Annotated in this window: 39 protein-coding genes and 1 tRNA gene (1 of these 40 only partly in view); 10 read left to right on the forward strand and 30 right to left on the reverse strand. The window is 42.4% G+C overall.

The window, feature by feature from the left end:
- Positions 1–2: 2 nt before the first annotated feature.
- The 20 genes from BUC17_RS08770 to BUC17_RS08865 form a co-directional block, all read right to left on the reverse strand.
- Positions 3–1,031 (reverse strand): cytochrome c oxidase subunit 3, encoded by a 1,029-nt coding sequence (locus BUC17_RS08770; RefSeq protein ID WP_073363446.1) that lies wholly within the window; start codon positions 1,029–1,031, stop codon positions 3–5.
- A 43-nt stretch (positions 1,032–1,074) separates the two neighbouring features.
- Positions 1,075–1,650, reverse strand: coding sequence for a cytochrome c oxidase subunit 3 (locus tag BUC17_RS08775; RefSeq protein WP_073363448.1), 576 nt, complete (start codon positions 1,648–1,650; stop codon positions 1,075–1,077).
- A gap of 1 nt (position 1,651) precedes the next feature.
- Complete coding sequence (gene cyoE / locus BUC17_RS08780) at positions 1,652–2,554, reverse strand: heme o synthase (RefSeq protein ID WP_073363510.1); 903 nt, start codon at positions 2,552–2,554, stop codon at positions 1,652–1,654.
- Positions 2,555–2,648: 94 nt separating this feature from the next.
- The gene (locus BUC17_RS08785; protein ID WP_073363449.1) at positions 2,649–4,730 is read right to left on the reverse strand and encodes a gliding motility protein RemB; all 2,082 of its coding nucleotides are present in this window, start codon (positions 4,728–4,730) and stop codon (positions 2,649–2,651) included.
- 2 nt (positions 4,731–4,732) lie between these two features.
- A complete protein-coding gene (gene deoC / locus BUC17_RS08790; RefSeq protein WP_073363451.1) occupies positions 4,733–5,476 on the reverse strand; it encodes a deoxyribose-phosphate aldolase in 744 nt (247 codons plus the stop codon).
- A gap of 87 nt (positions 5,477–5,563) precedes the next feature.
- The gene (locus BUC17_RS08795; protein WP_083544832.1) at positions 5,564–5,917 is read right to left on the reverse strand and encodes a VanZ family protein; all 354 of its coding nucleotides are present in this window, start codon (positions 5,915–5,917) and stop codon (positions 5,564–5,566) included.
- Entirely contained in the window at positions 5,907–6,287 is a 381-nt protein-coding gene (gene gcvH, locus BUC17_RS08800) for a glycine cleavage system protein GcvH (protein ID WP_073363454.1), read from the reverse strand. Before gcvH ends, BUC17_RS08795 begins: the two co-directional genes overlap by 11 nt.
- Before the next feature lie 81 nt (positions 6,288–6,368).
- Entirely contained in the window at positions 6,369–13,601 is a 7,233-nt protein-coding gene (gene sov / locus BUC17_RS08805) for a T9SS outer membrane translocon Sov/SprA (protein ID WP_449403961.1), read from the reverse strand.
- A complete protein-coding gene (gene ruvA / locus BUC17_RS08810; RefSeq protein WP_073363457.1) occupies positions 13,602–14,183 on the reverse strand; it encodes a Holliday junction branch migration protein RuvA in 582 nt (193 codons plus the stop codon). It lies immediately after the preceding gene.
- 63 nt (positions 14,184–14,246) lie between these two features.
- Positions 14,247–16,547, reverse strand: a complete 2,301-nt coding sequence (locus BUC17_RS08815) for an NADP-dependent malic enzyme (RefSeq protein WP_073363459.1) — start codon at positions 16,545–16,547, stop codon at positions 14,247–14,249.
- A 64-nt stretch (positions 16,548–16,611) separates the two neighbouring features.
- Positions 16,612–17,535 carry a tRNA epoxyqueuosine(34) reductase QueG gene (queG, locus tag BUC17_RS08820; RefSeq protein WP_073363461.1) on the reverse strand — a complete coding sequence of 308 codons (924 nt, stop codon included), beginning with the start codon at positions 17,533–17,535 and terminating at the stop codon, positions 16,612–16,614.
- 117 nt (positions 17,536–17,652) lie between these two features.
- Positions 17,653–18,675, reverse strand: coding sequence for a Holliday junction branch migration DNA helicase RuvB (gene ruvB / locus BUC17_RS08825; protein WP_073363463.1), 1,023 nt, complete (start codon positions 18,673–18,675; stop codon positions 17,653–17,655).
- A 67-nt stretch (positions 18,676–18,742) separates the two neighbouring features.
- Entirely contained in the window at positions 18,743–20,539 is a 1,797-nt protein-coding gene (locus BUC17_RS08830) for a cytochrome c oxidase subunit I (RefSeq protein ID WP_073363464.1), read from the reverse strand.
- Between the two features lie 29 nt (positions 20,540–20,568).
- Positions 20,569–21,738 (reverse strand): cytochrome c oxidase subunit II, encoded by a 1,170-nt coding sequence (locus BUC17_RS08835; protein WP_073363466.1) that lies wholly within the window; start codon positions 21,736–21,738, stop codon positions 20,569–20,571.
- 19 nt (positions 21,739–21,757) lie between these two features.
- Entirely contained in the window at positions 21,758–23,281 is a 1,524-nt protein-coding gene (locus tag BUC17_RS08840) for a quinol:cytochrome C oxidoreductase (RefSeq protein ID WP_073363468.1), read from the reverse strand.
- A 27-nt stretch (positions 23,282–23,308) separates the two neighbouring features.
- Positions 23,309–23,872 carry a c-type cytochrome gene (locus BUC17_RS08845; protein WP_073363469.1) on the reverse strand — a complete coding sequence of 188 codons (564 nt, stop codon included), beginning with the start codon at positions 23,870–23,872 and terminating at the stop codon, positions 23,309–23,311.
- A gap of 4 nt (positions 23,873–23,876) precedes the next feature.
- Positions 23,877–24,404, reverse strand: coding sequence for a DUF3341 domain-containing protein (locus BUC17_RS08850; protein ID WP_073363471.1), 528 nt, complete (start codon positions 24,402–24,404; stop codon positions 23,877–23,879).
- An 8-nt stretch (positions 24,405–24,412) separates the two neighbouring features.
- Positions 24,413–25,825 carry an NrfD/PsrC family molybdoenzyme membrane anchor subunit gene (gene nrfD, locus BUC17_RS08855; RefSeq protein WP_073363472.1) on the reverse strand — a complete coding sequence of 471 codons (1,413 nt, stop codon included), beginning with the start codon at positions 25,823–25,825 and terminating at the stop codon, positions 24,413–24,415.
- Positions 25,826–25,858: 33 nt separating this feature from the next.
- The gene (locus tag BUC17_RS08860; RefSeq protein WP_073363474.1) at positions 25,859–28,939 is read right to left on the reverse strand and encodes a TAT-variant-translocated molybdopterin oxidoreductase; all 3,081 of its coding nucleotides are present in this window, start codon (positions 28,937–28,939) and stop codon (positions 25,859–25,861) included.
- Between the two features lie 31 nt (positions 28,940–28,970).
- A complete protein-coding gene (locus BUC17_RS08865; RefSeq protein ID WP_073363475.1) occupies positions 28,971–30,329 on the reverse strand; it encodes a c-type cytochrome in 1,359 nt (452 codons plus the stop codon).
- 214 nt (positions 30,330–30,543) lie between these two features.
- On the opposite strand from BUC17_RS08865, the gene BUC17_RS08870 reads away from it, so the two are divergent.
- The gene (locus tag BUC17_RS08870) at positions 30,544–30,936 is read left to right on the forward strand and encodes an SPOR domain-containing protein (protein ID WP_073363477.1); all 393 of its coding nucleotides are present in this window, start codon (positions 30,544–30,546) and stop codon (positions 30,934–30,936) included.
- A gap of 42 nt (positions 30,937–30,978) precedes the next feature.
- On the opposite strand, the gene infB is transcribed toward BUC17_RS08870, so the two are convergent.
- The 3 genes from infB to rimP are packed head-to-tail and all read right to left on the reverse strand — an operon-like array spanning position 30,979 to position 35,465.
- Positions 30,979–33,696 (reverse strand): translation initiation factor IF-2, encoded by a 2,718-nt coding sequence (infB, locus tag BUC17_RS08875; protein ID WP_073363478.1) that lies wholly within the window; start codon positions 33,694–33,696, stop codon positions 30,979–30,981.
- 45 nt (positions 33,697–33,741) lie between these two features.
- Positions 33,742–34,983: a transcription termination factor NusA gene (gene nusA, locus BUC17_RS08880; RefSeq protein ID WP_073363480.1), complete on the reverse strand. Its 1,242-nt coding sequence runs from the start codon at positions 34,981–34,983 to the stop codon at positions 33,742–33,744.
- 14 nt (positions 34,984–34,997) lie between these two features.
- On the reverse strand, positions 34,998–35,465 hold the full coding sequence (gene rimP / locus BUC17_RS08885) for a ribosome assembly cofactor RimP (RefSeq protein ID WP_073363482.1): 468 nt from the start codon (positions 35,463–35,465) through the stop codon (positions 34,998–35,000).
- Between the two features lie 168 nt (positions 35,466–35,633).
- On the opposite strand from rimP, the gene BUC17_RS08890 reads away from it, so the two are divergent.
- The gene (locus BUC17_RS08890) at positions 35,634–36,458 is read left to right on the forward strand and encodes a universal stress protein (RefSeq protein ID WP_073363483.1); all 825 of its coding nucleotides are present in this window, start codon (positions 35,634–35,636) and stop codon (positions 36,456–36,458) included.
- Positions 36,459–36,529: 71 nt separating this feature from the next.
- On the opposite strand, the gene BUC17_RS08895 is transcribed toward BUC17_RS08890, so the two are convergent.
- Positions 36,530–36,600 (reverse strand) — tRNA-Gln (locus BUC17_RS08895).
- 204 nt (positions 36,601–36,804) lie between these two features.
- On the opposite strand from BUC17_RS08895, the gene BUC17_RS08900 reads away from it, so the two are divergent.
- Both BUC17_RS08900 and BUC17_RS08905 read left to right on the forward strand, forming a co-directional pair.
- Positions 36,805–40,005 carry a glycosyltransferase family 117 protein gene (locus BUC17_RS08900; RefSeq protein WP_073363485.1) on the forward strand — a complete coding sequence of 1,067 codons (3,201 nt, stop codon included), beginning with the start codon at positions 36,805–36,807 and terminating at the stop codon, positions 40,003–40,005.
- A 48-nt stretch (positions 40,006–40,053) separates the two neighbouring features.
- Positions 40,054–40,701: a polysaccharide deacetylase family protein gene (locus tag BUC17_RS08905; protein WP_234977697.1), complete on the forward strand. Its 648-nt coding sequence runs from the start codon at positions 40,054–40,056 to the stop codon at positions 40,699–40,701.
- Here the strand turns inward: BUC17_RS08905 and BUC17_RS08910 are convergent.
- Together BUC17_RS08910 and BUC17_RS08915 are read right to left on the reverse strand one after the other, a co-directional pair.
- Complete coding sequence (locus tag BUC17_RS08910; RefSeq protein WP_073363488.1) at positions 40,685–40,981, reverse strand: thioredoxin family protein; 297 nt, start codon at positions 40,979–40,981, stop codon at positions 40,685–40,687. The two genes, BUC17_RS08905 and BUC17_RS08910, sit on opposite strands and share 17 nt — an antisense overlap.
- 75 nt (positions 40,982–41,056) lie before the next feature.
- Entirely contained in the window at positions 41,057–42,292 is a 1,236-nt protein-coding gene (locus tag BUC17_RS08915) for a metallophosphoesterase (protein ID WP_073363489.1), read from the reverse strand.
- A 212-nt stretch (positions 42,293–42,504) separates the two neighbouring features.
- Here BUC17_RS08915 and polA point away from each other — a divergent pair, with 212 nt between their 5' ends.
- A complete protein-coding gene (gene polA, locus BUC17_RS08920; RefSeq protein ID WP_073363491.1) occupies positions 42,505–45,351 on the forward strand; it encodes a DNA polymerase I in 2,847 nt (948 codons plus the stop codon).
- Between the two features lie 122 nt (positions 45,352–45,473).
- Here the strand turns inward: polA and BUC17_RS08925 are convergent, their stop codons facing one another.
- From BUC17_RS08925 to BUC17_RS08935, 3 genes are all read right to left on the reverse strand, one after another.
- Entirely contained in the window at positions 45,474–47,141 is a 1,668-nt protein-coding gene (locus BUC17_RS08925; RefSeq protein WP_073363493.1) for a fibronectin type III domain-containing protein, read from the reverse strand.
- Positions 47,142–47,912: 771 nt separating this feature from the next.
- Positions 47,913–48,431 (reverse strand): ankyrin repeat domain-containing protein, encoded by a 519-nt coding sequence (locus BUC17_RS08930; RefSeq protein WP_073363494.1) that lies wholly within the window; start codon positions 48,429–48,431, stop codon positions 47,913–47,915.
- Positions 48,431–49,456 (reverse strand): LacI family DNA-binding transcriptional regulator, encoded by a 1,026-nt coding sequence (locus BUC17_RS08935; RefSeq protein ID WP_073363496.1) that lies wholly within the window; start codon positions 49,454–49,456, stop codon positions 48,431–48,433. The genes BUC17_RS08930 and BUC17_RS08935 overlap by 1 nt, the downstream gene beginning before the upstream one ends.
- A 261-nt stretch (positions 49,457–49,717) precedes the next feature.
- On the opposite strand from BUC17_RS08935, the gene rplM reads away from it, so the two are divergent.
- From rplM to tsf, 4 genes are all read left to right on the forward strand, one after another.
- Positions 49,718–50,173, forward strand: coding sequence for a 50S ribosomal protein L13 (rplM, locus tag BUC17_RS08940; RefSeq protein ID WP_073363497.1), 456 nt, complete (start codon positions 49,718–49,720; stop codon positions 50,171–50,173).
- Positions 50,173–50,559 carry a 30S ribosomal protein S9 gene (gene rpsI / locus BUC17_RS08945; RefSeq protein ID WP_073363499.1) on the forward strand — a complete coding sequence of 129 codons (387 nt, stop codon included), beginning with the start codon at positions 50,173–50,175 and terminating at the stop codon, positions 50,557–50,559. Before rplM ends, rpsI begins: the two co-directional genes overlap by 1 nt.
- A 146-nt stretch (positions 50,560–50,705) precedes the next feature.
- Positions 50,706–51,497 (forward strand): 30S ribosomal protein S2, encoded by a 792-nt coding sequence (rpsB, locus tag BUC17_RS08950; protein WP_073363500.1) that lies wholly within the window; start codon positions 50,706–50,708, stop codon positions 51,495–51,497.
- A gap of 124 nt (positions 51,498–51,621) precedes the next feature.
- Positions 51,622–52,446, forward strand: coding sequence for a translation elongation factor Ts (gene tsf / locus BUC17_RS08955; RefSeq protein ID WP_073363511.1), 825 nt, complete (start codon positions 51,622–51,624; stop codon positions 52,444–52,446).
- Between the two features lie 194 nt (positions 52,447–52,640).
- Here tsf and BUC17_RS08960 read toward each other — a convergent pair whose 3' ends face one another.
- Positions 52,641–54,752, reverse strand: coding sequence for a M3 family metallopeptidase (locus BUC17_RS08960; RefSeq protein WP_073363502.1), 2,112 nt, complete (start codon positions 54,750–54,752; stop codon positions 52,641–52,643).
- Positions 54,753–54,884: 132 nt separating this feature from the next.
- On the opposite strand from BUC17_RS08960, the gene BUC17_RS08965 reads away from it, so the two are divergent.
- Positions 54,885–57,671 carry the 5' portion of a TraB/GumN family protein gene (locus BUC17_RS08965; protein WP_073363503.1) on the forward strand. Its footprint extends 870 nt past the window's final position, so the window shows 2,787 of its 3,657 coding nt (coding positions 1–2,787); the start codon lies at positions 54,885–54,887; its stop codon lies off the right edge, out of view.

A 57,671-nucleotide genomic window follows, 5' to 3' on the forward strand; every position in this document is an offset into this window, starting at 1 on the left:
AATTATACTAAATAGAAGAAGGTAAATACGAATACCCAAACTAAGTCTACAAAGTGCCAGTATAAACCAACTTTTTCAACCATTTCATAAGATCTTCTACGCTCGTAGGTGCCCAATAATACATTGATAAAAATGATGATATTGATAACAACCCCAGAGAATACGTGGAAACCGTGGAAACCAGTGATAAAGAAGAAGAAATCAGCAAACAATTTACTTCCGTATTCATTGCGGTGTAAATTAGCTCCCTCAATAACTATTTTCGCCTCATTAACACGTTTTAACGATTCTTCACGGGTCAAAATAGTTTTGTGTTTAATCTTATTAAGAGTTGGGTGAGCACCAATTGAATGCTTAGCCGTTTCCTCCGAATAAATTACTTCCGTACGGATCAAAATATCTGGATTCTTTTTGAAGCCTTCAATGACTTCATTAACTGAATAGGTAGGCAACGTTGGTTCTGACATAAACCAAGTAGCACGGCTACGCGATAACTGCTCACGCTCTTCAGGTAACGTAGCCGCAAAATCAGCTAGTTTAATTTGTTTCCCTTCGGCATTGACAAACTGTAAAATACTACCTCCTTTGGTTTCGATAGCACCGTATTCTCCTTTGATGAAGTTTTTCCATTCCCATGCTTGAGACCCCACGAAGATTAAACCTCCAATGATGGTTAAAAACATGTAAATAGCCACTTTACCTTGCTTCATTTGGTGCCCAGCGTCTACGGCTAAAACCATTGTCACAGAAGAGAAGATAAGTACGAAAGTCATGAAGGCCACGTAATACATCGGCATAGATACCCCATGCATGAACGGGAAGTGGGTAAACACCTCATCCGCAATTGGCCAAGTTTCGATAAATTTAAATCTTGAAAAACCGTAAGCCGCAACGAATCCTGAGAAGGTTAATGCATCGGAAAGGATGAAAAACCACATCATCATCTTTCCATAACTCGCTCCTAACGGCTCGGCGCCTCCGCCATTCCAAACATTAGCTACACCATTGTTTGTAGTAACTGTCGATCCCATAAGTACGTAATAGTTAAAAAGTTTCCAAATTTACATTTTTTTCTTATTTAAAGAAATACAAAAACAAAAATAAATAGAGCCATAAAGCATCCAAAAAGTGCCAGTATATCGCACCCAGCTCAATTCCAAGATATTGAGCAGCAGTGTACTTTTGTTTAAAATGATTATAAATAATTAGCAACAAGGATAAGATCCCTCCCAACATGTGGGCTAAGTGCACATAAACCAAGATGTAAAGGAAGGCAATTGTCACCGATCCTGACTTTCCAGTGGGGAAAAGACGGTGGGCAAACAGCTCATCAAACCCTTTAAACTGGAAGTAAACAAACCCCAATCCTAAAACCAATGTTAAGGCTAAAAACAGCGAAGTTTTACTACGTTGGTCTTGCTTGATGGTGCGTTGCGCCAAATGAAAGGTTGCACTACACAATAAAATAAGTACGGTGCTAATGGTAAACGCTTGAGGTATTTGATAATCTGTCAACCAATCTGGGCGTGATTTACTAACCACCATGGCACTCGTTAATCCGGCAAAAAGCATAACGATGCTGATCATTCCGAAGATCAACAACAATTTGTAGGAGCGCGCTGAGCGTGCTTGTTCTTCTTGTACTGTCATATTAACGTAAAAATTTATCCGTAATGTAAATGATTTGCAACAAAGTTATATACGCCACACTCACCAACATGAGTACACGAGCTGCTTTTGGGGTGCGTAATCGGTACAATTGAAAGGTGTAATACAACATCCATAACCCCAACAACAACACCAAAACCGTGGCAATTGGACCAATAAAAAGTTGGCCGGTATACCCAAAAGCGGGCAATACCGAAGCTACAATCAACCAAAATGTATACAGCACAATTTGCAAAGCGGTTCGATTATCACGCTGTCCTGTAGGCAACATAAAGAAACCCGCTTTCTTATAATCTTCAAATAAAAACCATCCAATAGCCCAAAAGTGAGGAAATTGCCAAAAAAATTGGATTAAAAACAAGGTCCCCGCTTCAATACCAAAGTGGTTGGTTGCAGCAACCCAGCCCAACATAAAAGGAATGGCGCCTGGAAATGCCCCTACAAATACGGCTAAGGGAGTAACGGATTTTAGAGGAGTGTAGACGCTGGTGTATAAAAAGATAGACACGGCACCAAACATAGCCGATTTGGGATTAATCGTATACAACAAAACCAAACCCGTGATAGTGAGCGAACTCGCTACAAATAAAGCGGTATTGGGTGCCATACGACCCGATGCGACAGGGCGGTTTTTGGTGCGATCCATCAAAGCATCCAAATCTTTTTCAATCACTTGATTGAATGCATTGGAAGCACCAACCATGCAATACCCTCCAACTGCTAAAATCAGCAAAGTCATCCAATGAAAAGGATTGGACGCACTGATTCCGAGTAAATACCCTGCAATAGAGGAAAACACGACACTCACGGCCAAGCCCGCTTTGGTGATTTCTTTAAAATCTCGAAACAATTTTAAAGGATGCAACGATGTGGAATGCGTGTCCAACGATACTTTGTTTTCAAATGTCAATTAAGTCGTGCAAAAGTAGTCTATCCCAAAAGAAATGACAAAAAACAAAGCATAAATATTCTTGAAGATTTTAGTAATCAAAATACCAATTAAAGATATCTGTTCGAACACCGATCGAAAACCATGTCGTATTAGATGACTTGACCGTATCGGTTACCGTAGTGGGATCAAAATTTCTAAAAATTACATTGGCAAACAACTTTAAATTGGTCGTTGGGTTGATCACATAACCCGCTTGCAAATCGGCAATAAACACCATCGTTTCGTTACCTTGCCCTACGACTACTCCCGTATCTGTGGGTCGGAAATCATTGTAACTTAGATAAATATTACCTCCGTAATTCAAGCCATTTATGTCCAAACCACGAACTCCATAATGCAACTTAGCCGAAGCATAATAGCGCCCGTGCGTATACCGACCTATGGCAATTAACTCTTTTATATTTCCACCCCATTGATGCCCTAAACTTTGGTTGCTATTTCCGTAATTAGTTAGCACATTACTATGGGAGTAGACATAGGGACGAACAAAGTTGTATTCCAACTGCAACATGAGGTTGTCTACGTTAAACGCATTGTAATATTTTAAACCCAATTGGTAGGCGTATTTATTTTTCCAACTTTGATTTTGAGCGCGAATTTCACCCAAGGAAAATTCATCCAACAAAAATTGCCCGTACGCATTAACACTGTTGCTTAATTTATATTTCCCAGTGAGCCCCAAAAGCGCATTTCCACTGCGGGAAGAAGAGGAAAACTCAACGGCGCGGTAAAAAATTATAGGATTCACAAAATTCATGTCAAAACCACGGTCATTTTGATTGGCCCATACCACCGACTCAAAAAAACCAATATTCAACCGTCGATTCACATTCCAGCTCAGGTAATGACTCGCCACAAACTTTGTGGCGTAAGTTCCATCAACCGTTACTTCCGGACGGGTATCTTTCATCCACATATAGAGGTTGGTGTATTTAATTTTCCAAAAGGTTGTATTGATTTTGAAATAGGGATAGGGACTCACCCCGTCGGTTAACAATAACGAACGGTACCCGTCACCAATAAAATTACGACCATGCCCCAATTGCATTTCTACAAACTTCCCGGGCGCATAATTGATATAGGCCTCTGCCATTGGAAAATCAAAAGCATCGGTTTTAAATTCTTTAGCAATCCCAATGCCCGGAATGGTGGCAGGATTTCCTCCTGAAGGGCGCAAGGAAATAGCATATTGATTAAAATAATCGGCAAAACGGCCCTGACTTTCATAAATAGTAGCCGAAAAATTCACTTCTTTGCCCAAACCACCACGGATTTGTACCCCGCGGGTATTGACAAAGGTATAATCGGTAGCGCCTGAAGTTTCTCTTCCGAGTTGGAAATCAAAAACAGGATTTAACGTAAACCAATAATCATTCCCTTGGATGGCAACCAAGTCATCGTTCCATATTTTTTTACCCCACCACGAAGATTTAGGCTTCATGAGTTGTTGATGAGCTTCCCGCAAATTATAGTACTTCGAAACTTCATTGAACGTAAAAGGCTTTGAAGTAGTATGCGCATTGGCCCCCACTTGATTCATCGCCCAATCAAAAGAAGCATAAAGTCGATTGGAAAAAGGAATGGCAAGTTTACTGTCGTATTGGGGCTTTGTAAACGTTTGATACTGCATTGTATCTAATTCCATTACACGCGTTTCCTTTTGAAATGTTGTAGGAACAACGGGCGCTTGCTGCAGTTTGGCAATACTTTTGGGAGCGTCATCTGGATTTTGCAACGGTACGTTAAATCGGATGGTGTATTTCGAATACGTCGCTTTACCTCCATAGACAGCAGGTTGAATTACGGGAAACTTTTCAAATACACGGCGGCATTCGGCTGTGACTTCGGCATCGGCAGCATCAATGTACAAGGGTTTGAATTTTCCAGATTGATCCACTTCAAACACGATAATTACGGTGCCTTGATAGTTGGTTTTCGCTTTAAACTCTTGGTAAACAAACCGCTGTACCTCTTGATCAAAACAGGTTTGAGCTTCCGCCTCATTAACCGACTTACAATTTGGAAAAACAGGAGGTGATTGTTGCAACCCCTGCGCACCAACGGTTAGCATCCCACTCCAAAAAAACACAAAAACAAGTAATCGTTTCATACTTAATATCCAGCTTCAGACGTCCCGCCGTGTGCAATAGTTTTTGCCGCCGACGTTCCGATTCGTTTTACACCTAGTTTTATCATTTCAACCGCTTCTTCATACGTTCGCACTCCTCCTGCTGCTTTAACCGGGAGTGGTGCGCAATTTTCAAGCATCATCAGTATAGAGGCCCGTGTAGTACCATTGGGCTTTCCGTCTTTTGTTTCATAAAAACCGGTCGAAGATTTTACAAAAACATGCGCAAAGACTTCTTCTTTAAAATGGGCTATAATTGTATTTTTAATACAGGCCGACAACTGGATGATTTCGGTATCCGACAAGGCGGCCACTTCAATAATCCATTTGACCGTTTTGTGATGCGACCAAGCCAATTGTGTTCCAGCTGCAATCTCTTTGCGGACTAAAGCTACATCTCCCGATTGGAAGGCCCTGTAATTACAAACAAAATCCAACTCATCGGCACCATCATCAATGGCCTGTTGTGCTTCTTGCAATTTGGCTTCCAAATCGGCCGTACCCTCGGGAAATCCAATAACGGTTCCTACCAATACCGAAGATTTTGCGTCATCAATCATCGTTCGCGCCATCGCTACCTTATCGGGACGAATCATCACCAACTTAAACCCTTCCTCAATCGCTTCTTGAATACAAGCTTTTACCACTTTTTCATGGTCAGCTAAAGAAAGTCCAGCTTGCTCAGGCAATTTGAGGTAAGTAGCATCTAAATAGTGTCGAATGTGCATAGCGATAACCAATAAGGGTCAAAAATACAAATTATGAAGGCAGCTTCATTGATTTCCATAAAAAAACCACTCACGAAGAGTGGCTTACTATTTTTTTAAAGAAAAGACCCATAACCCTACGCTTGCCCCAACGGTGTTGGCGAGCACATCCCAAAGATCGGCTGAGCGATTTTGTGTGAAGGCGAATTGACAAACTTCCATCATAATTCCATATCCTACTGCGGCAAGCCATAACCCAATTAAGATTCGTTTTGTCTTTTTCCGCAGATAGCTACCCCACCAAAAAACAAATCCAAAATAGAAACAAAAATGGACCACTTTGTCTTTGTGAGGCACTGGAATACTTTGCCCAAAACTTCCAGTTGAACCCAAACTTAACCAGGTTATGAGGGCGGTCCAGGAAAGTGCAAGCAATAAATTATATGTTTTCTTAGGCTCCAATCAAAGCTTTGTAGGCATCGGCATCCATCAATTGATCCCACTCAGAGGCATCAGAAATTTTAACCTTTACCATCCAACCCTCGCCATAAGGATCAGAATTAACTGTTTCAGGCGTACTCTCTAAAGCATCGTTAAATTCAATGATTTCACCCGACAATGGAAGAAATAAATCTGAAACGGTTTTCACGGCTTCAACGGTACCAAAAACTTCATCCTTAGCAAGTGTTTGATCTAATGTTTCAACTTCTACATAAACAATATCACCCAATTCACGTTGTGCAAAATCGGTAATACCCACAGTGGCTACATCGCCGTCCAAAGAAACCCACTCGTGGTCTTTGGTATACTTCAAATTAGAAGGAATATTCATTCGTTTGTTGGTTTAAAAATACACGTTCAAAGGTACACTTAATTCCGATATTGAAAAATGATTTTTTGCATTTCAAACGGTTTAATTTCCGAAGTTATAGCGCAACGTAAATCCGGTTCGAATGTTGGTTATCGGGAATGAAGTTGAAATAACAGCTTGGGAGAATGAATGATCATAAAAGAAAATGGCCGTTAAATTTTTACTGAACGAATAATCCGCAGTAACACGGGCTGACCATAAGTCTTGACCCCCTCCCAACTGGTTGTTGTTGTAATCCAAATAACGCACAATGGTTTTGTTGTTTCGGTAGGAGAAATCTATTTTGACATTCAAATCACTCTTGATGACCCCTGTTGGATTATCCGCCAAACGCGAGGAAATGATCACGTCTTTAAATCGGAATCCTGTTCCTACAATATACTCAACGCCTTGTTGCTCGGTCAATAAGTTGTTGTCAAAACTGAATGACAAAGCGCGGTCTTTTTTCATTTCCAGCAACAACTTGAACGAACTTTTTGTTTCAAAATCAATTCGGAAAAGCGGACTAAATTGTTCTACCAAGTTGACATTCCCCACAATCGTTTGCTGGAAGAAATTGTTATTGGCAGGGTTTATAGCGCCTTCTACATAGTCTAAGTTGGAACGGAAAGCATTAATGGTATACGATGCTTTGTAGTTGTGTTGAATGGAGAAGCGTTTGAAGCGATCTTTGAAAAACTTGTAGCGCATTAATCCATTGTACTTGATGTTCCACCCTGGAATTGGAATATCTCTGAAGATTCCAGTCGACACTTTATTGACATCGCGACCGGTGTAGGCTGCTAAGAAAGCAGGCAACAAGACATCCTGACTGTTTTTCCCAAACCCTTGAGGGTAACCTTCGGCATCAAGCGGGTAAGTGGTATTCCCATAATAATCTTGGGCCAAACGGTGGGCAATCACAAAGCGGTTTTCGCGGAATCGATTAAATGCTTCCGAACCAAATTCGTCACTGGGCATAAACGAGGTGGTAATCATGTTGGTCGAAATCGCAAAGTTCCCAGTATTGTAGGGCGACCTTGAATTGTAGGTACCATCAGGACTTACATCATATTGCTCGGTATAGTTCGTCGCGTAGGTGCGATTGGCCGCCAAGTCTATTTTAAAATCAGGGAATAAATCGATATTCGCTGTCATGTCCAAAGTACGGTTAATGACCTCGGTATAATTTTGGTTAAAATCTTGGAAGTTGGTCAACCAACCGCGTTTGGCCGCTTCAAAACGAACATCGTCTTGCAATCCGAAGACAAAGGCCATAGAAGGCTTGGTCGAACCGAAGAATCCGAGACCCGGAGTATATCCTGGCAAGGCGGTACTTTGATTTTCGGTGTAATTAATTTGAATATTTTTCACACTCGTTAAAATACCGATCAAGCCTTCTACAAAAGGACTACGCTCTGATTGCGGAGCTACAGCAGTGTTTGTGATTTTTTGGCCGGGTTTTGGGGGACCTGTTTGGGTAGTTTTGGTGTTCTTTTTGGTCTTGGTCAACCCAATATATTTATACAAGGCATCCATATTGAACGCGGTATTCAGCTTGTGCGAGCCTGAATTTTGAATCGTATTTCCTAAATTAAACACATCTCCATTGGCATCGGTATACGATGATAAGGCAATGGAAGAACGTTGCCATGTAAACGTACCATTGTAGGTATAGGTAGGTTTGATAAAGGCCAAGAACGGAATTTTATTCAACGGCACTTCGTAGTTGATGGTCAACTGTTGGTTGTGGGTATTGGGCAATCCAGGATTCCAGAAGTCCGTCCAAAGTGTATACGAATTGTCGGGCACGTTGTTTTCATCCATAAAATTACGGACCAAATTATTGCTCGTTGCATTAAAGTTTAATTTCAATGACTTGGTTAAATTGTAATTGAAACCATATTGGTAATTGAACAAATAATTTCTTTGATATAAAGTTTGCAACCCTACCCCTTCTACATCAACCAAACGGAATTGCTGGCGGTTTAACTGACGGTTGATGTTGGTACTAAAGGAAATATTGGAAGGTAAAAAGTTGAAGTTAAAATCACTCAATAATTTCCAATAACTACTTTTTTGGAAAGCCTTTACTTTTTTGAAAGGCTCTACAGGTTTGTTTTGAAAAGCAAACGTGTAATCTACAGCGGTATTTACTTGTTGATCTTGGAAGTTTTCCAACTCGTAATTGTTGCGATCCACCTGATTGTACGAGTAGGAAACCGTTACGTTTTCAATGTCATAAAAACGCGGTTTTTGCTTCTCGCCACGGTCTTTTTTCACCCCGATAAAATTGATACTTTTCCGTTTGGTATAGTCAATCGCTCGGTTACGGAAATTGCGTTTTTGCGCCTCATCCTGCGTGTTGTCAATCAATTGTTGCAGTTCAATATCTTGGAAGAACGGATCGTATTTTGGGGTAATGATCTCCTCACCAACAGAATAATTGAAAGGTACATTCATGTTCCATTTTTTGGGCAATAATTTCCCCAAACTCATATTGGTCACAATATTGTACTGCAATATCTCTTCTCGACTACGTTCGTTAGGCCCTTGATCAATCGAACCAAAGCCTATGGTACTCATACGACCTGTTGCGGAGATATTCGCAAAATCAGCCAAATTTGCATCCAAATTCGCTACCGCAGCCATACCGCCTTTGTTGTCCATATCGGCAATACGCAACTCATTAAACCATGCCTCTCCTTTGATCCTTCTGGGATTTAGTGGGTGTTCAGCCGTATTGAGAATATGGGTATTGTTTTTGATACCGACCATTAAAACACGAATCAACCCGAAGTTAGGATTCCCTCGAATACCCAAACGGGCCTTATTCACTTTTCCAACCAAGGAATTATCGAGTTCATCTTCATTTTTAAAATAAATCTCACCAGGGGAAGTGTATATATGACTCAAAGCCAACACTTTTAACTGGGTCAACAGCTTCAACGAGACATCAATTTGGTTGGCTTCGGGCCATACCGCATCGGGATTATTAACGTTAAATTGCGATTTTTTCAGGGGAAGTTCAATCTGGTAAAAGTTTTCAGAAGCATCGTTTCCAAAGCGAATGAAACCCACTAACTCATTATCTTCTATCGAACTCGGCTCATCAGGAAGGGCTTCAGCGTGTAAAAACATTTTGATTTTTTTGAACTGACGCATATCGACACTTACGTTTTTGAAAACCCCGCGTGAATCTCCTGGCTCCAACCCTAAGCCACTAGCGCGTAAGGCCAACGACTGTTCGTTTTGCGGAATCAACGTATTGTTTTGCATCAACTGTTCCAACTGAACACCGGGAGGCGTAACGTAATTAATAGGGTTACGAGAACCATTTTCTTGTACGTTAAGGGCTTGAACTTCAAAATTTGTCCCATCATCGGTAACGTCGGTATCAACGGGATCTAGTGTGTTTTCATAACGGCGCCATTCGCCACGAACCAAATCCAAAGACCCAAAACGGATGGTGACAGGTTGGTTAAATTTGGTCATGAAAATTCGCATGAAACGTATGGAGCGGAAATCAGAAATACTACCAATGGTGTTGGCTGGAGCGGTAACGGGAATTTTAAACTGGATCCAACGGGCTTGCACTGTATTTCCGTTGGCGGCAGTCACCTGTGTTTCACGAATGTCAGTAATAAAATTGGCGCCAACATTGGAAAGCGCACTTGGGCTAACATTGATTTTATACTCATAATACGCATTAATCGTATTCATGGTATTATCCCGGTTGATGTCCTCGACATCGGGAATAGTGGTCGACCCGCGATTGGTATCGGTAACATCTACGGGAGAGTTGGCTTGAACATTGTTGTAATTCTTATACCGATCTAAAACTCCTCCACTGGCATTTAAATAAAAATTATAGTTATCGGCAGCAGGGTCGGGGAACGATGCAAATCCAGGGAACTTGGCCGCTTCTTCATTATCGCTAAGTCCGTCCAATCCAACGTCTTGTACATTTCGGTTGGCCGTATCGGTGTCGAAAGCATAAATCAAGGACTGTGAGGCAGGAATATTTCCCCAATAATTGCTGGTGGTGATTTGACCTGGGCCTAACCCATTCTCGTAAAACTTACGACCATCTTTAAGGATATCTTCTGAAATTTCACCTAAGTTAAAATAAATCTGACCTATATTGGAAGGATCGGAAGCCGCCCCGGGATTGGTTGGATCAAAATAGGGATCCATCATCCAAAACTGGATATACTCTACGTTGGTTTGTTCAAAATTGGTCGAATTCAACGCGCGCATGATTCCCCCAAAATTAGTGTCGGGATTGGGCAATGAACCATCCGCTTGCGCCGCAGGATTGAAGTTATACGGACCCCGTTCTTGTGGAAAATAGGTTAGATCTAAGGTATTCACCACTTGCGATTGCCCTTGAGCAATAACGGTTTGAGGATACAATTCGGAACTAAAAATACGACGCGTACTGTTGAGCGATAAATCATCTTGAGAAACGCCAGATGGACGTTGCGTATAAAATACAGGGTCAATAGTATACCAAGCAATTTTGGCGCGCTTAAATCCGTAATCAATCGAATTTTGAGTACCGTTAAAGTCGGGATAATCCACATTTCCTGTCGCTGGACGTTCTGGAGTAGAAGCGATGAACCAAGATAGTGGTGAGCGCAAATCAATATTGGTTTGCGACCCTTCAAAATCGTCTACGTATAAGGTAGATTCTCCGTTGAAACGGTCACCAATAGGCGCATCGGGTTTTAAGAAAGCCACTTCCCCACGGAACGACACATTGGATGGAACATCGGTGTCTACATTTGGCAATTTATTCACCAAACGGGTCAAGAAAGGAACTTCCGACGACAAACTGGTATTTAAACCAAACATGCTGTTATTTACGGATTCCTGACCGTAATTCGATTTTTGCGTAAACGGACGCTCCGTCATTTTCAAAAACGTAGCTCCCACTAAGGCTTTGGGTGAAAATTTATGTTCGACATTAATCCCCATAAAACGGCGCGTTTGCTGACCAAAAACAGAGTTGTTCTCCACCGAAACTTCGATTGGGGTATTGGAGGCTTGTAGAGAAGGATCTAATATTTGTACCCGTCCCGCTTGGTAATTTACGGTAAAATCTACGCCTTCAACCAACCGTCTTCCACCGGCCGTAACGATAACTGACCCTTGGGGAACATTGAACGCACCAATTGGAATTCCTTCCCCACCTGAAGATTTAAAACGACCGCGCAATTGGAATTTATTTTTCTCACTGTCTTGCAATGCAGCCGCCTGCGTACTGGTATATAAGGTGCGGAATACGTACTTCGCTTGGTTGGGGTTAAAATCCGCCAAAGAGGTGGGGTCGCCCAAATAATTCTCCGATGATCCAGGAGCCGTTCGTAATTTTTCAAACAAATAACGCCCAAAAGGTTCGATTTTGGTAAAAATAATGCGTCCGTTTTGCTGGTCAATGGTAAGTCCGGGAACAAAATCAAAAAAACCATCTCCCCCTGTTTGTGGGTCGTTGGCAAAATTCAATTGGTCCATAGAGAAAACGCGAAGCAAGGGGGTTTCACGAACATCGTTGGGTAGTGGACTAGTAGGACTAGCCTCTACGATATAATTTAAAGGCGACGGATCGGTATAGAGAATATTGAATTTGAAATCTTCTTTCTGTAATTGGAAACCTCCGGGAATTTGATAAATATTTTTCATCATCAAACCCCAAATCGGTTTGTCGACAAACGTGAGGGTACTTTTTAACATCTTTACAATCAACGATTGCGTCGCGGGAATACCACCTGTATCCACTTGTGTGGCTTCTACCCCATCGGTTCCAAACTCCCCTACTTGATATACTTGTCCTCCGATAGTATATTGGAAAGCAACAGCCAAAACTTCATCATTGGCCAAGCGTTGTTGCAGGGAGACATATCCTAATTGGGGATGAAACGTATATTCCGAAGGATTCAGTTTTCGTGCATTTTCCAACTTGGCGTAATCGGTTCCTTCGTTAACAGGGTTAACATTGTTGAATCCATTTCCTGCTGTAAAAATTTCACGAATACCTTGATTAAGTAATCCCGTTGTTCCGATTAAGGCGGGATCGTAGCGGTTGTTGGAGTTGTCGGCCGGACTATCAATGGGGGTCAAGAAGAAGCCATTGGTGATTTCAATGGGATCGACGGCTACCACCTGGTTGTCATTCAACGGCGTATTGCTATAGGTATCTGTCAATCGGGATTCCCCTAAATCTTGTAAAGCGATTAAGTTTCGTTGGTTGTTATTAGTAGTATTGACACGATTTTGACGGTTGGTTACCCAAACCTCAATACGTGTAATTTGTACGCGGCTGTCAATAAAGGGATAATTCCGCAAGGCAAAATCGTAGCGGTTTTTGAAGTATTGGGACAAGAAAAAGTGGCGATCGTTATCGTACTCTTGTGCGAAAAGTTCAAAATTCTGAATCGTCCCGCCTCCTTGCGAAGTTACCGTTCGGGTTTGTGACTTTTGTTCAGAAAAAACCCCAGTGACGGTTGTTCTTCCGAATTGAAGTTGGGCACGAACCCCAAACAAACTTTGTGCACCTCGAATCAGGGTATTGTTTAAAGGCATACTTACGTTACCTACCTCAATCTTTTGTATGATATCATCTTCCGTTGGCGTGTATTCCAACTTGATTAAATTCTGGAAATTAAAGGTAGATTGAGTGTCGTAATTGGCATTAACATTTAAACGCGTTCCTACTTTTCCCATCAAACTCATACTGATGCGTTGATTGAAGTCAAAGGTAGTCGTTGCGCGGTTACGCGGTGAAAAAGCAGGGTTATCTTGCTTGGTATGCCGTACGCCTAAATCGACTTCGACCGACCCTGTAGGCTTGATATCGATGGTGTTACTCCCAAAAAGGGTTTCAAAAAAACTAGAATTTACGTAATACCGGGGTAGTAAATCTTTCTTGTCTTGTTCGGTACCCTTTCCTTCAGCAGCATTGGACTTCTTTTGAAAATAGGCACGCATCGATTCCCGTAAAACCAAGGCATCATATTCTTTGGGAGTTAAAAACATCGGATAATTGATGTTGAATCCTTCAAAGGTTTTTGTCAAAACGTATCGATCTATGGTAGGGTCATAGGTATAGGCTTCTACAACACTTTTCGGGTCATTTAATTTAATGGCTCCGGTGTTGTATCCTTTTATGGTATCTCTCGCTTTTTCGTCGTCTTCCTCTTCTGTTGTTTGGGCCTGTGTTGAAAAGGCAAAAAACACAAAAAGAAAACAAAGTATTCGTAATAATGATTTATTCCGGCTGTTTGTTTTCAACAGTTATAGGTTTTTTAATGCTTGTTTGATTATGGTTTCTAGGTTGGCCTCGGGTTGTTCTTTCATGATTTTATCGACTACTTTTTCGGCATTCTTACGAACAAAGCCCAAAACCTCCAAAGCAGATAACGCTTCATCCCGATTTGTATTGTATGAAATGGGCGAAACTTCCCCGATATCATGGATTTTTAACACTTTATCGCGCAAATCAAGGATAACCCGTTGGGCTGTTTTTGCCCCAATGCCTTTGATTGATTGAATGGTTCCCACATCGCCGTTGCCAATGGCTGCAATGATTTGTTTGGGATCTAAAGAAGAGAGCATGGTTCTTGCAATTCCAGCACCAATACCCGATACGGAAAGCAATAATTTAAATAACTCCCGCTCTGATTTTTCCATAAACCCATACAATTGATGGGCATCTTCTTTAATGAGCAAGTAGGTAAACAACTTCACCGACTCCGACTGCGGCAACAACGCATAGGTGTGTAACGAAATATGGATATGATAGCCTACGCCTTGGCAATCAATCACCACATCGGTAGGGTTTTTTTCAACTAATTTTCCGTGTATGTGTGCTATCATCTTTTAATCGTATGTTCAAATATAGAAAAAATTAACAATTAGGGACTTTTCTAAACAAGAACCTTACTTTTTTATCACCATATCGCGGAGACGTTTGTGTTTCTCTTGCGCATCTACTACTGCAACGGCTGCCATATTGACCATTTCCTCCACGCTAGCACCCAATTGAAAAATATGGGCGGGTTTGTCCATGCCCAACATAATGGGACCTACTGAATCTACCTTGTACAGTTCTTTCAATAGTTTATACGTAATATTGGCCGACTCTAGATTGGGGAAAATCATGGTATTGACTTTTTTTCCTGCCAATTTTGAAAAGGGAAATTTCGCTTTCAACATATCGGGATTCAACGCAAAATCGGTTTGAATCTCTCCATCGACGATCAAATCAGGATAGTATTTATGCAAATAGGCTACGGCATCGCGCACTTTTTGGGCACTTTCATGGGTAGATGAGCCGAAATTGGAAAACGAAACCATAGCAATCACGGGTTCCATTCCGAACATACGAACCGTTTTGGCAGTCATTAAAGCAATCTTGGCCAAATCATCGGCAGATGGATTGGGATTGATGGCTGTATCGGATAAAAACATGGGACCGCGATTGGTCATCATCATATTGGTGGTCGCAATTAACGAAATCCCAGGAGCCTTACCAATCAATTGCATCAAGGGTCGCACCACAGAGGGATAACTTCGAGAATAGCCTGAAACCATCGCATCAGCATCGCCTTCATTGACCATCATAGCGGCAAAATAGTTGCGCTCGCGCATCCATTTTTGAGCATCCAACAAGGAGATGCCACGGCGTTGACGTTCTTTCCAAAAGATTTCAGCATAGCGCATACGGCGTTCGTCTTCCTCTTTTGTTTTCGGGTCAAAAATAGGAATGTCGGCGTCAAAACCGATTTCTTCTTTCAACTCCAATATATCTTCTTTTCGTCCGAGTAAAATCGGTTTTCCAATACCTTCCTCATAGACAATTTGGGCCGCTTTGAGTACATCCAATTGATCGGCTTCTGCAAAAACAATGCGTTTGGGGTCGGTTTTTGCGCGGTTGATTAATAGACGAACCATTTTATTATCCGAGCCCATGCGTTCCATCAACTCCTCTTCATAGCGTTCCCAGTCGGTAATCGGTTGTTGTGCTACTCCCGATTCCATCGCGGCTTTGGCGACTGCGGGGGCCACGCGTGAAATTAAGCGCGGATCAAAAGGTTTCGGGATAATATAATCGCGTCCGAAAGCCAATTTAGTTTCCCCATAAGCAATATTTACCTGCTCGGGCACTAATTCTTTGGCCAAGCAAGCCAAGGCTTTGACCGCGGCCATTTTCATGGCTTCATTAATTTTGGTTGCACGTACATCGAGGGCTCCACGGAAAATATACGGGAATCCCAAAACATTATTGACTTGGTTGGGATGATCCGAGCGCCCCGTGGCCATAATAATATCTTTTCGGGTGGCAATGGCTACGTTATAATCGATTTCGGGAACAGGGTTGGCCATCGCAAAAACGATGGGATTCTTGGCCATGGCTAGAAGCATTTCGGGAGTCAAGATATTCCCTGCAGAAAGTCCCAAAAACACATCGGCATTTTTAAGGGCTTGCGCCATGGTTGTTCCAGGTTTGGCGGTGGTATAGCGACGCTGTAGGTCGGATAAATCCGTGCGTTCGTTGTGCAGCACTCCGTCTTTATCAAACATGATGATGTTTTCGGGTTTTACGCCCAAAAGCACGTATAAATTGGCACAAGCTAGGGCGGCTGAACCCGCTCCTGAAACGACAATTTTTACTTTATTCACTTTTTTACCGGCCAACTCTAGTGCATTCAATAAAGCTGCCGAAGAAATGATGGCGGTGCCGTGTTGGTCGTCATGCATTACGGGAATGTTGAGCTCTTCTACCAATCGGCGTTCGATTTCAAACGATTCGGGGGCTTTGATATCTTCTAAGTTGATTCCTCCAAAAGTGGGGGCAATGTTTTTTACCGTTTCAATAAAAGCTTCGACATTTTTGGTGTCCACCTCAATATCAAAAACATCGATGTCTGCGAAAATTTTAAACAACAAGGCCTTTCCTTCCATCACGGGTTTGGAGGCTTCGGGACCGATATCGCCCAAACCTAAGACGGCCGTTCCGTTGGAGATTACCGCGACTAAGTTTCCTTTGGACGTGTATTTGTAAACATTATTAACGTCTTTGGCGATTTCCAAACAAGGTTCTGCAACGCCCGGAGAATAGGCCAAGGACAAATCTCTTTGGGTTGCATATTTTTTGGTAGGAACAATTTTTATTTTGCCTGGGGTGGGTTTGGCATGGTATAAAAGTGCCGCACGGCGTTTACTCGATTGATTATCCATTTTTCACAATTTGCATCTTGACAAAGGTAAAAGTATCCGTGGAATCGTGAAACAAATGAGGGATTTATTTGAGGAAGTCGATATTGCGTTTCAAGCCTTGGTATTGGGTTCGTTTTACGGCCGAATCGCGAAAAACTTCTTTAAAAATATCTTCCGTTATTTCTTCCCAATCCTTTTTGGAAAAAGAGAGTAAATCGGGATGCGGATTAAATTGTGGCTCTTGATGTGGCGTTGCAAATCGGTTCCAAGGACAGACTTCCTGACATACATCACACCCAAAGACCCAATCATTCCACGCGCCTTTCATGGTCTCTGGCAACTGATTTTTGAGTTCGATAGTAAAATACGAAATACACTTGCTCCCGTCGACCACATAGGGCGCCACGATTGCTTGGGTGGGACATGCATCGATGCAAGCCGTACACGTACCACAATGATCGGTAGTGGGCGGATCGTAGTCCAATTCAAGATCGACGATGAGTTCGGCTACAAAATAGTACGAACCCGTTTTTTGGGTAATAAGATTGGCATTTTTACCGATCCAACCGAGTCCGCTTTTGGCGGCCCAAGCTTTGTCCAAGACTGGCGCAGAATCGACAAAAGCACGTCCATTAACGGCACCGATTTCGGTTTGTATACTGTGCAATAGCGCTTTTAGTTTGTCTTTGATCACGTAATGATAATCTTTCCCATAGGCATATTTTGAAATCTTATACGTATCCTCTTGTTGGGTTTCGGCGGGAAAATAGTTGAGGAGTACCGAAATGACACTTTTGGCATCGTCGACGAGCAATCTAGGATCAAGGCGTTTATCAAAATGGTTTTCCATATACTGCATTTCACCGTGAAAGCCTTGATGGAGCCAGCGTTCCAAACGGGGGGCTTCGGCTTCTAGAAAACCGGCTTTGGCAATACCACACGAAAGAAACCCAAGGCGTTTGGCTTCGGCTTTTATAAACTGACTGTAGTGTTGTTTTTGGTTGTTCATGTGCATTAGGGATTGCAGCGAAGTACCCGCCCGACGTGAGGAGGGCGCGTACTGCGGAAAGCCCGACCCCGAGAGAAAACGGGAATAGACGCAGGGAGATGCTTTCGGGGGAATGCCCTAAAACAATTCGCCCTGAGACGTTCCTTTAATTTTACCCAAATGGCGATAGGCCTTTTCGGTGACTTCGCGACCACGTGGTGTGCGAATGATGAACCCTTCTTGAATTAAAAAAGGTTCGTAAACTTCTTCAATGGTTTCGCCATTATCGGAAACGGCGGTGGCCAATGTGGAGAGCCCCACAGGACCGCCTTTGAATTTATCGATAATCGTGGTGAGAATCTTATTGTCCATTTCATCCAGTCCGTGTGCATCGACATGTAGGGCTTGAAGCGAGTAGCGGGCGATTTCAATATCGATTTTGCCATTGCCTTTAATTTGGGCAAAATCGCGAACACGGCGTAAGAGGGCATTGGCGATACGCGGTGTTCCACGGCTTCTTCCAGCGATTTCGATTGCCGCTTCCATAGATATGGGCACACCGAGAATGGTGGCACTGCGTTGCACAATAGTTGTGAGGAGTTCGGTGTTATAATATTGTAGCCGCGATTGGATTCCGAAGCGCGCGCGCATGGGAGCTGTGAGGAGTCCACTACGCGTGGTTGCGCCAACAAGAGTAAAGGGATTCAAATTAATTTGTACGGAGCGCGCATTGGGTCCGGTTTCGATCATAATGTCGATTTTAAAATCCTCCATCGCCGAATACAAATATTCTTCCACTACGGGGCTTAGTCGGTGAATTTCGTCGATAAAAAGAACATCCCGTTCGTCGAGGTTGGTTAGCAGTCCTGCGAGATCGCCGGGTTTATCGAGTACGGGCCCTGAGGTAATTTTTATCCCTACGCCCAATTCATTGGCGAGAATATTGGCTAAGGTGGTTTTTCCTAATCCAGGCGGCCCGTGAAAAAGGGTATGATCGAGGGCTTCATCGCGAAGATTGGCGGCTTTAACGAAAACCTTTAAATTCTCGAGCACTTGATCTTGACCTGTAAAATCGTCAAACGACAGGGGTCGTAACTTCTTCTCGAGGTCAATTTCTTCGGGGTTGTAGCCCTTGTTGGTGGGGTCTAAGTTTTCGTTCATAGCACAAATATAGCACAAGTTTGGAGGAATAAAAAAAGCCTTTCCGAAGAAAGGCTTTTGGGATATTTTAGTGATGAAGAACCTCTTCTCCGGGTTTCATCGGTACATTTTGAGGTACGAAATCTTCGTCATGCCCTGGCTTGCTGTAGTCGTAAGGCCAACGGTGAACTTCTGGAATCTCACCAGGCCAGTTTCCGTGCATGTGTTCTACAGGCGCTGTCCATTCTAAAGTATTTGAACGCCATGGATTCTGTGGTGCTTTTTCACCAAAGAAAATAGAGCTAAAGAAGTTGTAAATAAATACCAATTGGAAAGCACCTCCAATTAAGGCGAATATGGTGATGACCACGTTTACATCTTGCATATCATCAAAGATAGGGAAGTTTGTGTTGGTATAGTAACGACGTGGTAGACCCGCCATACCGATAAAGTGCATCGGGAAGAATACGCCATAGGCACAGATTGCTGTTACCCAGAAGTGTACATACCCTAAGTTTTTATTCAACATGCGGCCATACATTCTAGGGAACCAGTGGTAGATTCCAGCGAACATACCGTATAATGCCGAGATCCCCATTACCAAGTGGAAGTGTGCTACTACGAAATAAGTATCGTGAACGTTGATGTCAAGCGTACTGTCCCCTAAGATGATACCCGTCAAACCACCGGTGATGAACGTAGATACTAATCCGATGGAGAACAACATCGCAGGGTTCATTTGTAAGTTACCTTTCCAAATTGTGGTAATGTAGTTAAACGCTTTTACCGCAGAGGGAATAGCAATCAACAGGGTAGTGAAGGTAAATACAGAACCTAGGAAGGGGTTCATTCCGGAGATGAACATGTGGTGCCCCCATACAATAGTGGATAAGAATGCGATGGCTAAGATAGACATGATCATCGCACGGTATCCGAAGATTGGTTTACGCGCATTGGTGGCAATTACTTCAGAAGTGATTCCTAATGCAGGTAATAAAATGATATATACTTCAGGGTGACCTAGGAACCAGAATAAGTGTTCGAACAATACAGGAGAACCCCCTTGATAATCTAACACTTCACCTGCAAGGTAAATATCGGATAGGAAGAAAGAAGTTCCGAAACTGCGGTCCATGATCAACAACAAAGCAGCCGATAAAAGTACAGGGAACGAAATAACCCCAATTACCGCTGTGATGAAGAAAGCCCAGATCGTTAACGGCATACGCGTCATGCTCATCCCTTTGGTACGTAGGTTTAACACCGTTACAATGTAGTTAAGAGAACCCAACAAAGAGGAAGCAATGAAAATAGCCATGGAAACTAACCAAAGCGTCATCCCTAGTCCAGAACCTGGAATAGCTTGCGGTAAAGCACTCAACGGGGGATAAATCGTCCATCCTGCGGAAGCAGGTCCTGATTCTACAAACAAAGAAACGACCATGATTACGCTGGAAAGGAAGAACAACCAATAGGAAACCATGTTCAGGAAACCTGAGGCCATATCACGCGCACCCAACTGCAATGGAATTAACAAATTACTAAACGTACCACTCAAAGCGGCCGTTAATACGAAGAACACCATGATAGTACCGTGAATGGTAATTAATGCTAAGTAGGCTTCGTTGGTCATTACTCCATCGGGAGCCATACGCTCACCAAGGAAAAACTTAAAAACTTTGAAGGACTCCTCCGGCCATGCTAATTGCATACGGAACAAAAGAGACATACCCACCCCGATGATCCCCATGATAATACCTGTCAAAAGGTATTGCTTGGAAATCATTTTATGGTCAATACTGAAGATATACTTTGTAATAAAAGTATCCTTGTGGTGGTGATCATGTGCATGATCATCAATGTGAAGGTCGTGTGCGTGACTCATATCCTAGTAATATAATTTTATCTTTTTACTTATTTTGCTTGCGCTACTACCGTAGTATCAGGTTTGGTAGCGGTTGAATCTGATGGTGTTGTCCCAGCAGCAGCGGCAGCATCTGCTTTAGCGGCATTTTTAACAGCTTGAACCAAAGTAGTTTTTTCTTTCAACCACTTTTGGTACTCTTGAGGTTCATCAACTACCACTTTCATTTGCATGTTGTAGTGCGAGGAGCCACAAATTTTGTTACAAAGAATGAGATAATCAAAAGTGTATGGATCTAAACCAGTTTTACCTTGAGCTTCTAATTCTTTACTCTTTTTGGTACGAATAGCATTAATGTTGTCTACTTTTTCAATCATTTCTGGCGTATCACGCATTTCTTGTGTCGTCATAATGGGTGTAAAAGCAAATTGCGTAACCATACCGGGTACACAGTTCATTTGTGCACGGAAGTGAGGCATGTACATCGAATGCAATACATCTTGTGAACGTATCTTGAAGATTACCTTTTTCCCTTTTGGGATGTGAAGTTCTTCAGTAACGATATCATCTTGCGCATTGGGGTCTGCTAAATCAACCCCGAGTGTATTCACCCCTTCGATAAGGCGAACATTGGCTTTTCCTAATACATTATCTTCACCAGCATAACGGGCAGTCCATTTAAATTGCTGTGCATAGACTTCAATTACAATCGGTTTTTCCTCTTTTTCATTGATAAACATGATGTCTGTCCATGCATACAACCCGAAGAAAATTAATACCGCCAATACGATAGCTGGAATCGCACTCCAAATAAATTCTAATTTGTTATTGTCTGAGATGTAAGCAGCTACTTGTCCTTTTTTTCCTGAATATTTGTAGGCATAATAGTGAAGTAAGGCTTGTGTAACAGTTTGTACGAAGAAAATCAAAATCATGGAAATCCACATCAATTGATCCACCTCAATACCATGCTCAGAAGCTGAATTACTCATTAAAGGGTAAGAACCATATTTTACGATACAGATGATGGTAATCAAATAGATGAATGCCAAAAATCCGAACATTAAGTAACCATTGACTCTATTGTCGTTGTCACCCGCAACTTGTGAGGATTCATCAGTGGATTTTTTACCAATTTGAGTTAAGGCAAAAATCTTACTCAACTGCCACAAGGCTACGGATAATAAAACTAAAACAAGAACTACTAATAAAGCTGTCATTTGTTCTTTTCTTTAAATATTAATAATGAAAATGTTTACTTTCTTCCATGAATGGATTACGTTTTGGAGTAAGCGGCGCTTTGGTAAGCGCGTTGAATACGACCAAAATAAATAAGCCCAAGAAGAACAATACAGAACTGATTTCGGATACTCCAATAAACCATTGGTCACCCACAGTTGCGGGCATAATCATATTGAAGAAATCAATGTAATGTCCAAATAAAATTACAACACCAGCGGTTACAACAATAGGAGCTACACGTTTGAAATCAGTATTGATTAAGGTTAAGAACGGGAATACGAAATTTAATCCGACAGCGCCCCAGAAAGGCAAGGTGTAATCGTTGATACGGGTTACAAAATAGGTAACCTCTTCAGGAATGTTGGCATACCAAATCAACATGAATTGTGAGAACCATAAGTACGTCCAAAATACGCTAATTCCGAACATGAATTTGGATAAGTCGTGAATGTGACTTGAATTAACATATTCTAAATAACCTTTTGATTTCAAATACAAGGTAACCATTGAGATGGTAGTAATACCACTTACAAAGAAACTCGCAAAAACATACCATCCAAACAAGGTACTAAACCAGTGAGGATCCAAAGACATAATCCAGTCCCAAGCCATAATTGACTCCGATACAATAAAGAATACCAGGAAGGTAGCTGAAAGTTTGAAATTTTTCTTGTAGTAAGCATCATCAGAAGCTTCATCTTGTGCTAAACAGTTTTTACGTGAGAAATAACGGTAAAGGTTCCAACCCAACAAGAAAATGGCAGCGCGAATAATCCAAAAACCGAAGTTCAAATAGCCTGACTTACCGTCAATTAAGGCATCATAGTTTGGCGATCCTGGTTTCGTTACACCATCCTCCATCCATGTGAACAAATGGTTCATGTGTAATCCTGAAGCTAAAAGCAAACCGAAGAAAATAATAGAACCTACAGGCAAATAAGCTGTTATACCTTGCATCACACGGAACAAAACGGGAGACCAACCTGCTTGCGCAACTTGTTGGATAGCATAAAAAGCTAAGGCACCCATGGTTACCAACAAGAAAAAGATACACGCTACATAAAGAGCAGCCCAAGGTTTGTTTTGTAATTGATGCATTACATGCTCGATATGTTCCTTGTGGGCTACCGCAGGGTCGATATGTTTCTCCTTCTTAGGTACTACGGATAGCGTTTTTTTAGCTGTTTCAGGAGCTACAGGCTGCGCGATTGAATCAGTGGCCGCTAAATGCGTTGTATCATGTGAAACGGCATGAGCATCTTCAGTTTTGTGCGTAGCTTCTTGATGCGCTTCCGGTTTTGCAGCATGAGCCTCGTGGTTAGGAGTTGCGTGGGTATCGTGAGAAGCAGCAGTAGCATGACCACCGTGTCCGCCATGACCCTCATGATGAGCCGCAGCAACAATTTTCTCAACATCTTCTATAGTTTTCGGAGTAGATAAAAACCCATATACGATACCTACCAATCCTAATGCAATTAGGATAAAGGCCGAGGTTTTTAATCTTTGTGAAAATGTGTACATATCTATATTAATCTGATAATTCTACAATTATAATTTGCTTTTCAATTGCATCACATAATGCGATACCATCCAACGTTCCTCACGGTTCAACTGATTGGCATACGAACCCATAGAGTTCAAACCATACATCAATACGTGGTTCACGCTTCCTTCAGTGATTTGGCGATCCTTGTAATTTGGAACCCCGAGGTATTTGCCTTGCGTAACCAATTTCCCTTTACCGTCACCGGCCGTACCGTGACAAATAGCGCAGTAAATTACATACAATTCTTCTGCTTTTTTCATGTCAATTTTGTCGGCTGGAAAAGGATTAACTACCGCTTTAGAAGCTTCATACCCTTCTGTTGAATTCGGTAACTCATAAGGAACGTGACCTCTTTTGATGGTCCCATCGGGTGGAATCTGTCCCTCTTTACCGTTTTCACTTTTCGCATTTACTGAATTGAAAGCATCCGACTCAGCATAAGTTTCATAAGCCACCGATTCATACATGTTGGGCATGTATTGGTAATTCGGTGATTTATCGTCTTTACAAGCTGTGAATAAAGCTACAGCTCCAAACATCATGGCTATTTTTAAACTATTCTTCATGGTCTTAATGCTTTTCTATAACTTTAACTTCTACAGCACCTGTATTTTTGAAGAAAGCTATCATCGCTTCTTCATCACCAGAAACCGAAACTTCCATTAAAAAGTGATCGTCTGTAGTACGTACATCTGGATTTTCAGCTTTTTTGAAAGGCCATAAACGGCTTCTCATGTAAAAAGTAATTACCATCAAGTGAGCGGCAAAAAATACCGTCATTTCAAACATTACAGGAACGAAAGCCGGCATGTTTTGAAGGTAACTGAAACTTGGTTTTCCACCGATATCTTGAGGCCAATCATTAATCATGATATTCCACATCATCCAAGTGGCTACAGAAATACCAATACAACCATAAATGAATGCGCAAATCGCTAAACGTGTGGGAGCTAATCCCATCGCTTTATCCAAACCGTGCACCGGAAATGGAGTAAAAACTTCTTCAATATGATGATGTGCTTTACGGGTTTGCTTTACAGCATCCATCAATACATCGTCATCGTTATATAGTGCGTAAATAACTTTTGTACTGCTCATGACGTTTATTAATGATTATCTGAATGATGATTATGTCCTTCTTTTTCACGGGCTCTCTTGTAATTGTCACCAGAGGATTTCAAGATTGTTTTTACCTCCGCTTGTGCAATTACTGGGAATGAACGAGCATACAATAAGAACAATACAAAGAAGAATCCAATAGTTCCGATATAGATACCGATATCAACAAAAGTCGGTGAAAATTTCGTCCAAGAAGAAGGTAAATAGTCGCGGTGTAATGAAGTTACAATAATTACGAAACGTTCAAACCACATCCCAATATTTACGACAATCGAAATGATGAAGGAGAACATGATGCTTGTACGTAATTTTTTAAACCACATGACCTGAGGTGAAAACACGTTACACGTCATCATCAACCAATACGACCAAGCGTAAGGACCTGTTGCACGGTTTAAGAAAGCATATTGCTCATATTCAACTCCTGAATACCATGCCACAAACAACTCCGTGATGTAAGCAACCCCTACAATCGAACCAGTAATCATGATAATGATATTCATCAATTCAATATGTTGAAGGGTAATGTAAGCTTCTAGATTTGATACTTTACGCATGACAATTAATAGCGTATTTACCATCGCAAATCCTGAGAATACCGCACCTGCAACGAAGTACGGAGGGAAAATTGTAGTATGCCAACCTGGTACTACTGAAGTAGCAAAGTCAAAGGATACAATCGTGTGTACCGAAAGTACCAAAGGTGTTGCTAAACCTGCTAATACTAAAGAAACTTCTTCAAAACGTTGCCAATCTTTGGCGCGTCCGCTCCAACCAAAACTTAATATAGAATATACACGTTTTGAGAAAGGAGTTACAGCACGGTCACGAAGCATCGCAAAGTCAGGCAATAATCCAGTCCACCAAAACACCAAAGAAACGGATAGATAGGTTGAAATCGCAAATACGTCCCATAAAAGTGGGGAGTTGAAGTTGACCCACAAAGAACCAAATTGATTAGGTATTGGCAATACCCAGTAAGCTAACCAAGGTCTACCCATGTGAATAATTGGGAATAAACCTGCTTGAACTACCGAGAAAATGGTCATGGCTTCTGCAGAACGGTTAATCGCCATTCTCCATCGTTGACGGAAAAGTAAAAGTACGGCTGAAATTAAGGTTCCAGCGTGACCAATACCTACCCACCAAACGAAGTTGGTAATATCCCAAGCCCAACCTACGGTTTTGTTGAGACCCCAGGTTCCAATACCGGTAGAGATGGTATAGATGATACAGCCTATTCCCCAAAGGAACGCGGCCAATGCGATTGAAAAAACGGTCCACCATTGTTTGTTGGCTCTTCCTTCTACAGGAGCAGCAACATCAACAGTTACATCGTGATAAGTTTTATCACCTATAACTAATGGCTTTCTAATGGGTGCTTCGTAATGAGACGACATAATCCTATATAGTGTTTCTTATTAATTTATTGATTAAGTATTTCTAACTTTTACGTGGTAGAATACATTAGGTTTCGTACCCACATGCTCCAACAAATGGTACATACGGTTGCTTTCAGCCAATTGAGCTACTTCACTTTCCTTGTTGTTAACATCGCCAAACACCATAGCACCAGTGCTACAAGCTGCCGAACAAGCAGTCTCAAATTCATTAGCCTCCACAGGTCTTCCTTCACGTTTAGCTGTTAAAATGGTCAACTGAGTTTTTTGGATACACATTGAACATTTTTCCATCACCCCACGCGAACGAACATTCACATCTGGATTCACCACCATACGACCTAAATCATCATTCATGTGGAAATTAAATTCATCGTTATGGTTGTATAAGAACCAGTTGAAACGACGCACTTTATAAGGACAGTTGTTGGCACAATAACGAGTACCTACACAACGGTTGTATGCCATTTGGTTTTGACCTTGACGACCGTGAGAAGTTGCTGCAACAGGACAAACCGTTTCACATGGCGCGTGGTTACAGTGTTGACACATAATGGGTTGGAATACCACTTGAGGGTTGTCAGAAGGATTTTCTAATCGAGCAAAACCTGGCAAAGAAGCATCTGCTTGACCATCTCCTACTAAATAATTTCCTAATCCTAAACCATCGAAATTTTCTTTTTCTTCTGTATCTCCTAAGAATGTTTCATTATGAGAATAATAACGGTCAATACGCAACCAGTGCATATCACGGCTTCTTCTTACCTCTGACTTACCAACAACCGGTACATTGTTTTCAGCATGACATGCAATTACACACGCCCCACAACCTGTACAGCTGTTTAAGTCAATCGATAAATTGAAGTGGTGACCTATTGAACGGTCGAAAGATTCCCACAAATCTACTTTTGTAGCTTCCACTTCTTTGTGATCCAATGAAACCACTGGAACAGGATTCCAAATTTCAGCATCCTTCGTATTGAAAATCTCTAACGTTGTTTCTTTAACGATATCACCGCGACCCATTAGGGTTTTGTGCGACTGAACACAAGCAAATTCATGTTCTCCTGATTCAGCAGTAATTTCTACTGACTGAACATCATTAAAGTTTTTATATAAAGTATAGGCGTTAACCCCAACTTGCATTTCTTCTTTTAAAGCGGCTTTGCGTCCGTAACCAAACGCTAAACCTACTGTTCCCTTGGCTTGACCAGGTTGTACAATAACAGGAACATTCTTGAGTGTAGCGCCATTTACCGTTAACGTCACATAACTACCATTTAACCCTCCGTTAGCAACAATATTGTTACCTACTTTCAATGCGTCAGCATCGGCTTGCGAAAGCGTTAGATAGTTATCCCAAGACACTCGTGTAATCGGGTCAGGGAACTCTTGCAACCATGGGTTATTGGCTTGTTGACCGTCACCCATACCTGTTTTTGAATACAACACCAACTCGAATTTGGCACCTTTTGATGCGGCCAAAGCAGAGGCAGCAGCAGCATAGTCTGCAGTTCCGCCCGCTAAAACACCTCCACCATAAACCGTAAGGCCATCGTGTAGGGCTTGGTTCCAAGTTGAACTTCCTAAGAATCCTGCAGCACCAGCTTTGATATAATCATAGTAAGTACCCGCTACACCGTTCCAAGTCATTAAAGCTTCTTGGAATTGTTTCGTATTGAATAAAGGACGAATGGTAGGTTGCGTTAAAGAATAGGAACCTTTTGTCAACACATGATCATTCCATGATTCTAAATAGTGAGGAGCTGCCGCAGCAATTGTGGATTTTAAAGCCGTTTCGTCCTCGCGTTGAGTGAAACTTACAGAAAGTTTTACTTTGCCTAAAGCATTAGCAAAAGCTTCACCTTCAGCAAGAGTGTACACTGGATTTACACCACTCATGATTAAGGTGTGAACAGCGCCAGCAGCCATATCTTTTAACAATTGGGCCACTTGTGCGTTATTTCCTTTACGAACATAACGAACTCCTGCTTGTGCCAACGCTTCACTTTTTAACACCTGGTTAATCGCAAATACTAAAAGTTGTGCATTTTTATCTTGAATACCAGAAACTAAAAGACCTTTGGAACCTGCTTGCTTCAATTGCTCAGCAGCTTTAGCAATAACAGCATCGTGGGCTGTTTTTGCCGTTCCAATAGAGGAACCAGTTAAAGCATTATAAATTTTAACTAAAGCTAATTTTTGATCTGCAACAGACATCGGAACACGCTTGTCAGCAGCTGCTCCTGACAATGTCATGTTGGCTTCAAATTGGAAATGTTTAGACATCTTACCATTTTGAGGTACACGTCCTTGAGCATAGCTACTATCATAGCCACCACCTTGCCAATCGCCTAGGAAGTCAGCCCCAATGGAGACAATCATGGCCGCTTTTGAAAAGTCATAATCTGCAAGACCACGCTCACCATATACCGTTTCGAAAGCATCTAAAGCGGCAGACTCAGATATAGCGTCATATACAACGTGTTTAGCTGTTGGATTTTTCGCTATAAAATCGGCAATCAGACGCTCTGTAGAAGGACTAGCTAAAGTAGATGTCAACAATACAACTTGTTTTCCAGAGGCTTTTGCTTCGGCCAAAGAGGCTTTGACGCGCGCATTTACATCCGACCAAGAAGCATTTTTCCCTTCTATTTTCGGATTTTGCAAACGCAAACTATCGTACAAAGACAATACAGAGGCATGTGCTCGAGCGTTGGCGGCAAACTTGGCTCCAGTCAAACGGTTGTTTTCAACTTTAATAGGTCGACCCTCACGTGTTTTGATCAATAAGTTGGCAAAATCAAAACCATCAAACATAGTCGTAGCATAGTAATCCGCTACACCAGGAATGATTGTCTCTGGCTGCACTACATAAGGAATTGATTTATGCACAGGCCCTTCACACGCTGCTAAAGTTGCTGCAGCGGTAGAAAAACCAACATATTTTAAGAAATCACGACGGGAAGTTGATGAAGAAGATAAAGATTCGTCGGCTAAAAAAGCATCGGTTGGAATTTCTTCCACGAATTCATTATTTCTAAGCGTCTCAACAATAGAACTATTTTCGTTTAGTTCTTCAACACTTTTCCAGTATTTTTTGTTAGATGACATCGTATATAAATATTAGCTTCTTAATAATTGATTAATAGTGACACTTACCACATTCCAAACCACCCATATCAGCGATGGTTAGCTTTTCTTTTCCATATTTTTTGGAAAGTTCAGCATGGATTTTTTCATAGTAAGCGTTGCCTTCCATTTTCACCTCAGTCTCACGGTGACAGTTAATACACCAACCCATGGTTAAAGGCGCAAATTGCTTCTGAATCTCGTAGGTTTCTACCGGACCGTGACATTTTTGACATTCGATCCCCGCTACAGTAACGTGCTGCGAGTGATTGAAATAAGCAAAGTCAGGTAAATTGTGGATACGTACCCATTTTACTGGTTTCGTTTTGCCGGTATACGATTGGGTCGATTTATCCCAACCCACAGCATCATACAATTTTTGGATTTGAGCATCATAGAATGCTTTAGAATATTCTGCAGTAGCTGTAGTGTCAGACACTTCAGAAATATTCTTGTGGCAGTTCATACAAATATTTAAGGAAGGAATACCTCCGTTTTTACTAACACGGGCAGCCGAGTGACAATATTTACAATCGATTCCATTGCTTCCCGCGTGAATACGGTGCGAATAGTGAATCGGTTGAATTGGAGCATAGTCTTGGTCAACACCTATTTGCATTAAATATCCGTAGGCAAAATAACCACTGGCTAACAATAAAAATATCGAAGAAACTAAAACTAGGAATTGGTTTTGCGCAAAAGCTTTCCAAATAGAAAGGGGATTTGAAGTTCTAACAGGAATCTCAACGCCGTTAGATTTTGCAATTTTGGTTAAAACATTATTAACCAACAACAACATCACTACCAACATCAACATCACCAAAGCCAAAGCACCAAGAATCACTTCATTCGAAATACCTCCCTCTGCTCCACCGCCTCCTTGGCCTGCTGGACCTACAGCACCCGCTGCTGGAGCTGGAGCTTCTGGTTTTGGCTCGGAGGTGTACGCTAAAATGTTATCGATATCAGCATCGGTCAACTGTGGGAAAGCGGTCATTACTTTTTTGCCGTTTTCTTCAAAAACCTTTACAGCTTGCGCATCACCTGAGGCAATCAAAGCCGAACTGTTTTTAATCCACTTGTACAACCATGCTTTATCGTACTTGTTGGCTACCCCACGAAGCGCAGGACCTGTCATTGGCTTATCTAAGTTGTGACAAGCAGCACAGTTGGTGTTAAACAATTCCTTCCCTTTGGCCACATCACCACCTGCTGAAGCTGCTGGGGCTGCTGCCGCTGCATCTGCGGGGGCTGCTGCTGGAGCTGCTGGAGCTGGATCTTGAGCAAAAGTAGAGAGTGAAAACGTTAGCATTAATGCTAACCCGAAGGAATACATTTTTGAAATCGAATTATGGTTACCCACTTTTTTCATATTATTAATGATTATCGACGTTTTGGCATAGTTTTTTGAAGGTATTTCAAGAGGAAACTACACACTTTTTTAAAAACTTGAGCAAAAATACGATTTATGCCCTATTATCAAAACCTAAAAAGAATGTAAAATAACAATTTATAACAATTCTAAATAGTAAAAATTTAGCGTAAATAAAAGGATACTCTTACATTTGCATATAAATCAAAAGATTATGAAAATAAGGCTCCAAAAACCTATAAAAAAGTGGCTTTTTTTAGGGTTGTTTTTTTTAAATTTTAACATCCTTTTTAGCCAACAAGTTACGGTTGAACAAGACCCTAAATTTGAGCAGTTACTGGCTGAGAAAAGAAAAATAAATGCTGCAATTACGGTAAACAATCGCTATAAAATTCAGCTTTTTAGTGGCGCCAGTGAAGATGCAAAAAAAATGCTAGCATTGTTTCGCAAAGACAACAAACACTATGATGCCACCATCGTTTTTAGCACTCCTTTATATAAGGTTTGGGTAGGAAATTTTAAAAGCCGTATTGAAGCGGAAAGAAATCTTATGCTACTCAAAAAAAAATACCCTAACGCCTTGGTTGTAAAACCCAATAGAGCATAAAAAAAGCGGTTTAAAAACCGCTTTTTTATTTTTCACTTTCTATTATTTCAACTTTTTTCGAACTTCAACTTCGTGGTAAGCTTCGATGATATCATTGATTTGTATATCGTTGTAGTTCTTAATTTGAATACCACAATCATAGCCTTTAGACACTTCTTTTACGTCATCTTTAAAACGTTTTAAAGTTGAAAGTTCCCCCGTAAAAATCACCACACCTTCTCGAATCAATCGAATTTTCGAATTACGGAATATTTTACCATCGGTAACCATACATCCGGCAATGGTACCCACTTTGGATATTTTGAACGTTTCGCGAATTTCTGCATTCCCCGTGATTTCTTCTTTCATCTCGGGCGATAACATGCCTTCCATAGCATCTTTCAAATCATCGATTGCATCGTAAATAATCGAATAATTACGGATATCAATCTCTTCTTTTTCCGCCAACTGTTTGGCAGCTCCAGCGGGACGAACATTAAATCCGATGATGATCGCATCAGAAGCAGAGGCTAACATAACATCTGATTCTGTGATTGCTCCAACTCCTTTGTGTATGATATTGATTTGAATCTCTTCTGTTGATAATTTTGAGAACGAATCGGATAAAGCTTCTACGGAACCGTCTACGTCTCCTTTTAAAATCACGTTTAATTCTTTAAACTGACCTAGAGCAATACGACGTCCGATTTCGGCCAACGTAATATGCTTTTGCGTACGAACCGATTGTTCGCGTAAAAGTTGCGTGCGCTTGGCGGCAATTTGCTTCGCTTCGCGTTCATCTTCAAATACATTGAATTTATCCCCCGCGGTGGGTGCACCATCCAAACCTAGAATAGATACGGGTGTAGATGGACCTGCCACTTTAATACTGTGACCGCGCTCATCGTACATCGCTTTTACTTTTCCATGGTTTTTACCGGCCAATACATAATCGCCCACACGTAAGGTTCCTGCTTGTACCAAAATAGTTGTGACATAACCCCGACCTTTATCCAATTGCGCTTCTACAACGGTTCCGATGGCGGGTTTGTTGGGATTGGCTTTTAAATCTAAAATTTCAGCTTCCAAAAGCACTTTTTCCAACAACTCATTCACCCCTTGACCAAATTTAGCTGAGATTTCATGGGATTGGTATTTTCCACCCCAATCTTCAACCAACAAGTTCATTTGCGCCAATTGTTCTTTAATGCGTTCGGGATTGGCAGCAGGCTTATCTACCTTATTTATAGCAAAAATCATAGGAACCCCCGCTGCTTGGGCGTGACTGATGGCCTCTTTTGTTTGGGGCATGATATCGTCATCGGCAGCACACACGATAATGGCGACGTCGGTGACTTGAGCGCCTCGGGCACGCATAGCGGTAAAGGCCTCGTGACCGGGTGTATCTAAAAATGTAATTCGCTTGCCATTTTCTAAGGTTACCGAATAAGCCCCAATATGTTGCGTAATTCCTCCTGATTCTCCCGCAATGACATTGGTTTTACGAATGTTATCCAACAACGACGTTTTCCCGTGGTCAACGTGACCCATCACCGTAACTATAGGTGCTCGGGATTTCAAATCTTCTTCGCGGTCCTCTACTACTTTGATCGTTTCTTCAATTTCGGTAGAGATAAATTCCACTTCAAATCCGAATTCATCCGCCACAATAGTCAACGTTTCTGCATCAAGACGTTGGTTCATGGTCACCATGATTCCCAAAGACATACAGGTTCCAATCACTTTTGTAATCGGCACATCCATCATACTGGCAATCTCTCCTACTGTTACAAACTCGGTTACTTTAAGGATTTTGCTCCCTTCTTCCAACGCTTGTAATTCGTCTTCATTTCGTTGACGGTGCGTATCGCGTTTTTCTCGACGGTATTTGGCCGCTTTTGATTTATTCCCTTTACCTTGAAGACGCTCCAAGGTTTCTTTAATTTGATTTTTAACTTCTTCCTCCGTAGGTTCTACTTTTTGAACAACAGCAGGACGATTGCCTCCTTTTTGGAACCCCGGTTTGTTGCCAAACTTAGCATTGCCTCCTTTGTTGGCATTGCCTCCCGCGTTGGGATTTCCTCCTCCAGGTCGTGCATCGGGTTTGGCTTGAATACGTTTGCGCTTGTTTTTGCCTTCCCCTTCTTTGGCTCCCTCTTCTTTTTTCTTTTTGGGCTTTTCAAATTTGGTTAAGTCAATTTTCTCACCAGCTACAACCGGACCTGTCAACTTCGTATAAATCGTTTTGTACGTATCATCCTGTCCTTCAACAGAAGCTGGTGCGGGCGCTGGAGTAACTTCCTTGGAAGCTGCTACTTGAGGTTGTTCTTTCTCAACGGGAGCCGCCTCGACTGGTTTATCAACCACTTCTGGAGTTGGCGTTGGAGTCGGAGCAGGGGTTGCTTCTGGAGCTGGCTTGTTTTCTAAATCAATTTTGCCTACAGGCTTGGGGCCCGTAACTACAGCTTTAGCCTTAATTACTTCTTGACGCTGACGTTCTTCTTCTTGACGTTTTTTCTCTTCCAATTCACGTTCACGCTCTAAACGCAACGCCTCTTTTTCTTTGCGAATTTCTTCGCTAACGCCTTTGGACGCCTCTTTGTTTCCGCGATCTCCTGCAAATTGATTTTGAAGAATATCAAATTCACTGGCAGAAATTTTGGCATTTGGATTCGAATCAATGGAGATTCCTTTTTCTTTAAGGAAGTCCACGGCACGGTCCAGAGAAATATTTAATTCCCGTAAAACTTTGTTAATTCGTATATTTCTTTCGTCAGACATATAGTGTAATTAAGTTCTGTATTCTTTTGTAAATGTAGGTATTATTTAGTCTTCAAACTCCTCTTTTAGAATACGCATCACTTCAAGGATGGTTTCTTCTTCTAAATCGGTTCTTCGGGCTAAATCGGCTACATCTTGTTTGAGGATGCTTTTGGCCGTATCCAATCCGATTTTGGCAAACTCATCGATAATCCATCCATCGATTTCATCTGAGAATTCGGTCAATTCAACATCATCATCTTCGGTTGCGCTTCCTTCGCGAATAACATCCAATTCAAAGCCTGTCAACAAACTAGCCAATTTAATATTCTGTCCTCCACGACCAATCGCTTTGGAAACTTCTTCTAATTTTAAGAAAACTTCTGCCGACTTACGGGCTTCGTCCAACTTGATAGAAGATACTTTAGCTGGACTCAATGCTCTTGAAATCAACAAAGAAGGGTTGGTTGTAAAGTTAATTACGTCAATATTTTCGTTGCCTAACTCCCGAACAATGCCGTGGATACGAGATCCTTTCATTCCGACACATGCTCCTACTGGGTCAATGCGATCATCATAGGAATCTACCGCTACTTTGGCTTTCTCTCCAGGGATACGCACCACTTTTTTAATCATAATCAAGCCATCGAACACCTCTGGGATTTCTTGTTCAAATAATTTTTCCAAGAACTTTTCAGAAGTACGCGACATTACAATTTGTGGCTTATTGCCTTTGAGCTCAACACTTTCGATAATTCCTTTTACATTATCGCCTTTGCGGAAAAAGTCGGAAGGAATTTGTTTTTCTTTTGGCAATACAATTTCGTTACCATCATCATCCACCAAAATAACCACTTTGGGACGCACATGGTGTACCTCAGCCGTATAAATTTCACCGATAATATCTTTAAACTGCTTATACAAGTTGGTGTTATCGTGCTCGTGGATTTTTGAAATTAAATTTTGACGCAATGCCAAAATCGCACGACGACCTAAGTCAATCAACTTCACTTCTTCTGAAACATCTTCACCCACCTCAAAATCGGGTTCAATCTTGCGGGCTTCCGAAAGAGAAATCTGTGAATTAGAATCTTCAACATCACCATCGGCAACAACTACGCGATTTCTCCAGATTTCCATATCCCCTTTGTCGGGGTTGATAATGATATCAAAATTGTCATCAGAACCATATTTCTTTTTCAAAGCGTTACGAAAAACATCCTCAAGGATGGCCATTAAGGTAACACGATCGATTAATTTGTCATCTTTAAACTCAGAAAATGATTCTATTAATGCAAGATTTTCCATTATATAATGATTTATTAGAATTTTATTGTAACCACTGCTTCTTTGATTTGGGCGTAGGGAATCTCCATTACTTTTTGCACTGTTTCCTTCCCTTTTCCAATTTTCTTCGGCTCACGGGCTTCCCAAGAAAGTGTAATTTTCTCTTCATCAGCCGCCGCTAAAACCGCTTCAATCACTGTGCCTTCCGTTGTTTTTACAATCAACCAGCGCCCCACGTTGTTTTGGTATTGACGCACCAACTTTAAAGGCGATCCTACACCGGCCGACGCAACATCCAATGAAAAGTCGACTTCTTCCCGATCCAAATGATGTTCAATGGCGCGACTGATATCCATACAGTCTTGTAAGGTCACTCCATTATCCCCGTCCAAAGTTACACTAATTTTGTAACTATCTGAAATCGAAACATCTATTAAAAACAAGTGCGGCTTCTCGGCCAACCCTTGCTCCAACAACTGCATTACTTTTTCTTTGAAGGTCATCTTTTGTTATAAAAAGAGGGAAGCAGTGCTTCCCTCATTATGCATCATTCGTTAAACAACGGTGCAAATATAGGTTTTTTTTATTTTAGAAAAACAGCAAGGGTTGATATTTTTTTTGTACTTTTATACAAGCAAATAAATAAACAAAAACCATAATAATACCTCACAATGAAAAAAATTCTTATCCCAACGGATTTTTCTGAACACGCCGAATACGCCTTAAAAGTTGCTGCTCAAATCGCCCGCAAAAACAATGGTGAAATCATTTTATTACACATGTTGGAATTGCCTCACGAAGGAAGCGATGCAATTAGCAAAGGTCACGATATTCCCGAATTAATGTTTTTCAAAAATGCCGCAATCAACAAGCTTGAAGAAATTATGGACTCCCCTTATTTGGACGGAATCAATGTTTCGGAAGTAATTCAGTTTGAAATGGCTTTTGAAGGAATTTTAAACATCAGCCGTTTAAACAACGTAGACTTAATCGTAATGGGCTCCCATGGAGCGAGCGGCTACAAAGAAATGTTTATCGGTTCCAATGCGGAAAAAGTAGTGCGCAATGCCGAAGTACCCGTATTGATTATTAAAAAGGATATGGGAGAATTCAATGTTGACAAGTTTGTTTTCGCCTCAGACTTCTCTGAAGAGACTCGTCAACCCTTTACCAAAGCCGTAGAGTTTGCCAACAAGTTTGGCGCCACACTCCACTTGGTCATGATTAATACGCCCAACAACTTTAAGTCAACTTCTACCGCACAAGGTATCATCGATGGTTTTGTCCGTAATTTCCAAATCAACAATTACGTTACCCATATTTACAACGAAACCAATGTAGAAAAAGGAATTTTGAACTTTGCCAATAGTATTGATGCCGACCTGATCGGAATGAGTACACACGGTCGAAAAGGATTGGCGCACTTCTTTAACGGAAGTATTAGTGAAGACCTCGTCAACCACGCGCAACGCCCCGTTGTGACTTTTAAAATTTAAACATTCAAATGCCTGGTTCACCCAGGCTTTTTTGTAAAACAAAAAAACCCGACGTACTGTCGGGTTTTTTGTTGGTCTACAAGGATTCGAACCTTGAATGACTGAACCAAAATCAGTAGTGTTACCGTTACACCATAGACCAATATTGCGGGTGCAAATTTATGGCTTTTTTTTATTTAAGCAAACGTTTTGCATTTTTTTAAGTTCTTTTTTTTGGCTACATACGAAAACGCATCCCCGTGCGTTAGGGGAAAGCATGTAAATCAGTTTTTTAGAATTTTTTGTTAACCCATGGAGCAATACACAAAAAAATAGTTTCTTTGCACCATAATACTTAAACCATACTATGACGCCTTTTGACTTTAAAAAGTGGAACAACATTCTAGGTTGGACAGCTTTTGCGATCGCTTTACTTTGTTACAGCCTTACTGTAGAACCAACCATGAGTTTTTGGGATTGCGGAGAATACATTGCTACTGCAGCCAACTTAGAAGTCGGTCACCCTCCCGGAGCACCACTTTTTCAAATGCTAGGAGCCTTCTTTGCGCTTTTTGCAGTGAGTCCCGATAAAGTGGCACTCATGGTGAATATGCTCTCGGTTTTTTCGAGTGCCTTTACCATTTTATTCCTTTTTTGGTCGTCGTCCTTGCTTTTACAAAAAATTGTAAGCCGCTATACTTCACTCCATGAAACCAATCTTAAAGTGATCTTAGGAGCTTCATTCGTTGGAGCGCTAACCTTTACCTTTTCCGATAGTTTTTGGTTTAATGCAGTGGAAGCCGAGGTATATGCCATGGCGATGTTCATGATTGCCCTATTGTTGTGGCTTGGATTGCGCTGGGAAGCCGACATGGACAAACCCCATGGAAATCGTTGGTTACTCGTAATCAGTTTGATGATTGGACTCTCCTTTGGGGTGCACTTCATGGCGTTATTGACCTTACCTTCCATCGGATTTTTGTATTTCTTTAAAAAATACCCCAAGGTGACCGTCAAGAGTTTTATCCTTGCCAACGTCATTATTATTGCTATTCTATTATTCATTTTTAAACTTCTGTTGCCCTATACCTTAGCATTTTTTGCTAAAACAGAAATCTTTATGGTGAATTCTTTTGGATTGCCCTTTAATTCGGGAACACTTATCGCCTTTTTGGCTATTGTTGGGTTCTTTTACTTTGCACTACAATATACCCGCAAAAAAGAAATGCCTGCGGTCAATACTGCTTTGTTGTGCATTCTGTTTGTCTTAGTTGGTTTTTCTACCTGGTTAATGCTTCCTGTGCGCGCCAATGCGAATACACCTATTAACGAAAATAAACCCTCTGATGCCGCCGAGGTACTGGCTTATTACAACCGTGAACAATACGGATACAACCCCTTATTCTATGGCCCACAATACACCGATATGTTTGCCGGCGCCGACGAAGAGGAACCCTATTTGGATAAAAAACCAAACTATGAGCGCGATGAAAAAACAGGCAAATATGTCATCGTAAACAATTACGAAAAAGCCGAGCAAAACTCCAATAGTAAGCACCGCGCCATCCTCCCCCGTTTGTGGAGCAACGACAATGTCAAAGGGTATATGAACTTTGTAGGGGTGCCTAAGTTCACCATCAAACCTGAGTTTGCCGACAATCAAGAATTAGTTGAAGAAGTAGCTGCATTTCGTCAAGCGTTCAATCAAAAAAGAGTGGATAACGAAGACTATATCAGCTTTTTGAAATACTATAGCGAATATATTGAGGTTGAAAAACCTACATTTTGGCAAAACATCAGCTTTATGGTCGAATACCAATTTGGCTATATGTATGGACGCTATTTACTGTGGAACTTTGTTGGACGTCAGAACGACAATCAAGGGCGCTACGACAACCTCGATGGCAACTGGATGTCGGGAATTAAAGTGATAGACGAAATGCATTTGGGTTCGCAAGACAATTTGCCCGACGACGTTAAAAACAATAAAGGGCGCAACTTCTATTATTTCTTACCTTTCTTTTTGGGCTTACTTGGACTAATGTACCATGCCCAACGGGATTTAAAATCGTTCTACGTGTTGCTTACCTTATTTTTGTTTACAGGGTTGGCTTTAAAAATTTATTTGAACGAACGTCCTTTCGAACCTCGGGAACGCGATTATGCTTTGGTAGGCTCCTTCTTTGTATTTGCGATTTGGGTTGGATTTGGTGTATTTGCCCTCTACGAAATGATCGCAGAGAAAATCAATGCCAAAACAGCGGCATGGTCGGCTATTGCCGTATCCTTGTTGGTGTCACCTATTTTGATGGCCAAAGAAAACTGGGATGATCATGACCGTTCTAATCGCTATACGGCAATTGCAATGGCGAAAAACTACTTGGACTCGTGCGATAAAAACGCTATATTATTTACTATAGGGGATAACGACACGTTCCCGCTATGGTATGCACAAGAAATTGAAGGATACCGTACCGACGTGCGCATTGTAAATACGAGTTTGTTGATGACCGATTGGTACATTGATCAAATGAAGCAAAAAACCAATCTTTCGGATGGGCTACCGATTTCTTTCTCGCACAGCCAGATTGTAGCCGACAACCGCGATGTGATATTATTCCATAAGCAAACTGAAAACCGTTGGAATTTAAAAGACTTTATCGAATTTGCGAAAAGCGAAGACACCTTAACTACAATCGAAATGCAAAGTGGACACCGTCTTCATTTCTTCCCGACCAATAAAGTTCGTATTCCTGTGGATAAAACTTCCATCTTGAAACATAAAATTGTAAATGCGAAACAAGCTGATTCCATCGTTCCTTACATCGATTTGGACATCAAAGGGGGTGCATTATACAAAAACCGTTTGATTATGTTGGACATCCTTAACAATAACAACTGGAAACGTCCGATTTATTTCAGCCCAGGAAGTTTTGGGGACGACGATTATTTGTGGATGAAAGATTTCTTGCAATTGGATGGCATGGTGTACAAGTTAGTACCAATCAAAACCCCAGTGATTGAAGAAAATTATCCCGACATGGGGCAATTGGACACCGATAAAATGTACCAATTGATTATGAATTGGAAATGGGGCAATGGCGAGCGAACTGATATTTACCACGATCCTGAAACCCGCCGTAACTGTATTTCCTACCGTGGCAACATGGCCCGAACTATGGATGCCCTTATTGCGGAGGGGCGTATTCCGGAAGCGAAAAAAATTATCGAACTTGCCCTTGACAAAATGCCTTTGGACTATTACGGTTATTATCTAACGCTAGAACCATTTGCCAATGGGTATTATAAAGTGGGGGAAAAAGAAAAAGCACGCGCGTTGATGACCAAACTTTTTGCAAAATACCAACAAGAATTGTTGTATTATACAACGTTCTCCCCTGCTGACAAATCGTTTATGGCAACAGATATCGTATCGGCAATTGAACGATACCGTAGCTTGCTTCGCGTAAGCAAGAAAAATGGCGACATTGACTTCTATCAAAAAAATCGCCAAGCTTTCAATCAATACAATGCCCGATTCCCGCAATTCGGCCGCGATAAAGAATAACTGAAAAATGCTCCTTTGGCGGAGCATTTTTTTTGCGATATTGCAACCATGATGCGATGGATAAAAACACCGTTGTGGGTGAAAAAATGCACCCCTAATTTAGTTTGGGACATTCCACAAACCGAGCGGATAGTGTACCTCACCTTTGACGATGGGCCTACGCCTGAAATTACCCCATGGGTTTTGGAAACATTAGCTGCCTACCATTTTAAAGCTACTTTTTTTCTTATTGGAAATAATGTGGCGCAGTTCCCCAACATTGCGCAATCCTTAATCAAAGAGGGGCACGGGATCGGTAACCACACCTACCATCATCGCAACAGTTGGAACACATCGCGTGAGGCGTATCTTGAGGACATTAAGGCCTGTACAACGTGTATGGAAACCCATTTGGGGCGTACTCCTTTGCTCTTTCGCCCGCCCTACGGCAAATTAAAACTAGGTCAACCACGGCAATTGCGCGGCCATCATCTAACCCCTATTATGTGGGATATTCTTACGTATGATTGGGATATAAATACAACCCCTGAGGATTGCCTAAAAAGCATTACCCAACATGTTCAACCGGGTAGTATTATTGTTTTTCATGATAGCAAAAAAGCCTTTGGCAATCTGAAAACAGTATTACCAAAGGCTTTAGCCTATCTTAAAGCGCAAGGATATCGGGGTGAAATCCTTCCTAAATCTGATCTTTAACCAAAGCAATCAAGGAGTTGGCGTCCAATTCGCCGGACTGCCGCCATACCATTTGACCGTTTTTGTAAATCATTAACGTGGGAACCCCTTTAATACGAAGGGCTTCTGCCAGCTCTTGATTTTTATCCACATCAATTTTAATCACTTTTGCCTTATCGCCTAAGGCCGCAGCAACATCGCGAATCACCGGATGCATTGAAACAGAAGATTCGTTCCATTCGGTGTAAAAGTCGATTAAAACAGGGACTTGTGCGTTGATAAGTTCTCCAAATTTCGACATACAATCAATCGGTATTTAGCATTCTTCACCCAAAGTAAAGAAAAATTAGGATACAAAGGTACTATTTTTAACAAATTATGCGACAGGACGGCCTTTTTTTAGTGTAAGTACTGTAATTTCAGGCATAATTCCTACGCGCCCTGGATAGGCATGGAATCCAAAACCGCGATTTACATACAAATAGCGCCCCGTATGTTCATACAATCCTGCCCATTGTTTGTACACATATTGCACAGGCGACCATTTGATAAATCCTGGGATTTCGATACCAAATTGCAAGCCGTGTGTATGTCCTGATAACGTGAGATGGTATAGTTCAGGATGCGATTTTACTTCCACCTCCCAATGGCTGGGATCGTGACTCATTAAAATTTTAAACGCATTGGGATCCAATCCGGCGGAGGCTTTGGCTAAATCCCCAGCTTTTTTGAACTTTACCCCCCAATTTTCAACCCCAACTAATGCGAGGGCCGAAGCTCCTTTTTGGATGTTTACGTGCTCGTTGCGGAGGAGTTTAAAATCAATTTGACGGTGTAAATCGATAATATCTTTAAAATTTTGCTCTTTTTCTGCCGCGGAATTCCACTCGATGTACTCGCCATAATCATGATTCCCCAATACCGAATATTTTCCAAACGGATGGGATTTAATCTTTGAGAACAAATCAACCCAAGGATGCATCTCAGTGGCATGCGTGTTGACAATATCACCGGTAAACAAAAGCATATCCGACGCTTGCGCATTGATGATGTCGATAGCATGGGCAATTTTTTCGGGATCGTCAAAACTTCCGCTATGGATGTCTGAAATTTGAGTAAAGGTAAATCCGTCGAAATCCTCGGGCAAATCATCAAAATATAAGGTTTCTTTTCGAACTTTAAAATTGTATTTGCCTTTGGTCATGCCATACACCAAGGATAAAAAGGGAACTGCAGCCAATCCAATAGCCAATTGACTTACAAACTTGCGGCGGGCAGGGATAAAGGACTCTTCAGCATCGTATTGCACAAAAAAGTTTTTGGCCCCCAACACCAGTCGGAACATATCTTCAGCCAAAAGCACCAAAATCATAATCAATTTAGGGACTAATACCAACAACAATAACCCAATGGTCAACATGGTCATCGGGGTCTGTCCTACTTTTCGGTCAAACTTGGTGAATTGATAAAACACAAAAAACAAGGTCCCCAATGATACCGCCAGGTAGGTCCATTGCACCCATTTGGTTTTGGTTACCGTACGAACCGCTTGAAAAGCATACACTTCAATAAGCGTTAGCAGTACCAAAAGAATAAATAATCGAAAGGTCATATACGATTTTAAAGCGCAAAGGTATTGTAGGTCAGTATAAGTCCGCTTTTAATTTAAGGAAATTTTAACCGCTGTAGCTTAATCCCCCCACCCTGCACTACGCTGAAAAAGCATCTTTGGGAAATTTCAACCTTCGCCCTCAGATTTCAACTTGAATCCTTACATTTGATGACCCGCTTGAATCCAATATGAATGGGTCTAAATGAGTAATTATGGAACAAAAACGCTTATTCCTCCTCGATGCCTACGCGCTTATCTTTCGTGGGTATTATGCCTTTATCAAAAATCCACGCATCAACTCCAAAGGCATGGATACTTCAGCCATTATGGGATTTATGAATTCCCTGATGGATGTGATAAAACGCGAAAAACCCGACCATTTGGCCGTAGCTTTTGATAAAGGAGGCAGCGACTATCGTTTGGAAATGTTTACCGAATACAAAGCTAACCGTGACGAAACCCCAGAAGCCATTAAAATTGCCGTTCCTTACATCCAAGCGCTGCTCCAGGCCATGCACATTCCGATCATTGAAAAAGCAGGATTTGAAGCCGACGACTTGATTGGAACGCTAGCCAAAAAAGCGGAGAAAAAAGGCTACAAAGTATATATGGTGACCCCCGATAAGGACTTTGGCCAATTAGTTTCGGAAAATATTTTCATGTACCGACCCGCCCGAATGGGGAACGATATTGAAATCTGGGGGGTGGAAGAGGTAAAACAAAAATTTGAAATCAACGATCCGCTACAAGTCATTGACTTCTTGGGGATGATGGGCGATGCGGTCGATAATATTCCTGGACTTCCCGGAGTGGGTGAAAAAACGGCAAAAAAATTACTGGCCGAGTTTGGTTCCATGGAAAATCTCTTAGCCAACACCCACCAATTAAAAGGCGCCTTAAAAGACAAAATCGAAGCTCACAAAGCACAAGGACTCCTTTCCAAAAAATTGGCGACTATTTTATTGGATTGTCCTGTCGAATTTGACGAAAAAGCCTTTGAATTAAGTCGTCCCGATGTTGAAAAAACCGATGCCTTATTTCAAGAATTGGAGTTTCGCCAAATGAAAGCCCAATTTGACAAGCTTTTTGGACAAGGAAACGATTACGATGCGATTGACACCAATAATGGCGCCGCAGAAACGGTTGTAACCAAAAAACCTACCCCAAAGAAAACCCCCGAAAATCAAATGGATTTGTTTGGGTTTGTTGACGATGAAGAAGCGACTCTTACGTCCACCACCTATGCCACTTTGGAAACAACGCCGCACTTGTATCAAATCGTGCAAGGAGACTTTCCAATGCAGTTGTTGTTACAAAATTTACTGAAACAAACCGCTGTATGTTTTGACACAGAGACCACCGGTATTGATGCAAAAAATGCTGAATTGGTAGGGATTTCTTTCGCCTGGGAAAAAGGGAAAGCCTACTACGTACCCGTGCCGGAAAATCAAGAGGAAGCACAAAAAATAGCCACCCAATTGCGTCCCTTTTTTGAAAATGAAACCATTGAAAAAATTGGACAAAACCTAAAATACGATTTAAAAGTATTGGCCAATTACGGAATTTCCGTGCGAGGACCGCTTTTTGACACCATGATTGCGCATTACCTCATCAATCCCGATATGCGACACAATATGGACGTGTTGAGCGAAACCTATTTACAGTATGCGCCACAGTCCATTGAAACCTTGATTGGAAAAAAAGGGAAAAACCAACGTTCCATGCGCGACGTTCCGCTTGAAGCCATCAAAGAATACGCCGGAGAAGATGCCGATGTAACCTTGCAACTCAAAGCGCATTTTCAACCGATACTCGAACGTGTGGGAACGAAAAAGCTCTTTGACGAAATCGAAATTCCTCTGGTACAAGTCTTAGCTGACATGGAACGCGAAGGCATACGTTTGGACGTATCTTACCTACAATCGATGTCAGCCGATATGGCACTTGAAATTCAAGCCTTGGAGCAAAAAATTTATACCTCCGCTGGAGCAACCTTCAACTTGGCATCCCCAAAACAATTGGGCGATATTTTGTTTGATAAAATGAAAATTGGAGGACAGAAACAAAAGAAAACCAAAACTGGACAATACGCTACGGGAGAAGAAGTCCTCAGTTATTTGGCCCATGAACACGAAATTGTACGCGATATCCTTGAGTGGCGTCAGCTGGTGAAATTACAAAGCACGTACGTTGAAGCTCTACCGCATCAAGTGGATGCCAAAACCCAGCGCGTTCACACCGATTATATGCAAACCGTAGCAAGTACCGGCCGATTGAGTTCAAACAATCCCAACCTGCAAAACATTCCGATTCGTACCGAACGGGGCCGTCAAATTCGTAAAGCCTTTGTGGCAAAAAATGAAGACTATGTTTTACTGTCAGCCGACTACTCTCAAATCGAATTGCGTATTATCGCTGCGTTGAGTGGCGAAGAAAACATGATCAAGGCCTTTCAAAACAAAGAAGACATTCACCGCAGTACCGCGGCCAAAGTATTTCAAGTTGCACTCGATGAAGTCACCAAAGAGCAACGTAGCAATGCCAAAACGGTCAATTTCGGTATCATCTATGGAGTTTCTGCTTTCGGACTATCCAATCAAACAAGTCTCTCGCGAAGTGAAAGTGCTGCCTTGATTGATGCCTATTACCAAACCTACCCCAAATTGAAATCGTATATGCAAAACCAAGTCGATTTTGCCCGAGAAAACGGTTATGTGGAAACGATTTCAGGGCGCCGTCGCTATTTAAAAGACATCAATTCGGCCAATGCGGTTGTACGAGGAGGAGCCGAACGCAATGCGGTAAATGCGCCCATACAGGGTTCGGCTGCAGACATTATCAAAATTGCGATGATCAATATTCATCGAAAACTTACCACCGAAAATTGGCAATCCAAAATGTTGCTGCAGGTGCATGACGAATTGGTCTTTGATGTGCATCGATCTGAACTGGAAGCGATTCAAAAAATGATCAAACACGAAATGGAACAAGCCTTTCCGATGGCCGTCCCACTCGAAGTTGAAATGGGCTTTGGCGAAAATTGGCTGGAAGCGCATTAGCGGTGTTAAGTCGTTTTAGTCGTAGGTCGGTTTGGTCGTAAGTCAGTAATTATATTCAAAAATCACTACCCGACAACCAGCAACCGACAACCGACAACCAGCAACCCAATACGACACAAAAATTACTCCTTAATTACTTTCGTGTTTTGCACCGAACCGTCACGCATTTGTAAAGAGACCCAGTACAAGCCCGAAGCTAAGTCAGCAAGGTTTACCGCGGCTTCAGGAGATTCAAGGGTACGAATAACTTTTCCTGTGGTATCCCTAAAAGTGACGGTTTGAATTTCATCGGCTTGAGTTAAATGCAACACCGAACGAAAGGGTACAGGGTATACGGTAACTTTAGGCTGCTCGTTTTCTGTATTCGAAAGGGTTTGCGTTAAGGTCACCGTAATCTTCCATGAATTGTTGTCTACCTTGTTATAATTGGCATCACAACCCGATCCCCCAAACGTTCGCCAAGCCCGCAGTTCAAAGTTGACTGCTCCCGTTAAATTGTTGGCCAAGTTCAACCCCGTACGGCTGTAAGAATAGGTTCCGGTGGTGCCCCCTACGCCTGAAGAAATCGCGGCCTCTGTGGTAGCATTGGTGGTACACACCAACAACGAACGTTGCTCGCTCATCCAGCCGTTGCTCGCGGTCGTCATGGTATACGAGACGTCGGTTGACGCAATGTAATACCCGGCAGGAACATTAACGGTAAGCGAACCCGGACAGGCATTGGTACTGGTTACCGTGGCGGTGGTGGAAAATTCTGTATTGATATCGCCATTGGTGTAAGTCACCGAAAGCTGCCCTGTGGTAAACGAGGTAAACTGCCAAAACCCTTGCTCAGTACCACAATTGGAACGCACCCAAAAATAGTAGGTAGTCCCGATAGGCAATCCCGTTAAGGTTACTGAAGTTACCCCTGCGGCAACACTTCCCGACGGGATAGTCGTATCGTTTGGTGGTGTTGCAGAAGTACTGTAATAATATTCATAACCCGAAGATGGAGCATTCGCAGGTGCCGTCCAACTCAAAGTGCCTCCATCGTTGGCAGAGACATACGTAATATTGGTGGGGCCTTCACATGGGGTAAACGCATTGGCCGAAAAAGCCATGATATTGGGAATCCCTCCGGTGCCTGTTTTGGTTACCGTGACACTCTGAATCAATTTGGATTGATTGCCTGTCGCAAGGGCCATCGGAATTTGATACAACCGTGGATTTGTCCCACTGCCTGTTTCCAAAACATCATTGGTACGGTTGATGCGACCTAAGCCGGTAATGGCAAAATTGGTCCCGCCATACCAATCGGCCAAAGCCAAATTGGTGAAGGTTTGCGAGGTATTGTCGGTAAAATTAACGGTTACACTCACCGTAGACGCTCCACTTCCTGAAGTCGCCAACATATACAAATTAACGGCCGCTAAGGGAGTTGTAAAAACCAAGGTCCCTGCATCGTTGGCATTTTGGAGGCGTAAACTATTGGGACTGTTGTATGAGGCCAACTGATAGGTCAACCCCGCGGGAGCCGCCACAAGACTCGTAATAAGACCATTGGTAGGCAAGCCATACGTCAATGCTGCGCTTGTGGAAGTCAATTGAAAATCACGAGCAACAAAATTGTAATTTACACCATCGACATCGGCCGTAGTCGAAGATGCTGAAGGGCCCACGCCATTGGCTACCACATCGGCATTAAACCCACTTTGTATCGGCATGGGTTGGAGATTCTGACTAAATACGAGGCTTTCACTTGAGCCTAACACCAAGGCTAGCCCCCAAAAAAGTAGTGTTTTTTTCATAAAAGGTAAAGGTTAGGTTTCTAGAAGACTAATTTACAATTTATTACAAAACAGTAGTGAAAATTTGAAAAAACTTATGGGTACGACTTGGTATTTCATTAAAAGAACTGTTAGAAAACATGAGATGATTTATATTTTAAAGGAAATTTTTGACCTTCAATCGCTTTTCTTTCCCAAAAAACAATAAACTCCAAATCCCATAAATCCTCCTGTAGAAAGTGTGAATAGTACGTTGAATAAATTAATTTCTGGATGACCGCCAGAGGCTGAAGAAGAACTGTAAAATAAACCAAGTAAAATACCCATCTCATGATTGTGATACTAACAAGGATCTGGCATTACCATTTCGTCAATAATGGTGACGTTTAGTACTAGCGCACAAACAGCAAATACAACGATGAGTTACCCCTTCATGTGACCGTTCATAATGGGCTATTTTTTTTAAACACCCATTTAAACAGGTTGATCATACCCCAAAGCGTAACATGAAGCATCACAAAAAGAAATCCATAAAAGAGAACCGCCAAAGAATTTCCGCATTTAAAATTTTCGGCATCAGCAAAAACAATACTCATTAGGGTAAAATAGGAGAAAAATAGGAAAAGGTTAATTTTGAATACTCTTTTTCTAGAGTGCAAATATTGAAACAAAAAGTAACCAAAAACGGAAAGGTATAGTAGATAAAGTATAACAAACTCAGAATCTAACGGGAGCATATTTTCTATTTATTAAGATATCTTTTTTGGGCACGAAGTCATTTCCGCTACCCCCTCAACCCTTTAACAAGGCAATAATCGCCTCGTCGCCCGATTGGACGGCGTACTCAAAAGCGGTCATGCCCTTACCGTCTTTGGCATCACGGCGTGCACCATGCGCCAAAAGTTGTTGGATAATCACGGTATTTTTGAATTGAACCGCAAAATGTAAGGCCGTATTTCCTTGTACATCGGTCAAATTAGGGTCGGCTTTAGCGTTCAAAAGCAAACCGACCACCTCGGCATTACCTCGAACCACCGCTGCCATCAAAGCCGTTCCCTGATCGGAAGTGTAATTTACGGCAACCCCGGCCTCCAACAATACCTTTACAACAGGCGTATTACCTTTATAACAGGCAAGGATTAAAGGAGTGAATCCCGCGGGACTGACGCAATCAAACGCACGGGGTTGGGTAGCCAATACCAAACGCACCGCCTCTTCCGAACCCTTGCGGGCCAAATCAAATACATCGGGTGTGGGTTGCGCTCCTAGTAGAAGTGGAAACCAAAGTCCACAAAACACCCACCGCCACATTAGGCCAACCGTTTAACAGATTCACGTTGGCGCAATTCGGTAGCAATAACCGTAGTTCGGGGTTTGTAGGGTTCCCCTTTATGTTCTAAGCGCTCAATCAACATACGCGTGGCAACTTCCCCAATCTCGGGACCGTGTTGACTCACTGTAGACAAACTCGGGGTTAAACGACGCGACCAAACGCCATCGGCAAAACCGATAACGGCTAATTCATCGGGAATGCGGAGCCCTTTTTTAACCGCCATTTTCATAGCCGTCACCGAAGCATGTTCGTCCACCGCAAAAACAGCATCTACCTTGTGTTTATCAAAAAAACCAGCGGCCTTTTGATCAAAATCTTCTTCCGAGTTGGATAAAATAACATGTTGCGCATCGATGGTTAGTCCGGCATCAGCCATAGCTTTTCGAAATCCTTCGGCGCGCAACTTGGCGACACTCAAATTGTCAATGGCCGAAAACAAAGCAATCGTTTTATTACCCGTTTTAATCAAATGCTGGGTCGCATTCACCGCCGAATCAAAATCATCGACAATTACTTTGTCACAATGTACTTCATCGGCAATTCGGTCAAACATCACAATGGGAGTCCCCTCATTGAGGATTTGCTTAAAATGATCAAATTGCTGCAGTTTCTGTGCTTCTTCACAAATCGACAAAATAAAACCGTCAATAGCGCCATTACTCAGCATTTCCAACGCAGCAATCTCTTTTTCAAGCGACTCGTTTGAAATATATGTCATCACCTTGTACCCTTTTTCATCGGCTACTTTCTCGATGCCCGTAAACACTTTGGCAAAAAAGGAATTTAATATATTCGGTATAATTACCCCAATGGTTTTGGTGGAACGGTTTTTTAAATTCAACCCAATAGCATTCGGCTTGTAGTTTTTCAACTTGGCATATTCCTGCACCCGTTGCTTGGTGGGTTCGCTGATTTCGGGACTGTCATTCAGGGCTTTGGACACGGTAGATACCGAAACACCCAATTCTTTGGCAATTTGTTTTAACGTAGCTTTTGATTTCATAGCAATGGACTTTGACGAGCGTAAATTTAACAAAATTAAAAAGACGAAAAATGAATTGCTGCTTTTTCCCGCGAAATAAATTGTATCCCGCTTCTCGCAAACGCCTATCCCGCTAGGATAGCCCGCTCATCCCCAAAATTTTAGGAATCAATAAAATAAATAAAAAGGAGGTTTGGATATAAAAGAATAAATTGTACTTTTGCACTCCCTTATCCCGAAGCCTCGGGGAGGGAAAGGAATGTTTAATTTAAAATAAGTACTGTGAACACATTAAGCTACAAGACAGTTTCAGCCAACAAGGCTACTGCAGACAAGCAGTGGATTGTTGTAGACGCTGAAGGTCATAACTTAGGTCGTTTAGCTTCAAAAGTAGCGATGCTTTTGAGAGGTAAATACAAACCTAGTTATACCCCGCACGTTGATTGTGGTGATAACGTTATTGTTATCAACGCTGAAAAAATCAACCTGACTGGTAACAAGATGGAGGATAAAACCTATATCCGCCATACCGGTTATCCAGGTGGTCAAAGAAGCTTATCTGCCAAAGAAATGTATCGCAAAAATCCTGCGATTATGGTAGAGAAAGCTATCAAAGGAATGTTACCCAAAAACAAATTAGGGGCACAATTATTCCGCAATTTGAATGTATACGTTGGCGCTGAGCACAAACATGCGGCTCAAACACCAAAAACCGTTAACTTAAACGATTTGAAGTAATGGGAACAATTCACAAAATTGGTCGTAGAAAGACCGCTGTGGCACGTGTTTACGTTTCAGAAGGAACCGGTAAAATCACGGTAAACAAAAGAGAGTTCGAAAACTACTTCCCCACAGCTACGTTGCAATACAAAGTATTACAACCCTTAGCCATGACAGACAACGCTTCCAACTTTGACGTTAAAATTAACGTATACGGTGGAGGTTCAACCGGTCAAGCAGAAGCCGTTCGTATGGCGATTGCGCGTGCTATGTGCGAAGTGGAAGCTGAAAACAGAGCTATCCTAAAACCAGAAGGATTACTAACTCGTGATCCAAGAATGGTAGAACGTAAGAAATTCGGTCAGAAAAAAGCACGTAAGAGATTCCAATTCTCGAAACGTTAATCCGTTTTTCCTACCCTTAAGTTTGAAATTAATCTGTTGCCGTTATTCCTTTTCGTCAAAGGAAGTTAGTTTAGCATCTAAATTATCCCAAAAAGCCCTCAAAAGCCCGATAATTGCTAATCAACGGAACGTAAACTAGTAAAAAAATGGCAAATAAAATAGACGTAAAAGAATTATTAGAGGCCGGTGTTCACTTTGGACACATGACCCGCAAGTGGGACCCCAACATGGCGCCTTACATCTACATGGAGCGCAATGGGATCCACATCATTAACTTGTACAAAACCGCAGCCAAAATTGAAGAAGCGAATGAAGCTTTGAAAAAAATCGCTGCCTCTGGTAGAAAAATCTTATTCGTAGCTACCAAAAAACAAGCCAAAGACATCGTAGCTGAAAAAGCAGCCGCTGTAAACATGCCTTACATCACCGAAAGATGGCCTGGAGGAATGTTGACCAACTTCGTAACGATTCGTAAAGCCGTGAAAAAAATGGCAACCATCGATCGTATGAAGAAAGACGGTACGTTCAACACCTTGTCGAAAAAAGAAAAATTACAAATCGATCGTCTTCGTGCTAAATTGGAGAAGAACTTAGGTTCTATCGCCGATATGTCAAGACTGCCTGCAGCCTTGTTCGTAGTAGATATCAAAGCCGAGCACATCGCGGTGAAAGAAGCTCACAAATTAAACATTCCAGTATTTGCAATGGTGGATACCAACTCTGACCCTCGTCAGGCAGATTACGTAATCCCCGCCAATGATGATGCTTCTAAATCCATCGAAAAAATTCTTTCTCTCGTTACGGCTGCCGTTCAAGACGGATTGTCCAACCGTACCAACGAAAAAGAAGCCGATGATGCTCCTGAAGTAGAAGAAACAGTTGAAGCAGTAGCCGCTCCTGAGGTTGCTGATACAACTGAAGCGACTACCGAAGAATAAATAAAACACTAAATTCCAATGGAAGGATGCCAAATTCCTACGGTTTTTAGTAACCCGGAGTTTGGAATCCCGAAATTGGAATTTAATTTTAAACGAATTTTTTAATCAAAAAATAAAAAAAGAAATGTCAACTATTACTGCGTCTGACGTAAACAAACTAAGAACCATGACCGGTGCCGGTATGATGGACTGTAAAAAAGCCTTGGTAGAAGCCGAAGGTGATTTTGACAAAGCAATTGAAATCCTACGTAAAAAAGGACAAAAAGTAGCCGCTAACCGTTCAGACCGTGAATCTACGGAAGGAGCTGTTATCGCTGCCGTAAATGGCGACCACACTTCGGGAGCTATCATTTCGTTGAACTGTGAAACCGACTTCGTAGGGAAAAATGAAGGATTCGTGAAGCTTGCCCAAGAATTGGCCGCTTTAGCGTTGAACTTCGAAACCAAAGAAGAGTTACTCGCAGCCGATTTCCACGGAATCACCGTGGGCGAAAAATTAATCGAACAAACCGGTGTTATCGGTGAAAAAATCGAAATCGGTTCTTTCGAACGTTTACACGGTGCCTTCGTAAACTCATACATCCACGCAGGAAACAAAATCGCCACTCTAGTAGCGTTGTCTGCTAACGTAGCGGGTGCCGATGAAGCAGCTCGTAACGTAGCCATGCAAGCCGCGGCGATGAATCCTATCGCGTTGAATGAAGACGGTGTAGATGCCGATACCATCGCTAAAGAAATCGAAATCGCAAAAGACCAATTGCGTGCGGAAGGAAAACCCGAAGCAATGTTAGACAATATTGCCAAAGGAAAATTAAACCGTTTCTTCAAAGACAATACCTTGGTCAACCAAGATTATATTAAAGACAGCTCAATGAGTGTAAGTGCTTACGTAAAATCAGTAGAAGCTGGTCTTACCGTAACCGGATTCAAAAGAGCCGCTTTAGGTTAATTACTAATTCACCCAAAATACAAAACCCGATGCTTACCGTATCGGGTTTTTTTTATAAGGAGCATCACGCCCCTGCCCAGTACCACTCCCCTCCCGTTTTCGCCTTTATCCCCGAAGGGTCGGGGGATATCGGCTCTACCGGGGCTAAAAAGAAACCCCGCTGTACTGTACACAATCCAACGGGGCTTACGGTTTTATTTCACTGGAAAATTACGAGCCCGCATCAAGGCCGCCGTGCTCGCCTTCTTCCCTCTAAACTTCGGATAGGCCTCTTCGGGATCCAAGGTGTTCCCTACTTTAAATACGTAGTCCAACAATCGCTTTGCTACCACAGGATCATACAAGCCTTTGCCATCAACCGTAAACGCCTCCGTCGCATCGGCACTGATCACATCCGCCCACAAATAGCCATAATAACCCGCCGCATAATCATCGCCTGAGAAAATATGCCCAAACTGCGGAATGCGATGGCGCATTACAATTTCCTTCGGCATACGCAACGCCTTCAACGCCTCGGCCTCAAAAGTCTTTGGGTCAATTTCTGGATTTTCCAACAAATGCAGCTGCATGTCTACCAACGCACTCGACAAAGTTTCTACCGTAGAAAAACCTTCGTTAAACGTGGCCGCAGCCTCCAAGCGCTCCACCAACGCCATGGGCATCGGAGCACCCGTTTGGTAATGCAACGCAAAACGATTCAACACCTCGGGCGTCGACAACCACCGCTCCAAGATCTGCGACGGAAACTCTACATAATCCCGGGGCGTATTGGTACCCGATAACAAGGGATAATTCACATCCGAACACAGGCCGTGTAACGCATGGCCAAACTCGTGAAACAACGTATTGGCATCATCCCACGAAATCAAAACAGGCTCTCCCGGCTTCCCTTTGATAAAATTACAGTTGTTGGACACCAACGTTAACACCTCCCCGTCAAAACGACTCTGATCGCGGTAGGCCGTCATCCATGCCCCCGAACGCTTTCCTTTTCGAGCGTAGGGATCAAAATACCACAACCCCACTACCTTTCCCGTCGACTTTTTGCGCACCTCCCACACCCGCACATCGGGATGAAAAACGGGCACATCAGTCACCGGCGCAAAGGTCAAATCAAAAATCGTCTCAGCCACCCAAAACATGCCTTCGCGTAAGGGCTCCAACTGCATATACGGTTTGATTTCATTGGCGTCTACCGCATATTTTTCTTTGCGTACTTTTTCGGCATAATAGCGGTAATCCCAGGGTTCCAACGCAAAGGTGCCACCCTCCGCCGCGATCAATTGTTGCATCGCCTTCACATCATCTTGGACTTTCAACAAAGCGGGCTCCCATACCGAAAGCATCAAATCCAACGTGCGCTGGGGTTGCTTCGCCATGGTATTCGATAAACTCCAATGCGCAAACGTAGGAAAGCCCAATAATTTTGCTTTTTCAGCACGCAACTTCAAAATCGCAACCACCGTTGCATTATTGTTGTAGGCATTGGCATTATCGCCGCGGTTTACAAACAACTGAAAGGCTTTCTCCCGCAACGACCGCTGGGAAGAAAAGGTAAGAAACGGCTCAATCGACGAACGTGTATTGGCAATACATCCCAATGCCTTCAGTTGCCGTTCTTGGGCTTCTTGACGCGCAGCATCGGCCAATTCTTGGGGTAATCCCGCAAAATCGGCTTCGGTTTCCAATAGTAAATACTGTTGGTTCTCATCGGCCAATTGATTTTGACTGAATTGCGTAAACAATCCGGCCAAAGCCTTGTTAATCGCAGCAATGCGCTGTTTACTTTTGGCATTGGCCAGCGCCCCCTCTTTGACAAACTGGGCGTAATACGTTTGCACCAACCGCTTTTGTTCGGGAGTTAATTTGTCCATTTCTTTTCCATTATGAACGGCTGCAATTCGCGTAAACAACGCCGCGTTCTGGTATATCGCACTGCTCATTTCTGAGAACTTTGGTGCCATTTCCAATTCAATGGTTTCAAAATCAGGAGTATTTAAGTTGGCACTGTACAATTCAAACACGGCACGCACCCGCTGGTACGTTTTCCCCGCGCGTTCCAAAGCGACTATCGTATTCGCAAAGGTCGCTGGCGCTTTTTGTTGCGCAATGGCATCAACCTCGCGCAATCGTTCGGCTATCGCCTGCGTAATGGCAGGTTTGAAATCAGACAGCGAATAGGTGCCAAAAGCGGGAACCCCACCATAGTTCCCTTTCCAAGGTTGTAAAAGCGGATTGGCGGTTTGTTGGGCTTCACTCGTATACATGGGCAAGGTGATCAAAAGTAATCCTACTATTTTTTTCATGAATCTCATTTTAGCCAAATATAAAAAATCTCGGACGATTCTTTTCATGAAGCGGTGCTAATTTATACCTCAGGACTTCCCGTTGTGGCTCACTTTTTTACCTATATTTGACAGAACCAAAAAAAATACCTCGTGAAATTACTTATTCGCCTTTTGTGGGTTGTCGGCGCCGTAGCCTATGCCCAAACCCCTGTAGAAAAATCACTTTTATGGGAAATCTCAGGAAATGGACTCGCTAAGAAATCCTACCTCTACGGTACTTTTCATGTCAACGAAAAGATCTCCTACCACCTGCCCGACGATTTTTATACCCACCTTTTAAATGCCGACATCGTAAGCAACGAGAGCAATCCTGAAACATGGAATTCCATCTTTGACTTGCTCTACAATTCCATGGCAAGAACGTTAAAGGATAGTAAAAATCCATTTGACCTGGAACCCATTACCCAAAAACAATTGATACAACTCTTCAATACCCGCAATTTCCTCAAAGAGATGTCATCGGTCAACAACGGCCCCAAAAGCGACTACGAAGAAAATACGGTGTTGGATATGTTCATTTTTCAAACTGCCAAAAAACACGGTAAAAAAATCGTTGGCTTGGAAGATGCCAAAAAATCGGTAATCAATCTTATTCAAACCACACGCGCCGAACTCGAAAAACAAATGAAAGCGATGGAGGATGGCGGTACAACGGTTGAAGCACGGCGCAATGCTCTCAACAAACTCCTCAAAGGCCGCACAGAAGAAGCCGCCCTCAAAGATTTTTACCGCGATAAAGATATTGTCATGCTCGATTCGTTGAGCAAACTAAGCGCCACTCCCGGCAACCACAAAGCCATGATTATCGACCGCAACTACATCATGACCCGTAGCATCGACTCGTTGGCCCGCCAAGGGAGTTTGTTTAGTGCCGTGGGAGCCGCCCATTTGGCAGGAAAAGAAGGAATACTGCAATTGTTGCGCAACAAAGGATATTCGGTGAATCCCGTCAACAGCACCACTACCCAAGCGGGACGCGATCGGAAAAAATCCCTTGAAAACTTGGTGGTTCCTCCCGTAGTGAAAACTGTCAAAACCAGCGACGGACTTTTTCAATACCCCGAATTGGAAATGACGATTGAAATCGAAACCATGGTGAGCTCCCTCGACCTAGCCAACGGTGCCTTTCTCAACATGAACCGTATTCCGTTGAATAATTTCTTGCAAAAACGCAAAAATTACCTGCACCCGCAAGCTATTGACAGTCTCACCTTCGAATTTGTCCCCGGCGACATTCAAGAGAAAAAACAAAGCACCGTAGGCGCCATCACCCGCTATGACCTCCTAAGCAAACTGAAAAACGGCAACTTCCAACGCTACCGCATTTACCTGACTCCACTGGAAGCAATTAGTATTTCTCTTTCTGGGGTAGGCGATTATGCACAAAAAATGGAGGGCCGTATTTTCAATACCATTCAACTCCCTTCGCTACCCGCTGGATGGAAAACCAAAACACCCGTAAATGGGGGGTTCCAAGTACAACTCCCCGCGTATTGCGCCACCTACAGTGATAGTGAAAATGCCAAAGGACCGCTGCTGTGGCAAGCTTATGACACCACCGACCAAAGTTATTACCTCGTCGTTGAAAAACAACTTGGGGAAAGCTTCACATCGACCAACGGCTGGTTTTTGCATTCACGGTTACACAACGAATTCTACATGCAACAAAAGCTGCCCGAAATCGCACAGTTTACCGACTACACAAAAACTACGTTTGAATCGTTTACTCAAAATGAACATCATAACTACCGTTTAAAATCGGTGGTACATGGGGACAAATGTTACCTTCTCATTGCGGTCGACGCCCCCGAAGCACAAGCGCGTAAATTCTTCAGCTCGTTTACGCTTGCACCATTTACCCCCGAAAAAACCACCGTATACCATTCCAAAAAAGGAAAATTCACCATTGAAATTCCCGAAAAAGTTAACGATGCCGCCATCCATGGATTGAATTTTGCCAGTGCAGTTTTCAATAATTTGGTAGGCGATGAAGAAGATGATTTCTATGGAGGCGATACGTTTACTTCGCGCAACGGACACGCTCTTGAAATCAGTGAAACTACGTTTGACCGTTACGAAAGTTGGCTTCCCGCCGATTCGTTGAAAACAAAACTTCTCAATCGTTTTACTCGTGAATTCAAACCCCGCACCTTTAAATACGAGCTACAAGAAACCGAGTGGAATAATTACGTTCCCACCTATGAACCCCAAGAGGTGGTCTTACACGATTTTAGTTACAACCCCACCACACAAACCGCAGTTTTCGACGCACTAGTGGCAGCACCTCATGCGCTACACGCCGAAAAGATTCGGGTCATCACCACCCCCGAGCGACAGCTAACGCTAAAAACCATGGTGCCGTATCCATACGCCCAAAACCTCCCCTTTGTCGAAAAGGCATTTAGCAGCTTTACCCTCGACCCTTCCGACAAGCCGTTGCCACCCAACGACCGATTGCAGCTCTTTTTTGACGAAGTGAAAAGCGAAACCGATTCGATTCGCAACCAAGCCCTCGACGACATGGATGGATTGACGCTCACCGATAGCGACGCCGCACGTTGGATACAATGGATGCAGAGCTATGCCTTTAGCAACGATGAAGAAATTTACAAAGACCAAGCCTATGAGTTGTTGCGCGGACTCAAAGCGCCCGAAATTTTACCGTTTTTGGAACAAGCCTACCGCAACCCAAAAGCCTATTCCTCAGAGCGCATGACGATTTTGGATGTGATGAGTGAAAACCCAACACCTGCAGTATATGAAAAAATTGCCGAATTAATGGCTTTTGACTTACCCCTACCCGACAATGCCGAGCGTATTGAGGAGGTGTTCAACACTTTCAAAAACTACCCCGACGCAAGTGCTGTGCTGTATCCT

The organism is Flavobacterium fontis (genome assembly GCF_900129405.1).
Classification (GTDB): domain Bacteria; phylum Bacteroidota; class Bacteroidia; order Flavobacteriales; family Flavobacteriaceae; genus Flavobacterium; species Flavobacterium fontis.

Bases quoted from the DNA above. Each gene is read 5' to 3' on its own strand.
- BUC17_RS08770 (WP_073363446.1), bottom strand. From the start codon at position 1,031: ATGGGATCGACAGTTACTACAAACAATGGTGTAGCTAATGTTTGGAAT.
- BUC17_RS08775 (WP_073363448.1), bottom strand. From the start codon at position 1,650: ATGACAGTACAAGAAGAACAAGCACGCTCAGCGCGCTCCTACAAATTG.
- BUC17_RS08785 (WP_073363449.1), bottom strand. From the start codon at position 4,730: ATGAAACGATTACTTGTTTTTGTGTTTTTTTGGAGTGGGATGCTAACC.
- deoC (WP_073363451.1), bottom strand. From the start codon at position 5,476: ATGCACATTCGACACTATTTAGATGCTACTTACCTCAAATTGCCTGAG.
- gcvH (WP_073363454.1), bottom strand. From the start codon at position 6,287: ATGAATATTCCTTCTAATTTGAAGTATACCAAAGACCACGAGTGGGTT.
- ruvA (WP_073363457.1), bottom strand. From the start codon at position 14,183: ATGATAGCACACATACACGGAAAATTAGTTGAAAAAAACCCTACCGAT.
- BUC17_RS08815 (WP_073363459.1), bottom strand. From the start codon at position 16,547: ATGGATAATCAATCGAGTAAACGCCGTGCGGCACTTTTATACCATGCC.
- queG (WP_073363461.1), bottom strand. From the start codon at position 17,535: ATGAACAACCAAAAACAACACTACAGTCAGTTTATAAAAGCCGAAGCC.
- ruvB (WP_073363463.1), bottom strand. From the start codon at position 18,675: ATGAACGAAAACTTAGACCCCACCAACAAGGGCTACAACCCCGAAGAA.
- BUC17_RS08830 (WP_073363464.1), bottom strand. From the start codon at position 20,539: ATGAGTCACGCACACGACCTTCACATTGATGATCATGCACATGATCAC.
- BUC17_RS08835 (WP_073363466.1), bottom strand. From the start codon at position 21,738: ATGACAGCTTTATTAGTAGTTCTTGTTTTAGTTTTATTATCCGTAGCC.
- BUC17_RS08840 (WP_073363468.1), bottom strand. From the start codon at position 23,281: ATGTACACATTTTCACAAAGATTAAAAACCTCGGCCTTTATCCTAATT.
- BUC17_RS08845 (WP_073363469.1), bottom strand. From the start codon at position 23,872: ATGAAGAATAGTTTAAAAATAGCCATGATGTTTGGAGCTGTAGCTTTA.
- BUC17_RS08850 (WP_073363471.1), bottom strand. From the start codon at position 24,404: ATGAGCAGTACAAAAGTTATTTACGCACTATATAACGATGACGATGTA.
- nrfD (WP_073363472.1), bottom strand. From the start codon at position 25,825: ATGTCGTCTCATTACGAAGCACCCATTAGAAAGCCATTAGTTATAGGT.
- BUC17_RS08860 (WP_073363474.1), bottom strand. From the start codon at position 28,939: ATGTCATCTAACAAAAAATACTGGAAAAGTGTTGAAGAACTAAACGAA.
- BUC17_RS08865 (WP_073363475.1), bottom strand. From the start codon at position 30,329: ATGAAAAAAGTGGGTAACCATAATTCGATTTCAAAAATGTATTCCTTC.
- BUC17_RS08870 (WP_073363477.1), top strand. From the start codon at position 30,544: ATGAAAATAAGGCTCCAAAAACCTATAAAAAAGTGGCTTTTTTTAGGG.
- infB (WP_073363478.1), bottom strand. From the start codon at position 33,696: ATGTCTGACGAAAGAAATATACGAATTAACAAAGTTTTACGGGAATTA.
- nusA (WP_073363480.1), bottom strand. From the start codon at position 34,983: ATGGAAAATCTTGCATTAATAGAATCATTTTCTGAGTTTAAAGATGAC.
- rimP (WP_073363482.1), bottom strand. From the start codon at position 35,465: ATGACCTTCAAAGAAAAAGTAATGCAGTTGTTGGAGCAAGGGTTGGCC.
- BUC17_RS08890 (WP_073363483.1), top strand. From the start codon at position 35,634: ATGAAAAAAATTCTTATCCCAACGGATTTTTCTGAACACGCCGAATAC.
- BUC17_RS08900 (WP_073363485.1), top strand. From the start codon at position 36,805: ATGACGCCTTTTGACTTTAAAAAGTGGAACAACATTCTAGGTTGGACA.
- BUC17_RS08905 (WP_234977697.1), top strand. From the start codon at position 40,054: ATGATGCGATGGATAAAAACACCGTTGTGGGTGAAAAAATGCACCCCT.
- BUC17_RS08910 (WP_073363488.1), bottom strand. From the start codon at position 40,981: ATGTCGAAATTTGGAGAACTTATCAACGCACAAGTCCCTGTTTTAATC.
- BUC17_RS08915 (WP_073363489.1), bottom strand. From the start codon at position 42,292: ATGACCTTTCGATTATTTATTCTTTTGGTACTGCTAACGCTTATTGAA.
- polA (WP_073363491.1), top strand. From the start codon at position 42,505: ATGGAACAAAAACGCTTATTCCTCCTCGATGCCTACGCGCTTATCTTT.
- BUC17_RS08925 (WP_073363493.1), bottom strand. From the start codon at position 47,141: ATGAAAAAAACACTACTTTTTTGGGGGCTAGCCTTGGTGTTAGGCTCA.
- BUC17_RS08930 (WP_073363494.1), bottom strand. From the start codon at position 48,431: ATGTGGCGGTGGGTGTTTTGTGGACTTTGGTTTCCACTTCTACTAGGA.
- BUC17_RS08935 (WP_073363496.1), bottom strand. From the start codon at position 49,456: ATGAAATCAAAAGCTACGTTAAAACAAATTGCCAAAGAATTGGGTGTT.
- rpsI (WP_073363499.1), top strand. From the start codon at position 50,173: ATGGGAACAATTCACAAAATTGGTCGTAGAAAGACCGCTGTGGCACGT.
- rpsB (WP_073363500.1), top strand. From the start codon at position 50,706: ATGGCAAATAAAATAGACGTAAAAGAATTATTAGAGGCCGGTGTTCAC.
- tsf (WP_073363511.1), top strand. From the start codon at position 51,622: ATGTCAACTATTACTGCGTCTGACGTAAACAAACTAAGAACCATGACC.
- BUC17_RS08960 (WP_073363502.1), bottom strand. From the start codon at position 54,752: ATGAAAAAAATAGTAGGATTACTTTTGATCACCTTGCCCATGTATACG.